At 64.1% G+C, this 55,681-nt stretch carries 56 protein-coding genes (1 of these 56 cut by a window edge); 28 read left to right on the top strand and 28 right to left on the bottom strand.

The genetic code is table 11. From position 1 onward, the window contains the following. The 3 genes in view from ATC00_RS20915 to ATC00_RS20905 are tightly spaced (at most 3 nt apart) and all read left to right on the top strand, a layout consistent with a single transcriptional unit that may run on beyond the window. Positions 1–1,021, top strand: partial view of an SIS domain-containing protein gene (locus tag ATC00_RS20915; protein WP_064254230.1) — the 3' portion only. Its footprint begins 5 nt before the window's first position; the window shows 1,021 of its 1,026 coding nt (coding positions 6–1,026); its start codon lies off the left edge, out of view; it ends in the stop codon at positions 1,019–1,021. 3 nt (positions 1,022–1,024) lie between these two features. Further along, positions 1,025–1,960, top strand: a complete 936-nt coding sequence (locus ATC00_RS20910; protein WP_064254229.1) for a PfkB family carbohydrate kinase — start codon at positions 1,025–1,027, stop codon at positions 1,958–1,960. Beyond that, positions 1,957–3,042 (top strand): ABC transporter ATP-binding protein, encoded by a 1,086-nt coding sequence (locus ATC00_RS20905; RefSeq protein WP_064254228.1) that lies wholly within the window; start codon positions 1,957–1,959, stop codon positions 3,040–3,042. The genes ATC00_RS20910 and ATC00_RS20905 overlap by 4 nt, the downstream gene beginning before the upstream one ends. A gap of 34 nt (positions 3,043–3,076) precedes the next feature. On the opposite strand, the gene ATC00_RS20900 is transcribed toward ATC00_RS20905, so the two are convergent. The 6 genes from ATC00_RS20900 to ATC00_RS20875 form a co-directional block, all read right to left on the bottom strand. Further along, positions 3,077–3,889 carry an IclR family transcriptional regulator gene (locus ATC00_RS20900; protein WP_064254227.1) on the bottom strand — a complete coding sequence of 271 codons (813 nt, stop codon included), beginning with the start codon at positions 3,887–3,889 and terminating at the stop codon, positions 3,077–3,079. A gap of 50 nt (positions 3,890–3,939) precedes the next feature. Continuing rightward, positions 3,940–4,323, bottom strand: coding sequence for a RidA family protein (locus ATC00_RS20895; protein ID WP_064254226.1), 384 nt, complete (start codon positions 4,321–4,323; stop codon positions 3,940–3,942). 90 nt (positions 4,324–4,413) lie between these two features. Further along, the gene (locus tag ATC00_RS20890; protein ID WP_037384299.1) at positions 4,414–5,181 is read right to left on the bottom strand and encodes an amino acid ABC transporter ATP-binding protein; all 768 of its coding nucleotides are present in this window, start codon (positions 5,179–5,181) and stop codon (positions 4,414–4,416) included. 7 nt (positions 5,182–5,188) lie between these two features. Beyond that, positions 5,189–5,848: an amino acid ABC transporter permease gene (locus ATC00_RS20885; protein ID WP_064254225.1), complete on the bottom strand. Its 660-nt coding sequence runs from the start codon at positions 5,846–5,848 to the stop codon at positions 5,189–5,191. 6 nt (positions 5,849–5,854) lie between these two features. Beyond that, positions 5,855–6,517 carry an amino acid ABC transporter permease gene (locus ATC00_RS20880; RefSeq protein WP_064254224.1) on the bottom strand — a complete coding sequence of 221 codons (663 nt, stop codon included), beginning with the start codon at positions 6,515–6,517 and terminating at the stop codon, positions 5,855–5,857. Between the two features lie 69 nt (positions 6,518–6,586). Then, positions 6,587–7,429: a transporter substrate-binding domain-containing protein gene (locus tag ATC00_RS20875; protein WP_037384291.1), complete on the bottom strand. Its 843-nt coding sequence runs from the start codon at positions 7,427–7,429 to the stop codon at positions 6,587–6,589. A 161-nt stretch (positions 7,430–7,590) separates the two neighbouring features. Between ATC00_RS20875 and ATC00_RS20870 the strand changes: the two genes are divergently transcribed. The 6 genes from ATC00_RS20870 (at position 7,591) to ATC00_RS20845 (ending at position 14,347) form a co-directional block, all read left to right on the top strand. After that, positions 7,591–8,649, top strand: coding sequence for a D-TA family PLP-dependent enzyme (locus ATC00_RS20870; protein ID WP_064254223.1), 1,059 nt, complete (start codon positions 7,591–7,593; stop codon positions 8,647–8,649). A 305-nt stretch (positions 8,650–8,954) separates the two neighbouring features. After that, positions 8,955–9,980 carry a sulfate ABC transporter substrate-binding protein gene (locus ATC00_RS20865; RefSeq protein ID WP_064254363.1) on the top strand — a complete coding sequence of 342 codons (1,026 nt, stop codon included), beginning with the start codon at positions 8,955–8,957 and terminating at the stop codon, positions 9,978–9,980. Between the two features lie 6 nt (positions 9,981–9,986). Further along, entirely contained in the window at positions 9,987–10,844 is an 858-nt protein-coding gene (cysT, locus tag ATC00_RS20860) for a sulfate ABC transporter permease subunit CysT (protein ID WP_064254222.1), read from the top strand. Then, positions 10,834–11,718 carry a sulfate ABC transporter permease subunit CysW gene (gene cysW, locus ATC00_RS20855; protein ID WP_037384285.1) on the top strand — a complete coding sequence of 295 codons (885 nt, stop codon included), beginning with the start codon at positions 10,834–10,836 and terminating at the stop codon, positions 11,716–11,718. The genes cysT and cysW overlap by 11 nt, the downstream gene beginning before the upstream one ends. A gap of 15 nt (positions 11,719–11,733) precedes the next feature. Next, positions 11,734–12,843 (top strand): sulfate/molybdate ABC transporter ATP-binding protein, encoded by a 1,110-nt coding sequence (locus ATC00_RS20850; protein WP_037384284.1) that lies wholly within the window; start codon positions 11,734–11,736, stop codon positions 12,841–12,843. Positions 12,844–12,982: 139 nt separating this feature from the next. Continuing rightward, positions 12,983–14,347, top strand: coding sequence for an FAD-binding oxidoreductase (locus tag ATC00_RS20845; protein WP_064254221.1), 1,365 nt, complete (start codon positions 12,983–12,985; stop codon positions 14,345–14,347). Here ATC00_RS20845 and ATC00_RS20840 read toward each other — a convergent pair. The 8 genes from ATC00_RS20840 to ATC00_RS20805 form a co-directional block, all read right to left on the bottom strand. Beyond that, a complete protein-coding gene (locus ATC00_RS20840; RefSeq protein WP_082912485.1) occupies positions 14,344–14,835 on the bottom strand; it encodes an RES family NAD+ phosphorylase in 492 nt (163 codons plus the stop codon). The two genes, ATC00_RS20845 and ATC00_RS20840, sit on opposite strands and share 4 nt — an antisense overlap. Positions 14,836–14,908: 73 nt before the next feature. Beyond that, positions 14,909–15,280 (bottom strand): DUF2384 domain-containing protein, encoded by a 372-nt coding sequence (locus ATC00_RS20835; protein ID WP_037384278.1) that lies wholly within the window; start codon positions 15,278–15,280, stop codon positions 14,909–14,911. An 85-nt stretch (positions 15,281–15,365) separates the two neighbouring features. After that, positions 15,366–16,151: a crotonase/enoyl-CoA hydratase family protein gene (locus tag ATC00_RS20830; protein WP_064254219.1), complete on the bottom strand. Its 786-nt coding sequence runs from the start codon at positions 16,149–16,151 to the stop codon at positions 15,366–15,368. Next, positions 16,148–17,017: a hydroxymethylglutaryl-CoA lyase gene (locus ATC00_RS20825; RefSeq protein ID WP_064254218.1), complete on the bottom strand. Its 870-nt coding sequence runs from the start codon at positions 17,015–17,017 to the stop codon at positions 16,148–16,150. Before ATC00_RS20825 ends, ATC00_RS20830 begins: the two co-directional genes overlap by 4 nt. Beyond that, positions 17,014–19,002 (bottom strand): acetyl/propionyl/methylcrotonyl-CoA carboxylase subunit alpha, encoded by a 1,989-nt coding sequence (locus ATC00_RS20820; RefSeq protein ID WP_064254217.1) that lies wholly within the window; start codon positions 19,000–19,002, stop codon positions 17,014–17,016. Before ATC00_RS20820 ends, ATC00_RS20825 begins: the two co-directional genes overlap by 4 nt. Before the next feature lie 16 nt (positions 19,003–19,018). Further along, positions 19,019–19,402, bottom strand: coding sequence for a RidA family protein (locus tag ATC00_RS20815; RefSeq protein WP_037384269.1), 384 nt, complete (start codon positions 19,400–19,402; stop codon positions 19,019–19,021). Positions 19,403–19,417: 15 nt separating this feature from the next. Continuing rightward, on the bottom strand, positions 19,418–21,025 hold the full coding sequence (locus ATC00_RS20810) for a carboxyl transferase domain-containing protein (protein ID WP_064254216.1): 1,608 nt from the start codon (positions 21,023–21,025) through the stop codon (positions 19,418–19,420). 93 nt (positions 21,026–21,118) lie between these two features. Beyond that, positions 21,119–22,282, bottom strand: a complete 1,164-nt coding sequence (locus ATC00_RS20805) for an isovaleryl-CoA dehydrogenase (RefSeq protein WP_064254215.1) — start codon at positions 22,280–22,282, stop codon at positions 21,119–21,121. Positions 22,283–22,615: 333 nt separating this feature from the next. On the opposite strand from ATC00_RS20805, the gene ATC00_RS33865 reads away from it, so the two are divergent. After that, positions 22,616–22,750 carry a hypothetical protein gene (locus ATC00_RS33865; protein ID WP_268801744.1) on the top strand — a complete coding sequence of 45 codons (135 nt, stop codon included), beginning with the start codon at positions 22,616–22,618 and terminating at the stop codon, positions 22,748–22,750. 64 nt (positions 22,751–22,814) lie between these two features. Here the strand turns inward: ATC00_RS33865 and ATC00_RS20800 are convergent, their stop codons facing one another. The 7 genes from ATC00_RS20800 to ATC00_RS20770 form a co-directional block, all read right to left on the bottom strand. Beyond that, the gene (locus ATC00_RS20800; protein ID WP_064254214.1) at positions 22,815–23,519 is read right to left on the bottom strand and encodes a class II aldolase/adducin family protein; all 705 of its coding nucleotides are present in this window, start codon (positions 23,517–23,519) and stop codon (positions 22,815–22,817) included. Then, complete coding sequence (locus tag ATC00_RS20795; protein WP_234782386.1) at positions 23,512–24,984, bottom strand: FGGY family carbohydrate kinase; 1,473 nt, start codon at positions 24,982–24,984, stop codon at positions 23,512–23,514. The genes ATC00_RS20800 and ATC00_RS20795 overlap by 8 nt, the downstream gene beginning before the upstream one ends. A gap of 71 nt (positions 24,985–25,055) precedes the next feature. Next, entirely contained in the window at positions 25,056–25,904 is an 849-nt protein-coding gene (locus ATC00_RS20790) for a sugar phosphate isomerase/epimerase family protein (protein ID WP_064254362.1), read from the bottom strand. Positions 25,905–25,906: 2 nt separating this feature from the next. Then, positions 25,907–26,905: an ABC transporter permease gene (locus ATC00_RS20785; protein WP_064254212.1), complete on the bottom strand. Its 999-nt coding sequence runs from the start codon at positions 26,903–26,905 to the stop codon at positions 25,907–25,909. Beyond that, the gene (locus ATC00_RS20780; protein ID WP_064254211.1) at positions 26,902–27,903 is read right to left on the bottom strand and encodes an ABC transporter permease; all 1,002 of its coding nucleotides are present in this window, start codon (positions 27,901–27,903) and stop codon (positions 26,902–26,904) included. The genes ATC00_RS20785 and ATC00_RS20780 overlap by 4 nt, the downstream gene beginning before the upstream one ends. Continuing rightward, on the bottom strand, positions 27,896–29,410 hold the full coding sequence (locus ATC00_RS20775; RefSeq protein ID WP_064254210.1) for a sugar ABC transporter ATP-binding protein: 1,515 nt from the start codon (positions 29,408–29,410) through the stop codon (positions 27,896–27,898). Before ATC00_RS20775 ends, ATC00_RS20780 begins: the two co-directional genes overlap by 8 nt. Positions 29,411–29,531: 121 nt before the next feature. Further along, on the bottom strand, positions 29,532–30,524 hold the full coding sequence (locus ATC00_RS20770) for an autoinducer 2 ABC transporter substrate-binding protein (protein ID WP_082912466.1): 993 nt from the start codon (positions 30,522–30,524) through the stop codon (positions 29,532–29,534). A gap of 239 nt (positions 30,525–30,763) precedes the next feature. On the opposite strand from ATC00_RS20770, the gene ATC00_RS20765 reads away from it, so the two are divergent. From ATC00_RS20765 to ATC00_RS20740, 6 genes are all read left to right on the top strand, one after another. Further along, entirely contained in the window at positions 30,764–31,840 is a 1,077-nt protein-coding gene (locus tag ATC00_RS20765) for a LacI family DNA-binding transcriptional regulator (RefSeq protein WP_064254209.1), read from the top strand. A gap of 28 nt (positions 31,841–31,868) precedes the next feature. Then, on the top strand, positions 31,869–32,357 hold the full coding sequence (locus ATC00_RS20760; RefSeq protein WP_082912465.1) for an Lrp/AsnC family transcriptional regulator: 489 nt from the start codon (positions 31,869–31,871) through the stop codon (positions 32,355–32,357). Then, positions 32,354–32,992 carry a LysE family translocator gene (locus ATC00_RS20755; protein WP_037384238.1) on the top strand — a complete coding sequence of 213 codons (639 nt, stop codon included), beginning with the start codon at positions 32,354–32,356 and terminating at the stop codon, positions 32,990–32,992. Before ATC00_RS20760 ends, ATC00_RS20755 begins: the two co-directional genes overlap by 4 nt. Positions 32,993–33,135: 143 nt before the next feature. Further along, complete coding sequence (locus ATC00_RS20750; protein ID WP_064254207.1) at positions 33,136–33,588, top strand: helix-turn-helix domain-containing protein; 453 nt, start codon at positions 33,136–33,138, stop codon at positions 33,586–33,588. A gap of 63 nt (positions 33,589–33,651) precedes the next feature. Beyond that, positions 33,652–34,380, top strand: coding sequence for a TfuA-like protein (locus ATC00_RS20745; RefSeq protein WP_064254206.1), 729 nt, complete (start codon positions 33,652–33,654; stop codon positions 34,378–34,380). A gap of 116 nt (positions 34,381–34,496) precedes the next feature. Further along, complete coding sequence (locus ATC00_RS20740; protein WP_064254205.1) at positions 34,497–35,384, top strand: PaaX family transcriptional regulator C-terminal domain-containing protein; 888 nt, start codon at positions 34,497–34,499, stop codon at positions 35,382–35,384. A 25-nt stretch (positions 35,385–35,409) separates the two neighbouring features. Here the strand turns inward: ATC00_RS20740 and ATC00_RS20735 are convergent, their stop codons facing one another. After that, positions 35,410–35,880: an Lrp/AsnC family transcriptional regulator gene (locus ATC00_RS20735; protein ID WP_064254204.1), complete on the bottom strand. Its 471-nt coding sequence runs from the start codon at positions 35,878–35,880 to the stop codon at positions 35,410–35,412. Between the two features lie 118 nt (positions 35,881–35,998). Between ATC00_RS20735 and ATC00_RS20730 the strand changes: the two genes are divergently transcribed. Together ATC00_RS20730 and ATC00_RS20725 are read left to right on the top strand one after the other, a co-directional pair. Then, positions 35,999–38,077 carry an alpha-ketoacid dehydrogenase subunit alpha/beta gene (locus tag ATC00_RS20730; protein ID WP_064254203.1) on the top strand — a complete coding sequence of 693 codons (2,079 nt, stop codon included), beginning with the start codon at positions 35,999–36,001 and terminating at the stop codon, positions 38,075–38,077. A 2-nt stretch (positions 38,078–38,079) separates the two neighbouring features. Continuing rightward, a complete protein-coding gene (locus tag ATC00_RS20725; protein WP_064254202.1) occupies positions 38,080–39,288 on the top strand; it encodes a dihydrolipoamide acetyltransferase family protein in 1,209 nt (402 codons plus the stop codon). 84 nt (positions 39,289–39,372) lie between these two features. Here ATC00_RS20725 and ATC00_RS32645 read toward each other — a convergent pair whose 3' ends face one another. Together ATC00_RS32645 and ATC00_RS20720 are read right to left on the bottom strand one after the other, a co-directional pair. Continuing rightward, positions 39,373–39,528 carry a hypothetical protein gene (locus tag ATC00_RS32645; RefSeq protein ID WP_156878026.1) on the bottom strand — a complete coding sequence of 52 codons (156 nt, stop codon included), beginning with the start codon at positions 39,526–39,528 and terminating at the stop codon, positions 39,373–39,375. A 50-nt stretch (positions 39,529–39,578) separates the two neighbouring features. Then, a complete protein-coding gene (locus ATC00_RS20720; protein WP_064254201.1) occupies positions 39,579–39,770 on the bottom strand; it encodes a hypothetical protein in 192 nt (63 codons plus the stop codon). Between the two features lie 96 nt (positions 39,771–39,866). On the opposite strand from ATC00_RS20720, the gene ATC00_RS20715 reads away from it, so the two are divergent. From ATC00_RS20715 to ATC00_RS20685, 7 genes are all read left to right on the top strand, one after another. Further along, positions 39,867–40,457 carry an ANTAR domain-containing response regulator gene (locus ATC00_RS20715; protein ID WP_064254200.1) on the top strand — a complete coding sequence of 197 codons (591 nt, stop codon included), beginning with the start codon at positions 39,867–39,869 and terminating at the stop codon, positions 40,455–40,457. Between the two features lie 46 nt (positions 40,458–40,503). Further along, positions 40,504–41,808 (top strand): CmpA/NrtA family ABC transporter substrate-binding protein, encoded by a 1,305-nt coding sequence (locus tag ATC00_RS20710; RefSeq protein WP_064254199.1) that lies wholly within the window; start codon positions 40,504–40,506, stop codon positions 41,806–41,808. A 359-nt stretch (positions 41,809–42,167) separates the two neighbouring features. Continuing rightward, positions 42,168–42,362 (top strand): hypothetical protein, encoded by a 195-nt coding sequence (locus tag ATC00_RS20705; protein WP_064254198.1) that lies wholly within the window; start codon positions 42,168–42,170, stop codon positions 42,360–42,362. Positions 42,363–42,369: 7 nt separating this feature from the next. Beyond that, positions 42,370–44,832 carry a nitrite reductase large subunit NirB gene (gene nirB / locus ATC00_RS20700; RefSeq protein WP_064254197.1) on the top strand — a complete coding sequence of 821 codons (2,463 nt, stop codon included), beginning with the start codon at positions 42,370–42,372 and terminating at the stop codon, positions 44,830–44,832. Between the two features lie 4 nt (positions 44,833–44,836). Beyond that, on the top strand, positions 44,837–45,175 hold the full coding sequence (gene nirD, locus ATC00_RS20695; protein ID WP_064254196.1) for a nitrite reductase small subunit NirD: 339 nt from the start codon (positions 44,837–44,839) through the stop codon (positions 45,173–45,175). Positions 45,176–45,177: 2 nt separating this feature from the next. Next, positions 45,178–47,835, top strand: coding sequence for a nitrate reductase (locus tag ATC00_RS20690; protein WP_064254195.1), 2,658 nt, complete (start codon positions 45,178–45,180; stop codon positions 47,833–47,835). After that, the gene (locus tag ATC00_RS20685) at positions 47,807–48,973 is read left to right on the top strand and encodes a siroheme synthase family protein (protein ID WP_064254194.1); all 1,167 of its coding nucleotides are present in this window, start codon (positions 47,807–47,809) and stop codon (positions 48,971–48,973) included. The genes ATC00_RS20690 and ATC00_RS20685 overlap by 29 nt, the downstream gene beginning before the upstream one ends. A 9-nt stretch (positions 48,974–48,982) precedes the next feature. On the opposite strand, the gene ATC00_RS20680 is transcribed toward ATC00_RS20685, so the two are convergent. Next, positions 48,983–49,447: an NUDIX domain-containing protein gene (locus ATC00_RS20680; RefSeq protein WP_064254193.1), complete on the bottom strand. Its 465-nt coding sequence runs from the start codon at positions 49,445–49,447 to the stop codon at positions 48,983–48,985. A gap of 107 nt (positions 49,448–49,554) precedes the next feature. Continuing rightward, complete coding sequence (locus tag ATC00_RS20675) at positions 49,555–50,013, bottom strand: pyridoxamine 5'-phosphate oxidase family protein (protein ID WP_064254192.1); 459 nt, start codon at positions 50,011–50,013, stop codon at positions 49,555–49,557. Positions 50,014–50,302: 289 nt separating this feature from the next. Here ATC00_RS20675 and ATC00_RS20670 point away from each other — a divergent pair, with 289 nt between their 5' ends. Next, on the top strand, positions 50,303–50,692 hold the full coding sequence (locus ATC00_RS20670) for a hypothetical protein (protein WP_064254191.1): 390 nt from the start codon (positions 50,303–50,305) through the stop codon (positions 50,690–50,692). A gap of 25 nt (positions 50,693–50,717) precedes the next feature. Here the strand turns inward: ATC00_RS20670 and ATC00_RS20665 are convergent, their stop codons facing one another. After that, positions 50,718–51,491 carry a slipin family protein gene (locus tag ATC00_RS20665; protein ID WP_037384203.1) on the bottom strand — a complete coding sequence of 258 codons (774 nt, stop codon included), beginning with the start codon at positions 51,489–51,491 and terminating at the stop codon, positions 50,718–50,720. After that, positions 51,491–52,873, bottom strand: a complete 1,383-nt coding sequence (locus ATC00_RS20660; protein WP_064254190.1) for an NfeD family protein — start codon at positions 52,871–52,873, stop codon at positions 51,491–51,493. Before ATC00_RS20660 ends, ATC00_RS20665 begins: the two co-directional genes overlap by 1 nt. A 296-nt stretch (positions 52,874–53,169) precedes the next feature. Here ATC00_RS20660 and ATC00_RS20655 point away from each other — a divergent pair, with 296 nt between their 5' ends. Together ATC00_RS20655 and ATC00_RS20650 are read left to right on the top strand one after the other, a co-directional pair. Next, positions 53,170–54,174 carry a LacI family DNA-binding transcriptional regulator gene (locus tag ATC00_RS20655; protein WP_064254189.1) on the top strand — a complete coding sequence of 335 codons (1,005 nt, stop codon included), beginning with the start codon at positions 53,170–53,172 and terminating at the stop codon, positions 54,172–54,174. 43 nt (positions 54,175–54,217) lie between these two features. Continuing rightward, entirely contained in the window at positions 54,218–55,510 is a 1,293-nt protein-coding gene (locus ATC00_RS20650; protein ID WP_064254360.1) for an ABC transporter substrate-binding protein, read from the top strand. The last annotated feature ends 171 nt before the right edge of the window (positions 55,511–55,681 follow it).

Here is a 55,681-nt window from a genome sequence, read left to right as displayed (position 1 = left end):
CATGCGGAGCTCGAAACAACGCCCCTCCGGGCTCGTCGCGATCGATCGCGAAATGGCCCGTCAGCATGCCGATGCCCTTGCCTCCTATGAGCAGGCGGCTGCCCTTGCTGTAAGGATCGCCGCGTCGCTGAGGGCCACCGGCCGGCTTCTGCTTCTCGGCATGGGCGGTTCGCATGCGGTCGGCCGCGCCGTCGAACCGCTCTACCGGGACCTCGGTATCGATGCCGTCGCCCTGCCGCTCTCCGAGCAGCTCGGCCAGCCGCTGCCGATCGAGGGCAAGACCATCCTCATCACCTCGCAATCCGGCGAAAGCGCCGAGGTGCTGCGCTGGTTCGAGGAGACGAATGGCGGCACGCCGGAAGCCTTTGGCCTGACGCTTGAGGCAAATTCCTTTCTTGCAAGGACAGCGTCGTCGCTGATCGGCGCCGGCGGCAGCGAAAAGGCGTTTGCGGCAACGCGCAGCCTGACCATCAGCTTCGCGCTGCATCTCGCAATCCTGTCTGCCCTTGGCGGCAACCCGGCAGCGGCGCTGGCCGCCCTCAAAGCACCCGAAACGCCCGAGATCTCAGGCGCACTGCAAGCGCTCGCCGAAGTTCGCGCAGTCGTTACCTCCGGCCGCCGATTGCAGGGCCTCGCCGAGGCGATCGCCCTCGGTATCACGGAACTGTCGCGGCTTCCCTGTTTCTCGCTGGAAGGCGGACAGTTACGGCATGGACCAATGGAAATGCTCGGGCCCTCGGTCGGCGTCGTTCTCTTCCGCGCCGCCGACCCGACCGCCGGCCTTGTCGCCGCCATGGCAGCCTCGGCGGGCGAAGCCGGTTCGCCGGTGGTCGTCTTCGACGCATCCGGCGAGCCGCCGCTCGCAGGCGTGGCGACAATTCCCTTCAAGCCGGCGGCGGGTATGGCGGCGATTTTCGCCATGCTGCCGGTGGCACAAGACTTCATGATCGCCTTTGCCGCCGCACGCGTCGAAAATGCCGGTACGCCGGTGCGATCCACCAAGGTTACCCGGAGCGAGTAGAACATGCGTCCACTGGCCGTCATCGGCAATGTCAATGTCGACCTCATCCTCGGGCCGGCCGAACCCTGGCCGAAAGCAGGCACGGAGATTATCGTCGATCACGACGAGCTGCGCGTCGGCGGCTGTGCCGGAAACAGCGCGCTTGCCTGGGATGCACTCGGCGTCGACTACGCGATCGCCGCCAATGTCGGCAACGACCAGTTCGGCACCTGGCTGAAGGAGGCCTTCGGCGAACGCTCGCGGGGCTGGCCCGTCGAAGCCATCGGTTCGACGCTTTCGGTCGGCATCACCCATCCGGACGGCGAACGCACCTTCTTCACCACGCGCGGCCACCTGCCGCTCTTCAGCTTCGACGAAGTGCGTTCGATGCTCGACGGAAACGCGCTTCGGGGCGGGATCGCCCTGCTCGCTGGATCCTTTCTGACCGATGCGCTGACGCTTGCCTATGACGCGTTCTTCGATTGGGCGGATGCGCATGAGATCGCCGTGGCGCTCGACACCGGCTGGCCGCTCGAGGGCTGGACGGAAACCAATCGATTGCGAACCCTCGAGTGGCTGAAGCGCTGCCATTGCGCCCTCTTCAACGAGGTGGAAACGACCACCCTCACCGGCCGATCCGACCCCGCCGAGGCGGCGCGGAGCCTGAAAGCAGGAATGCCGGCCGGTGCGATCGTCGTTGTCAAGCGCGGCCCCCACGGCGCCCTCGCCCTCGACCGCGACGGCAAGGGATTTTCCGTCGTGGCGCCGCGCGTTGCCGTCGTCGACACGATCGGCGCCGGCGACGTCTTCAATGCCGGCTTCCTGGCGGCCCTCGCCGCCAAAATGCCGCTGGAGGCTTGTCTCAGGACCGGCGTCAGGGTCGCTTCCGAAGCGATCTCCACCCTGCCGCGCAGCTACGGCAAGCCTCTTTCGGCCCTCTTCGAGGATATCCGCCAATGAGCGCACTCGAAATCCGCAACATCCAGAAACGCTACGGCGATGTGGAGACGCTGAAGGGAATCGACATTGCGCTCGAAAGCGGCGAGTTCCTGGTGTTGCTCGGGTCCTCCGGCTGCGGCAAGTCCACGCTGCTCAACATCATTGCCGGGCTCGCCGAACCGAGCGGCGGCGATATCCTCATTGGCGAGCGATCGATCGTCGGCGCCCATCCCAAGGACCGCGACATCGCCATGGTGTTCCAGTCCTACGCGCTCTATCCGAACATGAGCGTCGCCCGCAACATCGGCTTCGGCCTCGAGATGCGCAAGGTGCCGCCGGCCGAGCGGGAGAAGGCGGTGCGCGAAACCGCCAGGCTGCTGCAGATCGAGAACCTGCTCGACCGCAGGCCGAGCCAACTTTCCGGCGGCCAGCGCCAGCGCGTCGCCATCGGCCGGGCGCTGGTGCGCAACCCGCGGGTCTTCCTCTTCGACGAGCCGCTGTCGAACCTTGACGCCAAGCTGCGCATGGAGATGCGCACCGAGCTCAAGCGCCTGCACCAGATGCTGAAGACGACCGTCGTCTACGTCACGCACGACCAGATCGAAGCGATGACGCTCGCCACCCGCATCGCCGTGATGCGCGACGGCCGCATCGAACAGCTCGGCACGCCGGCGGAGATCTACGACCGGCCGGCGACGCTTTACGTCGCCGGCTTCGTCGGCTCGCCGCCGATGAACATTCTCGATGCGGAAATCGGCGGAGACCAGCTGAGAATCGCTGGCTCCGACGAACTGCTGCCGCTGCCGCAGGATTTCAAGAGAACCGCGGTCCCGGGCGGGCGCGTCAAGATCGGCATTCGGCCCGAGGCGCTCCGGCTCGCGAATGCCGGCGCAAGCGGCGTCCGTTTGATTGCCGATGTCGAAGTGATGGAATTGACCGGACCGGAGCTGGTGACCACGGCAAAGGTCGGCGAACAGCGCGTTACCGCCTGCCTGCCACCACGAACGCCGCTCATTGCGGGATCGACACAAGTCTTCTCGTTCGAGGAAGCGGCACTGCATCTCTTCGATCCGGAAAGCGGCCGCTCCCTTCGGGCGCCGTGAAGCCTTGGTGCATGTCGCTTACGCCTATCCGAGTTTAGCGGCCCGCGACGCTTCGCGCCGTCGCCGCACCTTCGTGCCGATAGCCGAGCTTTTCCGATAGTTCGCCTGCCGCATCGATCAGAACCCGAAGATAGGCATCGCGGTTGCGCAGGCCATCTTCCTTCGGCGCGACGAGGCAGAGAGTGGCGATGCAGACTTCCTCCGCGTCGTAGACCGGCACTGCGAAGCAGTGGGTGAAGCTATCGACGATGCTGTTGAAGGTGAAATAGCCGTCCTTCTTGGCCTGCCGGACCTGAGAGATGAACGCGGCCGGATCGAGATGCTTGCCGTTCGGCAACACGAAGTCCGCTTCCGGGATGAAGGCAAGTATCTCCTCGTCGCTCATATGGTCGACGAGAAGCCGGCCGGAGGCGGTCCACGGAATGGCGACCGGCTCGCCGATATTCGTCGAGATGCGGAACGGCCGGCTGCCCTCGTTCATCAGGACGACGGCGTATTTGTTGCCCTCAAGCTGGCACATCTGCGCGGTTTCGCGGGTCTCTTCGGCGACCCGCGAAAGCAGATGCTCGCATTCGCGCATCAGGTCGAACTGCTCGGCATAGGCCGCTCCGAGGAAATAGAGCTTGCGGCCGAGGAAGACGCGGCCATCGTCGCCACGATACTCGATGACCCCCTGTCGCAGCAGCAGATTCACCAGTTCATAGACCGACGAACGCGGCGCACCTATGCCCTGGGCGATTTCGTTGGGGCGCAGCGGCTGCCGCTGCAGGCGCAGATAATCGAGGATCTCGAAGGCCCGGTCGAGACCCCGTGCCCTGCGATTGATCGTATCTTCGGCCTCCGCCATCGCGTCCTCGATCGTGTTGGAAGGGCGCGCGAAGCACGCCCCGGTTCACCTCATTTAGCCTTGTAGGCGACGCAGTCAACTTCCACCTTGCAGTCGACCATCATGCGCGACTGCACGCAGGCGCGCGCCGGCGGGTTCTTGCCGAAATATTCCGCATAGATGCCGTTGAAGGTCCAGAAGTCGCGCGGATCGTCGAGCCAGACACCGATCCTGACCACGTCTTCGACGCCATAGCCGGCCTCATGCAGGATGGCGATCATATTCTCGATCGCCTTGCGGCTCTCGGCGACGATGCCGCCGCCGATGATCTCGCCCTTCTCCATGGCGACCTGCCCGGACACATGGAGCCAGCCATTCGCCTCGACTGCTCTCGCAAAGGGCAAGGGCTGCTTGCCGGCACCGGTTTCTCCGGTTCCAAAACGCTTGATCGTCACACTACACTCCACTTCTTCATTGGATGGGCTCTTGTAAATAGAGCGGGATGCGAGTGGAAAGCGCGCATACTTTTCCTCATCCCGCTCTGTTCAGTTGAACGTCGACGTCTTCAAAAAATCCGCCAGCCGCTCGGTCTGCGGCTTCAGGAACATTTCGCGGGGATTGCCCTCCTCGCCGATCCTGCCCTGGTTCATGAAGATCACCCGCGACGACACCTCATAGGCGAAGCGCATCTCGTGGGTGACGATCAGCATGCTCATGCCGTCCTCGGCGAGCGCCTTGATCACCTGCAGCACCTCATTGACGAGCTCCGGGTCGAGCGCCGACGTCACTTCGTCGAAAAGCATCAGCTTCGGGTTCATGGCGATGGCGCGGGCGATCGCCACGCGCTGCTGCTGGCCGCCGGAGAGCTGGCCCGGAAAATGGTCCTTGCGCGAAAGCAGACCGACGCGGTCTAGCCATTTTTCGGCGAGCGTCCGCGCTTCGTCGCGGCCCATCTTCTTCACCTTGAGGAGGCCGAGCATGACGTTGGCGGCGGCGCTCATGTGCGGGAACAGGTTGAACTGCTGGAAGGCCATGCCGGTCAGCGCCCGCTGGCGGGCGATCTCCCGCTCCGGCTTGCGGCGGCGCACGCCGCCGGCCGTCTCGTAGCCGATCTCCTGTCCGTCGATCGCAATCGTGCCGCCCTGGAACTCCTCCAGCATGTTGATGCAGCGGAGCATCGTCGTCTTGCCGGAACCGCTGGAGCCGATGATGCTGATCACCTCGCCCTGGCGCATGGAGCAATCGACGCCCTTCAGGACCTCGACCGTGCCGTAGCGTTTGTGAAGATCGCGGATTTCAAGAAGATTGGTCATCGGAGCCTCACGATGGAACGGCGGTCTTGCGCTCGACGTAGCGGCCGAAGCGCTCAATGCCGTAATTGATGGCGAAATAGAGAAAGCCCGCGAAGAAATAGAATTCGAGGCTCATGAAGGTGCGGGAAATCACTTCCTGGGTCCGCAGCAGCAGTTCGCCGACGCCGATGATCGACAGCAGCGTCGAGGCCTTGACCATCTCGGCCGCCGTATTGACCCAGGCGGGCAGCGCCTGGCGCAGCGCCTGCGGCCCCAGCACATAGGCGAAGGTTTGCGGGAAGGTCAGTCCGATCGCCTTGGCGGCCTCGGTCTGTCCCTTGGGGATCGACTGCAGCGCGCCGCGCACCAGCTCCCCGACATGCGAGCTGCAGAAGACGGCGAGCGCCAGCACGCCCGCCTGGAAGGGCCCGAGATCTATGCCGACGGTGCTGAGCACATAATAGCTTGCGAGAACCAGGACGAGCACCGGCGTGCCGCGGATGAAGTCCGTATAGCCGCGCACCAGCCACTGAACCGGCCTGTAGCCATAGGTGAGCGCGAGGCCGACGAAGACGCCGAGGACGGTGCCGACGGCGATCGAGAGGAGCGAGATTGAGACCGACACGCCGAGCCCCTTGAGGAGCGGCAGGCGGGCGACCCAGATCTGATCGAGAAAACCGAAATCCATAGGGCGTTACCTCGGGACGGCCAGACGGCGCTCGACGGCGCGCATCATCGCGGCGAGCAGCGAGCAGGTTGCGACGTAGAGGCAGCTCGCGACGATCCAGGTCTCGATAACCCGGAAGGTCTCGACATTGATTTTACGCGCCTCGAAGGTCAGCTCCGGGACGGCGATCGCCGCGGCGAGCGAGGTATCCTTGAAGAGCGAGATCAACGTGCTGCCGAGCGACGGCAGGACGTTGCGCAGCATCAGCGGGATGATGATCGAAGTGCGGATCTGCATTTCCGTGAGGCCGATCGCAAGCCCCGCCTCGCGCTGTCCCGGCGGCACAGCGATGAGGCCGCCGCGGAACACTTCGGCAAGATAGGCGCCGGAATAGATGGCGAGCGTGAAGACGAAGCTCTGGATCTTGCCGAGCCGCACGCCGAGTTCCGGAAGGGCGAAATAGCTGAACAGCACGAGCACCAGGATCGGCGTGTTGCGGATGATCGTGACATAGAGACCGGCGGGTTTGCGCAGCAGCACGCTCTTGGAAACGAGCCCGAAGGCGGTGATCAGCCCAATCACGCAACCGGCGAGGATCGCCACGACGGCAAGGCCAAGGCTGAGCGCCAGGCCCTGCAGCAGCAGGTCGAAGGAGCGCCAGACAGCCGCGAAATTCAATGTATAGGTCATGGGCGGATCCCGCTCCAAGCACGCGTCGGGGCAGCCCCGCCGATTGGCGGAGCCGCCGGTCACGAGGGCTTACTTGTACTCGACCGGGAAGCCGATCTGCGGCGGGGTGAGGTCCTTGCCGAACCAAGTCTTGAACGACTTGGCGTAGAAGTCGAATTCGACCCCGGTCATCGCTTCATGCAGCGCCGTGTTGACGAAGTTCAGCCAGTCCTGGTCGCCACGCTTGACGCCGCAGGCATAGGTCTGCGGGTTCCAGCCATAGCCGGCATCCTTGTAGCGTCCGGGATTCTGGGTCATGTACCAGGCGAGTGACGACTGGTCGGTGGCCGCCGCATCGGCGCGGCCGGATTCGAGCGCCTGATAGATCAGGTCCACCGATTCATACTGGTCGACCGTCGCCTCGGGAAGGGCGGCATGGACCATATCTTCCGCATAGACGTTCTGCAGCACCGAAACGGTCACCGATGAGCCGGCATCCTTCAGCGCCTTGTAATCGGCATACTTGCCGTCGCCCTTCAGCATCAGGCCGACGCCCTCGCGATAATAGGGAATGGTGAAGGCGATCTGCTGGGCGCGTTCGCCGGTGACGGTCATGAACTGGCAGGTGAGGTCGACCTTGCCGGTGGTGATGTTGGGGATGCGCGCATCCGACGACTGGTTGACATATTCGATCTTGTCGGGGTCGCCGAACAGCGCCTTGGCGATGATGCGCCCCATGTCGACGTCAAAGCCCTGCAGTTTGTCCTCGGCGCTCTTGAAGTGCCACGGCGCATTCGTGCTGCCGGTGCCGAGGATCAGGTGGCCGCGTGCCAGAACCTCATCAAGCTTGCTGGACGGCTGCTGCGCTTGCGCCGGCATGGCGGCCAGCGCGGCGACTGCGAAGCTCGCAGCGATGGCGAATGTCTTGATCATCGGAGATCTCCCCTTTTTCGTTCCCGGTGATTTCTTTGTCCGGTATATCGGACATGCGTCCTCAATACCGGATTGACCTATCAAATGCCTCGGGCCATAACTTGTCAAGCGGCTTCGGCGAGATTCGCCGTCCGTGACATCTCATGGGAGGAACCGAGCCAATGCCCTTGCCGATCGAAACGCCCGCCGTGCTCGTTGATCTCGACATCGCCCGCCGCAACGTTCACGCCTTCCAGGCCTATGCGGATCAGCACGGCATTCGCGTGCGGCCGCACATCAAGACGCACAAGCTGCCGCAGATGGCGGAGTTGCAGCTCGCGGCAGGAGCGATCGGCATAACCTGCCAGAAGGTCTCCGAAGCCGAGGCGATGGTCGACGGCAGCCCCCGGATCACGGATGTGCTGATCACCTACAACATCCTCGGCGAGGCCAAGCTCGCACGATTGGCTGGGCTGCACGAGCGGGTGACCCTCCGTGTGGTGGCGGACAATCCGGTCGTCGTCGACGGCATGGCCACCTATTTCGCCGACGCCGCGAAGCCCCTTACAGTGCTCATCGAATGTAATACCGGCGCCGATCGCTGCGGCGTCGCGACGCCCGAAGCGGCGGCTGCGCTTGCGCGGCGCATTGCTGACGCGCCTGGATTGCGGTTCGACGGTTTGATGACCTATCCGCCGGCCGACGGTGCGGCGCGCGTACAAGCCTTCATGAGCGAAGCAAAGCGGCTGATCGAAGCGGATGGGCTGGAGGTCCCCACTATTACCTCCGGCGGCACGCCGAGCATGATGCAGGCGGCCGAGGCGCCGATCGCGACCGAGTATCGCCCAGGCACCTATATCTACAACGACCGCTCTCTCGTCGCCCGCGGCGTGGCCACATGGGAGGATTGTGCCCTCACGGTGCTGGCGACGGTCGTCTCCGTTCCGGCGCCGAACAGGGCGATCATCGACGCCGGCAGCAAGGTGCTGACCTCCGACCTGCTCGGCCTCACCGGTTACGGCCATGTGCTCGGTCATGACGACATCCGCATCGACCAGCTATCCGAGGAGCATGGCCGGCTCGTCTCAGACGGCCCGATCGGCCTTAAGGTCGGCGAGCAGGTTCGCGTCGTCCCGAACCATGCCTGCGTGGTGACCAACATGGTCGATGCCGTCCACATAATTGGGGCCGGCGAACCGAAGGCCGAGTGGACCGTCGTGGCGCGCGGTCGGGTTCTCTAACGGATCGGCCTTGCGCTCCTGTCTCGCTAAAGCGCTTCACGGCCCCTCGTCTGTCGCCCGGGAACGCATCGCTATGCGAACGATCGATCGGCGGCGATCGCACCGTGCCGCAAATAAAGTTACTTTGGGCAGGCGCGAAAATGAGCCATGCTCCCGCGCGCCGAGCGGAGCGGTCGGGCACGGAATTCCCGGAAACGGCTAAATTAGGATACGGCATTTCTCAAATCCGCCTGCCGGCGTCACATGTTTGCGTTGAGGTAGTCTATAAAATTGATAGTTTTATCTGGCAAAGGATGGAGGTCGACATGCGTTCGAATAGACTTGCCGGAATCATGAAACTAGCACTTGTGGTCGGAAGCCTGCAGCTCGGCTCAGCCGGTATTGCCGCCGCAGACACGACAATCTTGAACGTGTCCTATGATCCGACGCGGGAACTCTACAAGGATTTCAACGCCGCCTTCGCGGAAAAATGGAAGGCCGATACGGGCGAAACCGTCACGATCCAGACTTCGCATGGTGGCTCTGGCAAGCAGGCCCGCTCGGTGATCGACGGTCTCGAGGCCGATGTGGTGACGCTGGCGCTCGAAGCCGATATCGACGCGATTGCACAGGCGACCGGCAAGATCCCGGCCGACTGGAAGGCGCGTCTCGAAAACAACAGCGCGCCCTATACGTCGACAATCGTCTTCCTGGTGCGCAAGGGCAATCCGAAGGGCATCAAGGATTGGGGCGACCTGACCAAGGACGGCATCCAGGTCATCACGCCGAATCCGAAGACCTCGGGCGGCGCCCGCTGGAACTTCCTCGCCGCCTGGGCCTGGGCGCGTGCTGCCAACAACGGCGATGATGCCAAGGCGCAGGAATACGTGACGCAGCTCTTCAAGCACGTTCCGGTTCTCGATACCGGCGCGCGCGGCGCAACCACCACCTTCGTCCAGCGCGGCCTCGGCGACGTGCTGCTCGCCTGGGAGAACGAAGCCTATCTTTCGCTCGAGGAACTCGGCCCCGACAACTTCGAGATCGTCACCCCGTCGATCTCGATCAAGGCTGAGCCGCCCGTGGCCCTCGTCGACGGCAATGTCGACGCAAAGGACACCCGCAAGGTGTCAGAGGCCTACCTCAACTATCTCTACAGCGATGCCGGCCAGAAGATCGCCGCCAAGCATTACTACCGGCCGTTCAAGCCGGAGCTTGCCGACCCGAAGGACACCGCCCGCTTCGCCGATCTGAAACTCGTCACTATTGACGAATTCGGCGGTTGGAAGGAAGCTCAGCCGAAATTCTTCGCCGATGGTGGGGTTTTCGACCAGATCTACAAGCCGGGACAATAATATCATATGGCCTTTCGCAGCAGCACGCGATGGCGGTTTCGGCAGCCGAGCGTCATTCCGGGTTTCGGATTGGCGCTCGGCGTCACACTCGCCTGGCTCACCCTCATCGTCCTCATTCCCCTCTCCGGCCTGATCTGGCGCTCGACCAGCCTCGGCTGGTCCAGCTTCATGTCGCTCGTCCTTGACGAGCGCACCGTCAACGCCTTGACGATCAGCTTCGGCACGGCCTTCATCGCCGCGGTCGTCAACCTTTTCTTCGGCGTCGTCCTCGCCTGGGTGCTGGTGCGATATCGCTTTCCCGGCAAGCGGGTGATCGACGCCATGGTCGATCTGCCCTTCGCGCTTCCGACCGCCGTCGCCGGCATTGCCCTGACGGCGCTCTATGCGCCGAACGGCTGGATCGGATCGCTCCTCGAACCGCTCGGCATCAAGATCGCCTTCACGCCGGCCGGCATCGTCGTGGCGCTCGTCTTCGTCGGCCTGCCCTTCGTCGTGCGCACCGTTCAACCGGTCATGGAGGAAATCGACAAGGAGGTCGAAGAGGCGGCCGCAACGCTCGGCGCCAACCGGTTTCAGACGATTAGCCGGGTCCTGCTGCCGGGACTGCTACCGGCCGGGCTGACCGGCTTTGCGCTTGCCTTTGCCCGCGGCGTCGGCGAATACGGCTCGGTGATCTTCATCGCCGGCAACCTGCCCTATGTCTCGGAGATCGCACCGCTGCTGATCATCATCCGCCTAGAGGAGTTCAACTATCCGGCTGCGACCGCGATCGCCACGGTGATGCTGTTCCTCTCCTTCATCATGCTGCTCGTCATTAACTCTATCCAGGCCTGGAGCAGACGGAGATACAGCAATGGCGCTTGATACCAGCACGGCGCCGACGGCGTCATCCAAACTCGTGAAAGCGGCAACATCGGAAACGCGGGTCGCGCGCCTGACGCTGATCGCAGTCGCGCTCGGTTTCGTTGCCCTTTTCCTCCTCCTGCCGCTCGCGACCGTCTTCATCGAGGCGTTTCGCAAGGGACCGGCCGAGTTCGCGACGGCGCTTCGCGATCCCGAGACCTTTTCGGCGATCCGCCTGACGCTCATCGTTGCAGCGATCTCCGTTCCGCTGAACCTGGTGTTCGGGGTGGCGGCCTCCTGGGCGATCGCCAAATTCGAGTTCAAGGGCAAGGCTTTTCTGACGACCCTGATAGATCTCCCCTTCTCGGTGTCGCCGGTGATCTCGGGCCTTGTCTTCGTCCTGCTCTTCGGCGCCAACAGCGCCCTCGGCCCCTTCTTGCAGAAGCACGGCATTCACATCCTCTTCGCCGTGCCGGGCCTGGTGCTTGCTACCGTCTTCGTCACCTTTCCATTCGTCGCCCGCGAACTCATCCCGCTGATGCAGGAGCAGGGAACGAGCGACGAGGAGGCAGCGCTGTCGCTCGGGGCAACCGGCTGGCAGACCTTCTGGCATGTGACGCTGCCGAACATCAAGTGGGGCTTGCTCTACGGAGTGTTGCTCTGCAACGCCCGGGCGATGGGCGAGTTTGGTGCCGTGTCCGTGGTTTCTGGTCACATTCGCGGCCAAACGAACACCATGCCCTTGCAGGTCGAAATCCTCTATAATGAGTACAATTTCGTCGCCGCGTTTGCTGTGGCGGCAGTCCTTGCGCTTCTGGCGCTGGTGACGCTCGTCCTTAAGACGGCGCTTGAAATCCGCTACAGCGACGAGATCGCTGCCAGCCGCAGGCATTGAAAGGTCCATACATCCATGGAAGTCCGCGTCCAGAACATACGCAAGGAATTCGGCCGCTTTCCGGCGCTCGACGACGTCTCGCTCGACATCCGCTCCGGCGAGCTGATCGCGTTGCTCGGCCCCTCCGGCTCGGGCAAGACGACGCTGCTGAGGCTCATCGCCGGCCTCGAGAGCCCGACCGACGGGACGATCTTCTTCGGCGCCGAGGATGCCTCGAAGAAGACGGTGCAGCAGCGAAACATCGGCTTCGTCTTCCAGCATTATGCGCTCTTTCGGCACATGACCGTGCTTGACAACGTCTCCTTCGGACTGAAGGTCCGGCCGTCGAGCCGCCGGCCGCCAGCCGCCGATATTCGTCGCCGGGCCCTCGACCTGCTCGAACTAGTGCAGCTGTCCGGCCTTGAAAAGCGCTATCCGGCCCAGCTCTCCGGCGGCCAGCGCCAGCGGGTGGCGCTCGCCCGCGCCATGGCGGTGGAACCGAACGTTTTGCTGCTCGACGAACCCTTCGGCGCGCTCGACGCGCAGGTGCGCAAGGAACTGCGCAAGTGGCTGCGGGAAATCCACGACCGCACCGGCCACACGACGGTTTTCGTCACCCACGACCAGGAAGAGGCACTCGAACTGGCCGACCGCGTCGTGGTGATGAGCAAGGGTGCGATCGAGCAGGTCGGCACGCCCGACGATATCTACGACCATCCGGTCTCGCCCTTCGTCTATGGCTTCATCGGCCAGTCGAACTGCATCGACGTGACGCTTTCGAGCGGCGAGATCTGGTTCGAGGACCGGCCAATCGGCCTGCGTGCGGCAAGCGAGCCGGACGGGGTGGCAACGCTTTACTTCCGTCCGCACGACATCGAACTCATCGATGGCTGCGGCGGCTGTCTCGCAGGCCTAGTGACGGCAAGCCGCCGCGTCGCCGGCACACGGCACCTCGAGATCGATCTCGGCAAGGCCCACCCTCCGGTCGAGATCGAACTGCCGCCGGAGCGCGCGTCGTCTACCGACCACACCCGTGTCGCCTTCCGGCCGACCAAGTGGACTCTCTTCCGCAAGGAAGGGGATGTCGCAGCCGTCTCGAGACAGGCGGAAGCACCGGTGAGCGAGCTGGCACGCACCGGCACCTGAAGCGGCATCACAGTGCCGCTTCGCGAAGCGGCACTGGCTGGCGCCGGCTTGCGGTTTACTCTATCAGAGCGATAGCATCGGGCGAGATCGATCCGATCCCGTTCCTCGGACTGCTGCCCGCCGCGCGTGGAGCCACCGCATGACCGTCATCGAAGAGCTTGTCCATTCCCTCGGCGAGGCCGTATTGACCGGCGACCGCATCGGCGACCGTTATCGCAGCGATGCCAGCTTGACGGGACGCAGCCTGCCGATGGCGGTCGTTCGTCCGGCAAGCGCGCCCGAGATCGCCATCGCCCTGAAAATCTGCAACGAACACCGTCAGAGCGTCGTGCCGCAGGGCGGCATGACCGGTCTTGCTGGCGGCGCCAATCCAAAGACCGAAGACATCGTCATCTCCCTTGAGCGGATGTCCGGCATCGAGGAGATCGACAGCGCCGGTGCCACGATGACGGTGCTTGCAGGAACGCCGCTCGAAGTGGCGCAGCGCGCCGCCGAGACGGCCGGGTTCCTGCTACCGATCGATCTCGGCGCCCGCGGCTCCTGCCAGGTCGGCGGCAATCTCGCCACCAATGCCGGCGGCATCCGGGTCATTCGGCACGGCGTGACGCGCGACAATGTCCTCGGCCTCGAAGCCGTGCTGGCGGACGGCACGGTGCTCTCGTCGCTGAACAAGATGATCAAGAACAATACCGGCTACGACCTCCGGCAGCTCTTCATCGGTTCGGAGGGCACGCTCGGCATCATCACCCGGGCGGTGCTACGGCTCCGCCCGCTGCCCGACGGTCGCCTGACGGCGCTCTGCGCCCTCGCCAGCTATGCCGATGTCGTCGCCCTGCTGAAGCGGGCGCAGCAGCAGCTCCCGGGGCTGTCGGCCTATGAGACGATGTGGGAAAGCTATTTCGGGTTCAATTGCGGGGCCGAAGGCCTCCGGTTCTTCGAGACGCCGCCCGCGTTTGCCGTCATCATCGAACAGTGCACCCATGGGCTCGGCGGTGAGCGCGACGCGTTCGAGTCCTTTCTCGGCCAGATGCTCGAAGACGGATTGATCGGCGATGCCCTGATCGCACAGTCGGAAAAGGAGGCCCAAGCCTTTTGGCAGGTCCGCGAAGGGCACGCGCTCGACCGGCTGCCGTCGCTCGTCAATCTTGACGTCAGCCTGCCGATCGGGGCGATCGGCCGTTTCGCCGAGGCGTGCGGCGCCGCACTCCACGAGGCGTTTCCCTCAGCCCATGTGTCCTTCTTCGGCCATGTCGCCGACAGCAACCTGCATATCGCCTTCTCGGCCCCGGATGCGAAGGCCGAGACGCTGCATGCAGTCGACGAGATCGTCTACACCCTCGTCGGCCGCCACCACGGCTCGATCTCCGCGGAACACGGCATCGGTACCCTGAAACGCGATTTTCTCGACCGATCCCTCAGCCCGGCCGAGATCGAAGTCATGCGGCGCATCAAGACCGCGCTCGATCCGAACGGCATTCTCAATCCGGGCAAGGTGCTAATCTAAAGCCACGAGGCCGGCGATTGCGGCAGCCGGCCTTCCGGATCGATGACGTCGAGCCGCGGCCCGCTCCGGCCGTTCCAGCGCCAGAGCGCAACACAGGTGCCGCCGGGTGACATGTAGGACGGGTAGATCACGCCGTCGTAGCCGTCCTTCAAAAGTCCGGCTTGGGCCTTGTGCGTCTGCGGCACCGAACCCCTGTCGAGTTCGTCGCGCCACTCGCAGCGGTGAATCGCCTCTTCGAGCCCGAGTTCGGCAAGCACATCGCCGTCCGTCAGGTCCGCCAGCTTCGCCTCGCGAAGCTCAAGTTGCACGATCAGCGCCGGGTGCTGCACGAAGCCCTGGTTATATTCGGCCCAAGCGGTCGAAAGCTCCCGCGCCGCATAGATCGTTGGCGTTCCGACGGGGTTCCATCGGCCGCCGAAGCGGGCGGCGCCCTCGCCGGAAAGCGGCATATGGGCCCAGCGTGGCACGAAGGCACGCCAGAGCGTCATCGCTCGCGCCGGCGACATTGGCTCCAGGTCGGATCGGGACGCGGGCGCGGAACCGCTCACACTTTCCTCATCCTCAGGCGTAGACGCCGGCGCGGATGGCCTCGAGATAAGCGAGGACCTTGTCGGCCTTGCCTTCGCCGACCAGATCATAGGCGGTCTTGCCGGCCCAGCCGGGGATCGGCTGGTGCTTGAACCAGATGACCGCGCGGGCCTCGTCGCCGGCCATTTCGGACGCCATGGCGAGGATGCGAACGACCTTGCTCAAAGCGCTGTCGACCTTTCGCGCGCCGGACTTTGCCGTCAGCGTGTTGCGGGCGACGCCGATCAGCTTGGCGAGTTCGGCGAGCGTGACGCCGAGCCGGTCGGCAACGAGGCGCGCCGACAGGTACGGCGAATGATCGTCACCGAAGCGAGCCGCCGGAATCTGGAAATCGACAGCCATCATGACAAACTCGATCCTGTTTTGATCAGTACACTATTAAACTAGGATCAGATATCGCCCAAATCAAGCACAATTACCGCCGGGAAGATCAGCTTCGCCAGGAAGGTTCGCGGCGCTCGAAGAAGGCAGCGACCCCTTCTTGCGCTTCGTCGGTTTCCCACGTGTCGGCGAGTTGCTCGATCGTCGAAGCGATGACGGCGTCGGTAATCGGACTGCCGAGCGACCGCGCAAGCCGCTTGGCGCGGCCGGCCGCCCCCGGAGCGGCCACCAGGTAGAACGCGACTTCCGCTTCCACAACGGCGTCCAACGTGTCGATGTTCGCGACCACCGACACAAGGCCAGCGGTTTTCGCCTCTTCGGCCCCGAAAATTCGCGCCGACATGAACAATGGCCGTGCCTTCGCCTCGCCGATTCGGGCGACGACATAGGGACTGATGGTGGCCGGGATAAGCCCGAGGCGGGTTTCCGTCAGCCCGAATTTAGCCCCGCGCTCGGCGACGACGGCATCGCATACGCTGATCAGTCCCACCCCGCCGCCGAAGGCGCTGCCGTGGACGCGCGCGATCAACGGCTTCGGCATCTCGTTCAACGCCTTGAACATCATCGCCAGCCGCGTCGCCTCGGCGATCCGCGTCGGCCTGTCTGCCGCGAACTGCTGCCGCATCCACTCCAGGTCGCCGCCCGCACAGAAGCTCTTTCCTTCCGCATCAAGAATGACCGCGCGCACGGTCTGATCGGCTCCAAGCCGACCGGCAAGCTCCGTGAGCTCGCCGATCATCAGGGCCGAGAGCGCATTATGCTTTTCGCGGCGCGCGAGCGTCAGCCGGACAACCCCTCGTTCATCGCGCTCGTGACGGATTGTCTGATAGGTCATGCCGTACTCCTCAAGGAGCGCGCGAAGGCGGCGGCCCGTTCGAGCTTTTCGGCATCGATGCCGGTGGAAAAACCTTTCTTCTCCAGAAGCGCGTTGACCGAGACCGTATCGACATTGCCCGCCGCGCCCAGTGCATAGGGGCATCCGCCGAGGCCGCCGGCGGATGCGTCCAAAACCCTGATGCCGCGCTCTAGGGAAACCGCAATATTCTCGAGAGCACGACGCGAGGTGTCGTGGAAGTGACCGGCGAGCTTCGTTGCGGCTATCTCGCCGAGCACCGCATCCAGCATGGCGTCTACGGCCTCCGGCGTCCCTCGCCCGATCGTATCACCCAGGCTGATTTCATAGCAGCCGAGGTCGGAAAGCAGCCGCACCAGGCGGGCGGCAGCCTGCGGCGCGACGGCTCCCTCGTAGGGGCATTCGACGACGCAGCTCACGTAGCCACGCAGCGGAATGCGGTTGTTGCGGCTCGCCTCCGCCACCGGGCGGAACCGCTCGATGCTTTCGGCGATCGAACAGTTGATGTTCTTCTGCGAAAAGCTCTCGGAGGCCGAAGCGAAAATCGCCACCTCGTCGGCCCCCGACGCCAGCGCCGCCTCAAAGCCGCGCATGTTGGGCGCCAGCGCCGCGTAGCGCGTGCCCTGGCGCCTCTGGATGCCGGCCATCACCGCCGGAGCGTCGGCCATCTGCGGCACCCAGCGCGGGCTGACGAAGCTCGTCACCTCGATCCGCTCATAGCCGCAGTCGGAAAGGAGATCGACCAGCCTGATCTTGTCGTCGGTATCGACGAGTCTGGCCTCATTCTGCAGACCGTCGCGCGGCGCCATCTCGACGATCGTGACGTGCCCGCGTTCCTGCGACGTCATTCCGCCGCCTCCTCGTGAAGCTTGACGAGCACGGTGCCTTCGCTGACCTGCGCGCCCTCGGTCACGTGCACGCTCGCGACCTTGCCTTCCCGCGTCGCCGAGAGCGTCAGTTCCATTTTCATCGCCTCCATGACGACGAGCGGCTGGCCCTTGGCGACCGCCTCGCCGGCGCCGACGCGCACCAGCTTGATGAGGCCCGGCATCGGTGCGATGAGTTCGTCATCGGCGACCTCGCTCATGTGCCCGCCCGAAAGTGAATCCGGCAGGTGGAAGACAAGGTTGCGACCACCGACGAACAAGGTCAATGCCTCGCCGTCCTTGAGGAAGCGAAGCATCCGCTTCTGCCCAGCCACCTCGACCCGGGCACCGTCCTCGAACCGCTCGAGCACCAGGATCGGCAGTGTGCTCGACCCGGCATGCACCGCGAACTGGTCGCGGCCGCGCGCCTTGAGGGTCGCCGCCACACGGGCTCCGCCGTGCTCGATCGTCACCGTCCGTTGCGCGTCGCCCCATATCTGCCAATAGCCGAGCGACGACCAGGGATCGTTTCTTACACCGGGCTCGAGGACGCCGGTCGCGACGACTACCGCCAGTGCCAGCGCCTCGTCGTCGGGCACAACCGGGCCGGTCAGCCGCTCGATCTCGCGGTCGATCAGACCCGTATCGGGCCTGCCCGAGCGGAAATCGTGTTCTTCGGTCAGGCGGATGAGGAAGTCGAGATTGGTGGCCGTGCCGCCGATCCGGCATTCCTTAAGCGCGGCCTGCAGTTGGCCAAGGGCCGCCGACCGGTTGGGGCCATGCACGATCAGCTTGGCGATCAAGGGATCGTAATAGGGCGTGACCATGTCGCCCTGCCGCACGCCTGAATCGATCCGCACCTTGGCGTCCGGAAAGTGCAGGTGCTTCAGGCGGCCGATCGCCGGCAGAAATCCCTTGGCAGGATCCTCCGCATAGATCCGTGCCTCGAACGACCAGCCGTCCATGTTGATGTCGGCCTGCTTTTTCGGCAGAGATTCCCCGGCTGCAACCCGCAACTGCCACTCGACGAGGTCGAAGCCGGTGATCGCCTCCGTCACCGGGTGCTCCACCTGCAGCCTTGTGTTCATCTCCATGAAAAAGAAGTGATCCGGCCAGAGCCCGTTCGATACGTCGGCGATGAACTCGACCGTCCCGGCGCCGACATAGCCGATCGCCCGCGCCGCCGTGACCGCCGCATCGCCCATGGCGCGGCGCACCTCGGCGATCATGCCCGGGGCCGGCGCCTCCTCGATCACCTTCTGGTGCCGGCGCTGCAGCGAGCAGTCGCGCTCGAACAGATGAACGATATTGCCGTGCCGGTCGCCGAAGACCTGGACCTCGATGTGGCGCGGCCTGGTCAGATATTTTTCAATCAGCACCGAGCCGTCACCGAAGGCGGCTTCGGCCTCCCGCCGGGCGGCGTCCAGCGCAGAGGCGAAATCCTCCCTCCGGTCGACGCGACGCATGCCCTTTCCACCACCGCCGGCGCGCGCCTTGATCAGCACTGGATAGCCGATCTCAGCCGCCGCCCCGGCAAGGAAGCCCGCCTCCTGCTCCTCGCCGTGATAGCCGGGGACGACCGGCACGCCGGCGCGTTCCATCAGCGCCTTGGCGGCGTCCTTCAGCCCCATCGCGCGGATCGCGTCCGCAGAGGGTCCGACGAACACCATGCCAGCGGCTTCGACGGCGGCGGCAAAGTCGGCATTCTCCGAAAGGAAGCCGTAGCCAGGATGAACGGCGTCCGCCCCGACGCTCCTCGCCGCCCAAATGATACGCTCGATCGACAAATAGCTCTCGGATGCGGCCGCCGACCCGATCCTGACTGCCTCGTCGGCAAGCGCCACATGGAGCGCGTCGTCGTCGGCATCGGAATAGACGGCGACGGTGCGGATGCCGAGCCGGCGGGCGCTGCCTATGACGCGGCAGGCAATTTCACCGCGATTGGCTATCAGGAGCTTCGAAAACATATGCCTCTCTTCCGCTTTATTGTGCCGCCACCACTTCGACTTCGAGGAGCCAGGCGGAATCGAAGATTGCGGCAACGACCACCGTCATCGCCGGCGCCAGCGAACCCAGATAGTCGTTGCGGATTTCGCGGTTCGCCGCGAGATGATGCCTGTCGGCGAGATAGGTCGTCACCTTGACGATATCGGCCTTCGACATGGCCGCCGCCTTCAATTGCGCGTCGACATTCAGCCAGACCTGGCGGGCCTGCGCCTCGAAACCTTCCGGGACGATATCGTTCGAGTTCATGGGGACCTGACCGCTGACGAAAAGCAACCGACGGAAGTTCTCGATGCTGACGGCCTGCGAATAGCCGCCGCGCGGCTGCGGCGCGCTCAGGGCGTTGATGTTGTCACGCTTCACTTTTAGCCCTCCCCGCTACATCCTGAACAGCCCGAAACGCGTGTCCTCGACCGGCGCGTTGAGCGCTGCCGAGAGCGAAAGCGCCAGCACCTCCCGGCTCTTGCGCGGATCGATGACGCCGTCATCCCACAGACGCGCTGATGCATAGAGCGGATGGCTCTGCCGCTCGAAGAGATCGAGAACCGGCTGCCGAAAGCGTGCTTCCTCCTCTTCGTTCCAGGGCGTTCCGGCGCGCCTCAGCGCCTCGCCGCGCACCGTCGAAAGCACGCCCGCCGCCTGTTCGCCGCCCATCACCGAGATGCGGCTGTTCGGCCAGGTCCAGAGAAAACGCGGCGAAAAGGCCCGTCCACACATGCCGTAATTGCCGGCCCCGAACGAGCCACCGACCAGCATGGTGATCTTCGGGACCTTGACGGTCGCGACTGCCGTCACCAGCTTGGCACCGTGCTTGGCGATGCCTTCGGTCTCGTATTTGCGTCCGACCATGAAGCCGGTGATGTTCTGCAGGAAAACGAGCGGGATCCTGCGCTGGGCGCAGAGCTCGACGAAATGCGCACCCTTGAGTGCCGATTCCGAGAACAGCACGCCGTTGTTGGCGACGATGCCGACCGGGATGCCGTGGACATGGGCGAAGCCGCAGACGAGCGTCGTCCCGAAACGCGCCTTGAACTCGTCGAAGCGAGAGCCATCGACGATCCGGGCGATCACCTCGCGGATTTCATAGGGCGTCTTCAGGTCGCCCGGCACGATGCCGGCGATCTCGTCCGGATCATAGAGCGGCGGCTCCGGTTCGCGAAGCTCGACGGAATGCGACTTCTCGCGATTGAGCCCCGCGACGGCGCGGCGGGCGAGCGCCAGCGCATGCGCGTCGTCGCGCGCCAGATGATCGGCAACGCCGGAAAGCCGGGTGTGCACGTCGGCGCCGCCGAGATCCTCCGCCGACACCACCTCTCCGGTTGCGGCCCGAACCAGCGGCGGACCGGCGAGAAAGATCGTCCCCTGGCGCTCGACGATGATCGTCTCGTCGGACATCGCCGGCACGTAGGCGCCACCGGCCGTGCAGGAGCCCATGACGACGGCGATCTGCGGGATCCCGGCCGCCGACATATTGGCCTGATTGTAGAAGATGCGGCCGAAGTGATCGCGATCCGGAAAGACCTCGTCCTGGTTCGGCAGGTTCGCGCCGCCGGAATCGACCAGATAGACGCAAGGGAGCCGGTTTTCAGCGGCGATCTCCTGGGCCCTCAGATGCTTCTTCACGGTGATCGGATAATAGGTGCCGCCTTTGACGGTCGGATCGTTGCAGACAACCATGCATTCGCGGCCGAAAACCCGCCCGATCCCGGCAATCAGCCCGGCACCGGGCGCATCGCCGTTATACATCCCGTGCGCCGCCGTCGCTGCGACCTCGAGAAAGGGCGTGCCCGGATCGACGAGAGCGGCGACCCGGTCGCGCGGCAAGAGCTTGCCGCGGCTGACATGGCGCTCGCGCGCGGTTTCTCCGCCGCCGCCGGCCGCCTGCCGCACCGCTTCCTCTATCGTCGAGATCGCCTCCGCCATGGCGGCACGGTTTTCCTTGAACACATCCGAGGATGGCGAGATGTGCGATCGCAATATTGTCATTGTCCCCCCAAGCCCTGCCCTTCCTCAGTCAAGCGGCGCCCTCCGGTCTACAGCGTCCTTTGTGCGCCTGAAGGACGCACGGCGCTGTAGTGGCTATTTCGTCTCGGCGAACAGTTCGCGGCCGATCAGCATGCGGCGGATCTCGCTCGTGCCGGCGCCGATCTCATAGAGCTTGGCGTCACGCAGCAGGCGGCCGGCCGGATAGTCATTGGTATAGCCGTTGCCGCCGAGCGCCTGGATCGCCTCTAGCGCCAGCGCGGTCGCCTTCTCGGCGGCATAGAGAATGCACCCGGCAGCGTCCTTGCGCGCCGTCTCGCCGCGATCGCAGGCCGCCGCCACCGCATAGACATAGGCCCGCGCCGCATTCATCGTCACATACATGTCGGCAAGCTTCCCCTGCATCAATTGGAATTCGCCGATCGGCTGCCCGAACTGCTTGCGCTCATGGAGATAGGGGACGACGACATCGAGGCAAGCCGCCATGATGCCCAGCGGGCCGGCGGAAAGCACGACCCGTTCGTAGTCGAGGCCCGACATCAGCACCTTGACGCCCTCGCCGACCTTGCCGAGCACGTTTTCCTCCGGCACGATACAGTCCTTGAAGACGAGTTCACAGGTGTTCGAGCCGCGCATGCCGAGCTTGTCGAGTTTCTGGCCGGTCGAGAAGCCGGGATAGGTCTTCTCGACGAGGAAGGCGGTGATGCCGCGCGGCCCGGCGGCCGGATCGGTCTTGGCATAGACAACCAATACATCGGCATCTGGACCGTTGGTGATCCACATCTTGCTGCCGTTCAAAACGTAGCGGTCACCGCGCTTCTCGGCCTTGAGCTTCATCGAGACGACGTCTGAACCGGAACCCGGCTCCGACATGGCGAGCGCCCCGACATGCTCGCCGGAGATCAGCTTCGGCAGGTACTTCGCCTTTTGCTCGGCGTTGCCGTTGCGATTGAACTGATTGACGCAGAGGTTGGAATGGGCGCCATAGCTCAAGCCGACAGACGCCGAGGCGCGGCTGATCTCCTCCATGGCGACGCAATGGGCGAGATAGCCGAGGCCGGCGCCGCCATAGGCCTCGTCGGCGGTAATGCCGAGCAGGCCGAGTTCGCCCATCTCCCGCCAGAGCGGCGCCGGAAAGGCGTTGCTCCGATCCGTTTCCTCCGCCAGCGGCGCAATCCGCTCCGACGCGAACCGCCGCACGCTGTCGCGCAAAGCATCGATCTCCTCGCCCAGGGCGAAGTTCAATCCAGCTTCAAACATTCCATTCTCCTCCCGACGCCCGCCGACGATCTCCTATCGTCCGGCAGGCGCGCCGGCCCATGTTACCGCTCTGCGGCCCTCTCGCGAACGATACCATCGCTGCCGGCTAATTTCCTTCCAAAGAGCCGGGCGGCCAAGCACGAATTGCAAAAGAAGAAGGTGGGCAAGCGGCGCAACCATGCTTTGATGGCGAAAGGCGTAGATGCCAGTCGGCACCGTCCGGCGCTGGAGGTTGGCGGAACCGATTCCTTGGTTCAGCACAATGATGCGGAGCCACCCCGATCTCTGAGAGATTTGCCTCGAATTTCTCACATTCGCCATTCCATATAGGACATGCCGAAGCGCACCGACAAAGCAGGCATGGCCTTCCTCGTGCTTATCTGCATCCTCGTCGCTCTTGTGGTCAGTATTCTGGCGCTGGACCCCGGCACCCAGGCGCCACCTACCCAGCCGACGCTGGTTCCGTGAACAGGTCCACCACGGCTAAGTTCCTTTCCAAACGCGCGGCAGACCCCAAGCAGTCCGGCCGGCCTCACGCAGACCCACGCGGCCGGGCGATATCGTTCACGCCCTCCGCATCCGGAGCCTGGCCGTAACTCATGCGCCGCATCTGGGCGATGACGCGCTCCATCTCGTCGTCGGGCAGGATTGGCGGTTCGCCAAGCGTAAGAGCCTGGACGTAGATCCGCGACAGCGTCTCGACCTCGATCGCAAGCCAGAGCGCCGATTCGAGCGTCTTGCCGAGCGAGATCTGGCCGTGCTGGCCAAGCAGGCAGGCGGTCCGGTCCTTGAGTGCGGCAAGCGCGTTATCGGAAAGCGCCTGCGTGCCGAAGGTCGCGTATTCGCCGCAGCGGATCGTCGTGCCACCGGCAATGCCCGTCATGTAATGAAAGCTCGGAATGGTCTTGTGGTGGCAGGCAAGCGTCGTCGCATAGATCGAGTGGCAATGCAGCACGACGTTGATATCGGTGCGGGCTCGCAGAATATCACGATGGAAGCGCCATTCGGACGACGGCCGATGGCCGGAATAGGTTCCATCGAAATCCATCTCGACCAGATCTTCCGGCTGCATCGTCTCGTAAGGCATGGACGACGGGGTGATCAGGAAACCTTCGCCGGCGCGCACGGAAAGATTGCCGGCCGTTCCCTGGTTGATGCCGCTCGAATTCATCCGCCGGCAGATGTCCACCATCTCGCGCCTTAGTGCCAGCTTGTCGGTCGTCGGGTCTTCAGCCATGGAAGCTTCCTTTCGCGTGTTCGAATTCGTTTCGCTTGCCCGGCGCTGCGCCGGCAAGGGCCCGCCAATCGGCGGCGTAGCCTATGAGCTCGGGTGTAAGGTCTTCGAGATTAGTCGGCTTCCCGAGGGTAAGTGGTGCCGGATGCCGGCGTCTCTCCTGGCCGGCAAGCAGCGCCGCGCCGGCGGCGACGCCATAGGCATCGAGATTGACGCGCACCGCGCGGCCTGGAAGCAAGGATGCCACGAGTCTCGCATAGAGCGGATCGCGCAGAAAACTTCCATCGAGGACGACGAGGCGATCATCAGAGAGCATGCCGATGCACTCGGCGGTCAGCAGCGCGCAACAAAGGAGCGCCAGGGCCTTGCGTTCCATCGGCTCCGCGACCGGCGGACCCAGAATTCGGCCGCGGCCGGCGCTGTCAGGAAACAGGCCATCACCCTCACCGAAGGAGGGAACGGCGAAGGTGCGCTGTGCTATCAGACGCGCGACGGTTTCGAGCGGCACAGGCTCGGCCGGCGGATCGCTGCCGGCGATCTGCGAGAATTCGCGGCCTCCCATCGTCAGGATGCCGCCGAGCGGATTGCCGAACACATCGCTGTTCAGGGTCATGCCGCGATGTTCGTCGAGCCGCTCGACCGGCGTCGAACCGGAGAAGCCGACGATCCAGGTTCCGGTCGAGATGACCGTGAAATCCCGCAGCCCGGCGGTGTGATAGCGATAGTGATTGAGGCTGCTGTCATGGCCGCCCGTCAGAACGGGCAGCCCTTCAGGCAGATCGAAGCGGCGGGCAAGTTCGGGCCGGACGGGCCCCAGCGCCTGCCAGGCCTTGGCGAAGGGCGGCATCAGGCGCTGCCAGCCGCGGGCGCTGACGATCGGCGCCCAGCGCGCTTCCGCGACATTCCAGAGATGCGATTGGGCGCCGAGAAAGCTCGCCTCCGAGGCGGCGACACCGGAAAGCCGCCAGGCCCAGTATTGCGGCAGGCCAAGATACCAACGGGCTTTCCCGAATGCGTGTGGCTCGCGCTGCTCCATCCAATAGAGCTGACGGGCCTGGTGGGTCGCGCCATGCATGGTCGCACTGCCGCGGTCGAGAAAGGTGCCGGCGAGCGGTGCGTAGCCGTCGCGGATGTCGGCCGGCAATGGTTGCTCATAGTCGATCATCGGAAGAGCGGCGCCATCGCCGGCATCCGGAGCGGCACCGGTCAGCACTCCGCCGGAGCCATGTCCGGAGGTGACGAAGGCGCTGAAGGCATGGCGGCGCGAGAGGATCGCCAGTGTCTCGAAGGTCCAATCGCTCAAGGCATTCAGATCGTGATGGCGCCAGGGCGGTCCGGCCAGAACGGGGTTGGGGACGCAGAGGCTTTCGACGATCGTGCCGTCCGCCGCGGCGGCGCTGAGCTTGACATTGGTCTTGCCGACGTCGAGGACGGCGATCATCGCCGTTGCACTTCCTCGATCGCTCACCGCTGCCTCCACTACCTATTGCTCTGGACGCAACAGGCGGCCAGACAGAGCCTGGCCGCCTGTTGAGGTCTTCAGATCAGCCCATATTGCCTGGCCTTGTTGCGCAGGAAGGGCAGGCCATTGCCCATCACTTCCTCCTCATCCTTCGCGACCGGCCGCCAGACGGCGAGGCCATAGGCCACTTCCGGCGGCATGTTGATGAAGCTCTCCATGGCGAGACCGCCCGTGAAACCGATGGCGGCAAGGGTAGAAAAAATTTCATCCCAGCCGCAAGTGCCGTAACCCGGCGTGCCGCGGTCGCTCTCCGATAAGTGAATATATTTCAGATGCTCGCGTGCATCGAGGAGGCCCTTGCCGACGCCCTTCTCCTCGATGTTCATGTGGTAGGTGTCGAGATGCACGAAAATGTTGTCGGCACCGACCCGCTCGATCATCTTCACCGCCTGCCAGCCGGTATTGATCAGATGGTTCTCATAGCGGTTGACGGCTTCGACGCCGAGCTCGATGCCGCGCGACTTAGCGTGCTTGGCGGCGGCCTCGAGCACCCGGGCGATGTTGTCATATTCCGCGAGCGTCGGCGGCACCCCGGTGCGCTCGCCGATACCGCCATAGATGACGCCGGACAGCGCCTCCCCGCCGAGATCGGCGGTCTTGTCAATCGCGACCTTCAGATGCTCGATCGCCGCGTCCGGCCGCACCGATGCCCAGGCACGCTCAGGCAGGCCAAGCGAGCAGAGCGCCCGAAGCCGGTTTTTCTCGAGCAGCACACGGGTATGTTCCGTATCGACGGCCGGCGGATTGAGCATCGGAATTTCGATGAAATCGACCTCGTATTTGACGGCTGCCGCCACCGCCCGCTCCGCACCCGGTCGGTCCCAGTTCATGGTCCACATGCTCGTATGGACGCCAAATCCCTGCATGGTCATGATCCTTTTCTGATGATGGAAATCCTGATTTTCGAAGCGACCCAGCGCAGGATCATCACGCCGACGAGCAGGATGCCCCAGACGGCGGTCGCAAGATGCTGGTTGGCTCCGATGAGATTGAGGCCGGACGACAGAAGCTGCAGCACCACCAGTGCCACGAAGACGGGAATGACCCGGCCGAAGCCGCCGAACGGATTGACGCCGCCGAGGAAGCAGGCAAGCACGGTGATCAGCAGGTAGGATTCGCCATGGCCGATGCGCACCGAATTGAACCGTGCCAGCATGATGATGCCGGCGATGGCGCACATCACGCCGGAGAGCGTGTAGACGAGCACGATCGCCTTGCGCGTGTTGATGCCGGAATAGCGGGTCGCCTCGAGATTGGAGCCGATCATATAGGTATTGAAGCCGAGCTTGGTGCGGCCGAGCAGCACGTGCCAGCCGAGGACGCAGACGATGAAGACGATCAGCGGTACGGGGATGCCGGCGATAGAGCCATGGCCGATCGGCCCCATGAAGGCCGGGAAACCGGAGATATCGCCGCCGCGCGTCAGGAACTCGCCGAGGCCGCGCAGGAAGATCATCATCGACAGCGACACGAGGATCGGATGGGCGCGGGTGAAGGCGATCACCAGCCCCATGACGACGCCGCTCGCCGCGCCAACCATCAGTGCCAGCAGGGACCCCACGATGAAGATGCCGACACCGGCGTCGACGCCGCCATTCTCCCTGAGCACCCAGGCGACCGTCAGCCCGGCGATGTTCGCCGTGAAGGTGATCGCCAGATTGAGGCCGCCGGTGAGGATCGGCAGCAGCATGGCAAGCGTGAGCAGTCCAAGTTCCGGCAGCTGGAAGGCGACGGAGCCGAAGGTCGCGGCACTCAGGAATTGCGGCGAGGCAAGTCCGAAGACAAGGACGACGGCAACAAAGGCGAGGCCGGGGCCGGCCATCTCCGGACCGAGGGCCGTTTTGACGCGCTCGAAGATTGCGGTCATCGTCCCCCTCCCTTCTGGCCGACGAAGGGCAGCAGACGCTCGATGCGCGTATTCGAAAGCGTGATGGCGACCAGGATGATGGCGCCGACGATCATCTTGAAGGCAAAGGGCGAGACGCCCATCAGGTTGAGGCCGTTCTGGGTGATCGAGATCAGGAGAACGCCGAGCACGCAGCCGAGCACCGAACCCTTGCCGCCACCGAGGCGAGCGCCGCCGAGGACGACTGCAGCAAGCACGTCGAGTTCGCGGCCGTAAAGCGCGTTCGGCACCACCTCCTGGGCATAATGCGCCTGGATCAGCCCGCCGATGCCGGCCATCAGGCCGAGCCAGCCGAAGGCGATGAACTGCATGGCGCCGATATTGATGCCGAAGCGGCGCGCCCCTTCCGGATTGTCGCCGAAGGCGTAAAGCTGGCGGCCGACCGTGGTGCGGGTAATCAGCATCCAGGTGGCTATGACACAGATCACCATCACGAGAACCGGCAGCGTGATCTCGATCCAGGTCCCGTCCGGCATTTCATGCTCGAAGAGGATGACGCGATCCGTCAACCAGTCTGGCAGGTCGTAGATCGACACGCCCCGGGTGAAGAACATCAGCAGCCCGAAATAGATGTTGAAGGTTGAGATCGTCGCGACGATCGAGATGATCCGGAAGCGGTGGATCAGGAAGGCGTTGACGCAGCCGAGCAGCACGCCGAGCGAGCCGGCGATCAGGAGCCCGGAGACCCAGCCTCCGCCGCCGATCCAGCCGAGCGCGGTCGCGGTACAATATTGGACGACCGAGGCGGCGACGGCAAAGGAGATATCGATGCCGCCGGCGATCAGCACCACCAGCAGGCCGACGGCGAAGATGATGTTGACCGCGCTGATGTTCAAAAGGTCGAAGGCGTTGCCGAGCGAGAAGAAATTCGCCGTGGCGAAGGAAAGCACGGTGCTGATGACGATGATCACCGCCAGCAGCGAGAACTCGGTCGCGTGAGTGCGGATCAGGCTACGCATAGACGGCTGCCTCGATGTCTTCCAGCCGCGCCTGACGCGGATCATAGCTGCCGACGATGCGCCCCTGCGCCATGTGCAGGACCCGGTCGGCGTTGAAATAGACCTCCGGCACCTCGTCGGAAATCAGGATAATCGCCAGGCCGCTCTCGGCGAGCTTGGCAACGATGTCAAAAATCCCGGCGCGGGCGCCGACATCGACGCCAACCGTGGGGCAGTCGAGAATGAGGATCTTTGGATCGGTGGCGAGCCACTTGGCGATCGCGACGCGCTGCTGGTTGCCGCCCGAAAGCGTGGAGATCGCATCGGCCTGGCGACCGATCCTGACCCCGAGGTCGGCGATCCAGCGGGAGACGAGGCCGCGCTTACGATCGTCGGAAAGCAGTCCCCCGGAAAGAATCTTGCGGAGCGACGCGATCACCAGATTGTCGGCAATCGACTGCGGCTGGATGAGCCCAAGCGACAGCCGGTCCTCCGAGAGATAGGCGACGCCAGCCTTGATGGCGTCGCGGTTGGAGGTGAAGCGGACCTCCTTGCCCTCGATGCTGATCCTGCCCGAAGCGGGCTTCAGCATGCCGAAAAGAGCGAGCGCCAGCTCGGTTCGCCCTGCTCCTAAGAGGCCGGTGATGCCGACCGTCTCACCACGACGGACGGTGAGCGAAATATCCTCGAACTGGCCCGGCCGGGTCAGCCCGCGAACGTCGAGCACGACTGGCTGGTCGTCCTTCGGGCGTGCGCGGACATGCTGGTCGAAGGTCTTGCCGGTCATCAGTTCTGTGATGCGCGACTGCGTCATGCCGGCGGCGGGAAAGACCCCGACCAGCGCCCCGTCGCGCAGCACGGTGATCCGGCTTGAAATCTCCAGAACCTCGGCCAGCCGGTGGCTGACAAAGACGACGGCGACGCCGGAAGCAGAGAGGTTGCGAACGATATCGAGGAGGTGATCGGTCTCCGACTGCGTCAGCGATGCCGTCGGCTCGTCCATGAAGACGAGCTTGGCCTCGCCGACGAGTGCCCGGGCGATCGCGACGATCTGGCGCTGGGCGATTGCGTATTCCTTCAGCGGTAGATCGACATCAAGACTGACGCCGAGACGGCCGAGCGCGTCGGTCGCGATCCGCTGCATGCGACCATAATCGACCAGGCGCGGCCGGCGGCCGACCACTTCGTGGAAGGCTATATTCTCGGCGACGCTCATTTCCGGGAACAGCGCCAGGTCCTGCCAGATGACCTTAATGCCGCGGTCCTGTGCTGTGACCGGCGACATATGCGCATAGGTCTCGCCGTCATATTCGATGACGGCGCCGTCCGCAGGGCGATAGACGCCGGTGACCACCTTGATCAGCGTGCTCTTGCCGCAGCCGTTCTCGCCCGCAAGACAATGCACTTCGCCCGGGCGAACCTCGAAGCTCACATTCTTCAGCGCCTTGACGCCGCCGAAGGTCATGTTGATGTTGCGAAGGGACAGAAGCGGCTTTTCGCCGACCGTCGCGCTCGTTGCCTGATGCATGGACCCTGCGCCTGTCGAACTTCGTTTCATGAGACTTGCCAGGCCGGCCGGAGCCGGCCCAGCAGCCGGGAGAACCCGTTCAGGCGAAATGCACGGCGCGGCATCCCGCCTCAAAGCACTATCAGAGACCCATCGCGGCGAGATCGGCGACCGTGTCCTTGTTGATCGGCACCAGCTGGTCGACGATGATGTTGCGGTTCTGGAAGTCCGGATGGACGACCCCCAGCCCCTCGATCTCATCGCCGTCCTTGATCTCCTCGCCCTTGAGGAGCTTATCGGCCATCGTCACAAAGACTTCGCCGGCCTGCTTCGGATTCCACATGAAGCCGCCGGAGATCGCGTCGGACTTCACCAGCTTCTGGCCCTGTCCGGGCGAGAAGGGCCCGAGAACGAAGATCTCGCCAACCTTGCGGCGTTCCTCGATGGCACGTCCGGCGCCGATCGGGCCCTGGCTGCCGAAGGCGAGGAAGCCCTTGAGGTTCGGATGAGCGGAGATCAGGTCGAGCGCCGTCGAGCGGCTCTTGTCGACATCCTCGGCTACGCCGTAGCGCTCGCCGACCAGGGTCATCTCCGGGTAGTTCTTCTTGATATAAGCGATCGCCGCATCGGCCCAGGCATTGTGCAGCGGCACGGTCAGCGAACCGACGAAAACCGCGTACTCGCCCTTGCCGCCCATCTTCTCTGCCAGCAGCTTGCCGTGCGCCTCGCCGAAGCCCTGCGACGAGGCAAGCTCGAAGTCCCAGTCGGCGCCCTTCTGGCTCGGCGATTCATGGGTGATGACGATGATGCCCTTTTCCTTGTCCTTGGTGAGCACCGGCTCCAGCACCTTGGCATCGTTGGGCACGACGCCGATGACCTTCACGCCCTGGGCAATCAAATCCTCGATGGCGCGAACCTGCAGGGCCGGGTCGGCGCTCGTCGGACCGACCATGAAGGCGTCGAGGCCGAGCTTCTGGCCTCGCTCCTTGATGCCCATTTCCATGGCGTTGAACCACGGGATGCCGCCGATCTTGACGACGACGCCGACCTTCGGCGCATCCTGCGCCGCGACGGAAAAGGCACCGGCGAGCGAAAGCGAAGCCGCCAGAGCGGCAGCAAGAAATGTCTTGATCATGTCTCTCCTCCACAGGTTCCCGCAACGGGAACTCACCCGGGCGCTGGCGCGCCGGCCTCCAGTTTCAATCCTCCTTGACGAGAAGCGAGTTTCCCGCCGCTGACCGCCGCCTCCTCAGACGACCCACGCCGTGCGCAATCGATATTTCTTGTTTGCACAATCGATGGTGCAGAGACTATCCTGCAGACTTAATCTTTCGTCAAGCGGAAATCGGCTCTAAGAGATTCGTGGAGGCTCAGATGGCGAACAGCGGTAAGAAAAAGGCGACGATCTACGATCTATCGGTGCTCTCGGGCAGTTCGCCGTCAACGGTTAGCGCCGTGCTGAACGGCACCTGGCGCAAGCGGCGCATCAAGGAAAGCACCGCCGAGCTCATCCGCAGCCTCGCCGAAACCCACCAGTATACGGCGAATCGCCAGGCGCGCGGATTGCGCAGCTCGCGCTCGGGCCTGGTCGGACTGCTTCTGCCCGTGCATGACAACCGCTACTTCTCCTCGCTTGCCCAGACCTTCGAGGCGCATGTGCGTAGCAAGGGCCAGTGCCCGATCGTCGTCAGCGCCAGCCGCGACCCGGAGGAAGAACGCAAGACCGCCGAAACGCTGATTTCCTATTCCATCGACGAGTTGTTCATCTGCGGCGCGACGGATCCGGACGGGGTTCACGAGGTCTGCGAAGCGGCCGGGCTGAAGCACATCAATATCGACCTCCCGGGCACGAAGGTTCCATCCGTCATCAGCGACAATTTCGAAGGCGGCCGGCTACTGACCGAGGCAATCATCCGCCACTTTCCCACCGACCGGCCGCTCCAGCCGCGCGATCTCTATCTCTTCGGCGGCCGCAACGACCATGCCAGCCATGAACGCATCCGCGGCTTCCGGGCCGTGAAAAAGGAATTGCTCAGGGATGATCCGGACGAATGCATCCAGCCGACCGGCTACGCCGCGAACAATGCTCGAAAGGCCTTCGACGCCTTCTACAGCCGGCACGGCAAGCTGCCCCGCGGCCTCTTCGTCAATTCGTCGATCAATTTCGAGGGCCTGTTGCGTTTCATGGCCGAGCATCCGCACGACAATTTCACCGACCTCGTCGTCGGCTGCTACGACTACGATCCTTTCGCCTCGTTTCTCCCCTTTCCCGTTATCATGATCCGGCAGAATGTCGAGGGAATGATCGCCAAGGCCTTCGAGGTGATCGAACAGCCTCGGGCGGCGCCGCGGATCCATCTGGTCGAGCCGGAGCTCGTGCCGCCGAGGACGGCATTGACCGGGCCACTGGATGCCCTGAAGGACATCGATCTGCCGCGTGGCAGGCCTTAAGTATTCTCTGTACATTAGCAACGTTGCAATGTATTTTTCCGTTATGGATATCACGGACAAAAAAATCATTGGAATTCTGGCGAACGACGCTCGCGCCTCGCTGACGGACATCGGCGCCGCGGTGGACCTTTCGCCTTCGGCGGTCAACGAACGCATCCGCCGCCTGGTGACGAGCGGCGTCATCCGCCGCTTCACGCTCGAGGTCGACCACCGGATCCTCGGCTTCGATGTGCTTGCCTTCGTCTGGATCGCGCTGGCGACCGATGCCGACGAGAGCGAGTTTCGCAGCTTCATCGCCTCGCACCCGGCGGTTGCGGAGTGCCATCACGTGACTGGCGCCTGGTCCTACTGCGCCAAGGTGCGCATGCCAACGCTCGGCGACATAGAACCGTTTCTGGCGGAACTGAAGGCGCGCCGCTACCTCGCCCGCAGCGAGACCGTGCTGGCGCTCTCCACCGCCACGGAACGGCCTGTCACCTTGCCCGCCAGCGACGAGGCGAAGCGGGTGAGATCATGACCCTGTTGCTCTTCGCAAAGGGGCTGCTCCTCGGGCTTGCCATTGCCGCGCCGCTTGGACCGATCGGCGCGCTGTGCATCAGCCGTACGCTGGACCGCGGCTTCTGGGCCGGCGTCGCAGGCGGTCTCGGCACGGCGCTTGCCGATGCAACTTACGCGATGATGGCGGCGGCCGGGTTTGCGGCCTTCGCGACATTTCTCGCGACGCTTTCGGTGCCGCTCGGCGTCTTCGGCGGGGTCTTCATGCTCTGGCTTGGCTGGCGCGGATTGACGCCGCGGCCGATGCCGGCGGCAGCCGAGATCGGCGCACGCGATCTGCTGCACACCACGACCGCGACCTTCCTGCTGACGATGGCGAACCCGACCACGATCCTCACCTTTGCGGCGATCTTTGCGGGCCTCGGGCTTGCCGCCGTCGGCGACGGCGCGAGCGCCGCGATCCTGGTCGCCGGTGTCTTCCTCGGATCGCTCGGCTGGTGGTTCCTCCTGAGCGGCGGCGTCGCCCTCGCCAAGACCCGGCTGCCCGACGGCTTTTCCGCCTGGACCTCGCGCCTTTCCGGGCTCCTCCTCGTCGCCTTCGGCTTCGCCGCGCTTGCGTCGGCGGCGTCCGGATTGGCCGGGGTAGCGATCCGCTAGGCGACGTCACGCGGCTATTACCGTTCCTTGCCGCAAAAGCGCCATTTCAACCATAGAATTTGGCGCGCAGTGATTGCATCCGCTCGCCTATGCGAGCAAACTTATATATAACTGTGGTGAGAGATCGCGAGGAGAATCACTAGATGAAGAAGAATCCAAATCCGATCGATACCTTCGTCGGTTCGCGGGTCAGAATGCGTAGGTTAATGGTCGGAATGAGCCAGGAAAAACTCGCCGACGGCCTCGGGATCACCTTCCAGCAGGTGCAAAAATACGAGAAGGGCACGAACCGCATCGGCGCAAGCCGGCTGCAGGCGATCGCCGATATTCTCGGCGTGCATCCAAGCTTCTTCTTCCAGCAGGACGAGAAGCCAGAGACGCGCGAGACCGCGGCCGACGTGCATGAGTCACACGAAATCTCTTCCTTTGTCGCCTCGAAGGAGGGGATCGCCCTCAACAGGGCGTTCCTGAAGATCGCCGACCCGGTGTTGCGGAAGAAGATCATCGCCCTCGTGGCCGCCATGGCGAATTCCGGCGAGGCGGAACAGGCGGCCGTGCCGTCGGCGGCCCGCCATGCCGAACCCTTGCACAGCTAGGTCCTACCGTGCCGCGCGTCTTATCAGGCGCGCAATGGGCGCTGTCGCACTTCGAAGCACTGCATGAAAATCGTGTTCGTCGGCCCAACCGTCCCCGATGCAGCCAGAATCGTCGGCGACGCACTGGCGATCCGGCCGCCCGCCACGCAGGGTGATATCCTTCGCGCCGTCAGCGAGGGGGCTACGGCTATCGCCCTGATCGATGGCAATTTCGAATACGTCGCTCCCGTCTGGCACAAGGAAATACTCTTCGCCCTCTCCGAGGGTGTCGCGGTGCTCGGCGCCTCCAGCATGGGCGCCCTGCGGGCCGCCGAATGCGCCTTCTTCGGCATGGTCGGGATCGGTGACGTTTTTCGCCAGTACATCGACGGCGAGACAGTGGATGATTCCGACGTGGCGCTGCTGCATGCGCCGGAGGAACTCGGCTATGCGCCACTTACAGTGCCGCTCGTCAATCTGCGAGCGACGTTGCGCTCTCTCGGCGAACAGGACCTCCTATCCGCAGCGGCGGCAGCCCGCATCGCCGACGCGGGGGCAAGTCTTTTCTACAAGGAACGGACCTGGGCCGCCATCTTTGCCCGCGCGGGGTTAGCCTCCGGCGTGGATGCGGCGATGCTGCGCGCCAACTATGTCGACCAGAAGCGTATCGACGCGCTCTTTCTCCTCGACGCGCTGCAACGGATGCCGGCGGAAAAGCGTGCGCCGCCCCCTGACTGGAATTTCAACGCAACCAGTCTCTGGACGACGATGCTGGGCCGGCACCCGCCGTCCAAGAAAGGGGCGGTCCTCTGAACGTCAGCGCTTTGGCTGACCGGGCAGGACAACGCCACTACCTGCTCTGTCCATTGTGTTCTGCGGCTCCTCATGGAATGTGATCGGGGGTGGTTGGAGAAGTCGCGAGTCGAGCAATGGCACAAGGCAACGAGGCAGACGGTCGCATCGCGGAGCTCGTCGAGAACATCCTCGCCGAGACGCCGCTGAAGGCTGCCAGCTTCATCGTTACGATCTACGGCGACGTCGTGGAGCCTCGCGGCGGCGTCGTTTGGATCGGCAATCTGATCGACACATGCGCCGCCGTCGGCATCAGCGAAACGCTGGTACGCACCGCCGTCTCGCGGCTGGTCGCCGCCGGGCAGCTGCTGGGCGAGAGAGAAGGAAGGCGCAGTTACTATCGCCTTTCCAAGGCAGCCGGCAGCGACTTCGCTGCGGCGGCCCGGATCATTTTCGGCGGCCCGCAAGCGGAAAGCTGGCAACTGGTGCATCTGAGAGGCGCCGACGCCGAGGAGAGGATGCAGTCCCTCGAGCGCGCCGGCTACGCCCGGCTGGACCCGCGCCTGGCGATCGGGCCGGCAAGAGAGGTGCCTGGATCGGCCGACGTCCTGATGCTGCGGGCCGACTCGCCGGATCCAAAGGCGCTCGCCGCTTTCGTGGATGCATACTGGGACCTCGCGCCGCACGCCGCCGCCTATCACCGATTCCTCGCCCAGTTCGCGCTGGCTGCCCGCCTTGCAGAGACGAGCCCGTTCACGCCGGCCGCGGCGCTTACGATGCGGCTCCTCCTCATCCATCGGTTCCGAACCGTCCTGCTGCATGACCCCCGCCTGCCCGCTGCCGCTTTGCCCAAGGATTGGCCCGGCATGGAGGCACGCCGTCTATTCTCCGCGGTTTATCGGCTCCTGTCGCCTTTAGCCGACGCCCACATCGGGCGCACCTTCGTCAGCGGGGCCGGTCCGCTCTTCGCCATAACCGGAGAGACGGAGGGGCGCCTTGCCCTGCTCGAAACACAGGCTGCTTAGTCTTCGCGTCTGAAAGGCCGAGGCATCACACCGGAACTGCGGTCGAATATTTCACGCTCTTCAGGGCGAAATGCGAGGACGAATTCGCCACCGCGTCATGCGTCAGGATGCCATGCATCAGCAAGCGCTCGTAATCGGCAACGTCAGCCACGACGACGCGCAACAGATAATCCCACTCGCCCGACATCGAGTAGCACTCCAGCACTTCTTCGTGGCTCTCGACGAAGCGTTCGAAACTGCGGCGGGCGACCGGGTCGTGGGATTTCATCCGCACATGGCAGAAGACGTTCAGCCCGCGCCCGACTAGGTCCGGATTGACGAGCCGAACGGCCTTTCCGAGCACGCCGGCCGTATCGAGCGCCTTGATCCGCCGCCAGCAGGACGCCGGCGAGGCACCGACCGCCTCGGCCAACGCAGCATGGCTGATATCCGCCTGTTCCTGGAGGATTCTCAGGATCTTTCGGTCGACCGGATCGAGATTGAACGTGTTCATCATGATTCTTTCGAAAATGAAACAAGCTCATCAATTGGTATCGAAAATCCTGTAATATTGAAACCGATTTGCGCCCGATGCGAGCTATTCTTCCAGTGAGGAACCTGGAGGAGATAAGGCAATGGGACAGGCTGCACTCAAACCGGACCGCCGGAACGCACCGGACGAGAACATCGACTGGAAGCGGGTAGTGCATCTGATGCTTCTGTCTCGCGAACTCGACGAGATGGAGGAGAAGCGCCTCGTCCCGGAGAAGAAGGTCCTCTATCAGTTTTCGGCACGCGGCCATGACATGGCGCAGATCCTGCTGGGGCTGAAGCTCACGGGAAGACATGACGCCGCCTGCGGCTACTATCGTTCCCGCCCGCTGCTGCTGTCACTCGGCGTCGACCCGGCCGATGCGCTCGGCTCGGCCATGGCGCGCGCCGGCGGATATTCCGACGGCCGCGACATCGGCGTCGTCTTCAACTATCCCAATCCGAACGGCGCCTCGGCGCTGCCGATGTGCGGCGGCGTCGGATCGCAATACACGCCGACCGCCGGATGGGCGCAGGCGATCAGCTATTTCAGCAAGCAGCTTAAAAACAGGGACTATGACCGCGACATCGCCGTCGTCCTCGGCGGCGATGCTTCGGTCGCCTCGAACGGCTTCTGGTCGGCGCTGACGGTGGCCACGACGCAAGGCCTGCCGATGCTCTTCTATATCGAAGACAACGGCTTCGGCATTTCGGTCCCCTCGTCCTTGCAGACACCCGAGGGCAACATCGCCGCCAATCTCGCGGCCTGGAAAAACCTGACGATTCTCGATGGCGACGGCTCCGATCCGGAAGAGGCCGCACGGCTCACCAGAGGCGCCGTGGAGCTTGTGCGCGGGGAACGACGGCCGGTTCTGCTGCGCCTGCGAGTGCCCCGCCTCGAGGGACACAGCTTCCAGGATACGCAGGCCTACAAGAGCGAAGAGCTTGTCAGAAGCGAATGGGCGCGCGATCCCTTGCCGCGGCTGAAGGACTATCTCGTTCCCACCGTCTTGAGCGACGACGAATGGGATCGGGTTGCTGACTCTGCGAGGGCGGCCGCCGAACAAGCGCGCATCGAAGCCGAGTCCCGACCGGTCGCCGATCCTGCAAGGCTGACCCGCAATGTCTTCTTCGAAAGCGAGATGCAGGTGATGGGCGGCCAGCACCGTGCCGGCTACTGTCCGCCGGAGACGACCGAGACGCCCCAAGGCGACGGTCAGCGGATCAACATGGTGACGGCGATCCGGCGGACGCTCGACCATGAAATGTCGATCAATGACAGGGTCATCCTGTTCGGCGAGGATATCGGCCCCAAGGGCGGCGTTCACGCCGTGACCCTCGGACTGCAGGAGAAATACGGCGCGACGCGCGTGTTCGACACCTCGCTTTCGGAAGAGGGCATCGTCGGACGGGCCGTCGGAATGGCGCTCGCCGGGCTCGTGCCCGTTCCCGAGATCCAGTTCCGCAAATATGCGGAACCGGCGATGGAACAGATCAACGATTGCGGCACGATCCGCTGGCGCACAAACAACCGCTTCGCCGCGCCGATTGTCCTGCGTATGCCGGGCGGCTTCTTCAAATGCGGCGACCCGTGGCACAGCCAGACGAACGAGGTCGCCTTCGTCCACCAGCCCGGCTGGAAGGTTGCCGTTCCCTCCAACGCCGAGGACGCCGTCGGACTTCTGCGCACGTCGCTGCGCGGCAACGACCCGGTGATCTTCTTCGAGCATCGCGCCATGCTGGACCATGCCTGGGCGCGGCGCCCCTATCCAGGCGATGCTTTCGCGTTGCCCTTCGGTAGGGCGAAGTTCACGCGCGAAGGCAACGACGTCACCATTGTCACTTGGGGCGCCATGGTGCACCGCTGCGAGGAGGCGGCAGAGGGGATTTCCGCCGACGTGATCGACCTCAGGACATTGATGCCCTGGGACCGCAACGCGGTGCTTTCCTCGGTCCGCCGCACCCGCCGCTGTCTGATCGTTCACGAGGATCTCGGCACGGCCGGCTTCGGCGCGGAAATCGCCGCGGCCGTCGCCGACGAGGCCTTCATGGATCTGGATGCCCCCGTCTCTCGGCTCACCATGCCCGATATTCCAAGCCCCCATAACCCGGTCCTGCTCGATTGGGCGGTGCCCTCGACGGAGCGTATCCGCCGGAAAATCACCGACCTGCTGGAGTATTGAGCATGGACGACCTCATCGACATCAACGCCCCCATCGAACAGGAGGGGACGAAGGCGACCGTCCGCAACTGGCTCAAGAAAATCGGCGAAACCGTGAAGTCGGGCGACCCGCTGGTCGAGCTCGAAACCGACAAGGTGACCCAGGAAGTCCCCGCCCCGGCTGACGGCATCCTTGCGGAGATCCTCATGGAGAACGGCGACGATGCCGTACCCGGCGCCGTTCTCGGCCGGATCGGCAGCGAGACACCCGGTCGTGAGCCGCCCGCCGCGCCGGCCCAGGGGGTGGCGAAGAGCGCTGCGCAGTCACCGCATTTTTCCCCTGCCGTGCGCCACGCGGCCGAAGAATACGGCATCGATCCGACGACCATTGTCGGCAGCGGCCGGGACGGCCGCGTCACCCGCGCAGACATGGACAGGGCTTTCGCGGAAAGGCCTGAACGCCACGCTCCTGCGTCCGAGGCGAAGCCCACCCAACCGCCATCAGAGATCGAACCTGCCGACAAGGTCGTAACGCTCCGTTCGCGGAAGATACCGCATAGTGGCATGCGCAGTTCGATCGCTGCGCATATGCTCACCTCGGTGACCACAGCGCCGCACGTGACCGCCGTCTTCGAAGCCGACTTCTCGGCGGTCATGCGCCATCGGGACGCGAATAAGGCGAGGCTGGCGGCGGAGGGCATCGCTCTCTCCTATACCGCCTATGTCGTTTCCGCCTGCGTATCCGCGATGCGCGCCGTCCCCGAAGTCAACAGCCGCTGGCACGAGGATGCGCTCGAAGTTTTCGACGACATCAACATCGGCGTTGGAACCGCGCTCGGCGACAAGGGCCTGATCGCACCGGTGATCCATCAGGCTCAGGATCTCTCCTTCGCCGAAATCGCGGCGAAGCTGCAGGACCTGACGGCCCGGGCACGAGCAAACGCCCTCAGCCCGGCCGAGGTCAGAGGCGGCACCTTCACAATTTCGAACCATGGCGTATCGGGATCATTGCTTGCGGCACCGATCATCATCAACCAGCCACAGTCAGCGATTCTTGGTGTCGGAAAGCTCGAGAAGCGGGTCGTTGTGCGCGAGATCGATGGCGTCGACACGATCCAGGTCCGGCCGACGGCCTATGTGTCGCTGACCATCGACCACCGGGCGCTCGACGGCCATCAGACGAATATGTGGCTCACCCATTTCGTTCAGACGCTTGAGACCTGGCCCCAGTGAGCTGATGCCAAGTCAGTGAGAGCAAATCATCGGCGCACCGATGACCAGTCGGCAACGGCGGCAGACCGCGAGCGACACCACCGGCTAGTGCGAAGCGTGCGTCTCCTCCGGCTTTGGTACGGTCCAGTAGCGGCCGTCACCGCAATTGCGCTCTGCGGCCCAGAGCGGCCCGAGCCAGATGAGCAACAGACCGGCCCCCAGTGGTAAAGCCGAAACCGAGACGAACAGGACAGCTTGCATAACGATGTTTCCCATGCTCCTCAGCCGTCAGCTTTGCTGACGGCTGCAACTTACAACCGGCCGGCTCCGCGAAAGTTCCAATTTGGGGGCCGCAGGCTTTGCGGCTGTTCCGTCCTCGCCGATTTGCGATTCAGCAAAGCTTGGAATTGAAACACCCCGAACGCGCTGGTTGCCCGGCGCGCTGGCTCGCCATCGATGATCGAAATTCCAGCCCATTTTTTGCGCAGCGCGATGTGCTTCATGGGGCATTTTGCCTAAAATTTGCTCATTTGCCCAATCAGCAAATTATTTAGGCAGAAAGATATTGCGAAACTTGTTGCACTGCATCATGATGCAGCATGTCGCATCGAGACCTGACCATCCTAGTCATTGACGAGAACGCCATTCGCGCCTCGATCATCGAGGAAGGTCTGCGCGAAGCGGGCCACGGCAATGTTACGGTCATCCATGAAGTCCATGGGGTGGCACGGATCATCGAGACGCTTCAGCCCGATGTGATCGTCATCGATATCGAGAACCCCAACCGGGACATGATGGAACACCTCTTCCAACTGACGCGCACCGTCGGCCGGCCGATCGCCATGTTCGTCGATCGCTCCGATACGGCCTCGATCGAGGCGGCGGTCGAAGCCGGCGTCTCGGCCTACGTCATTGACGGGTTGAGAAAGGAGCGCGTCAAGCCGATCCTCGACATGGCCGTCAGTCGCTTCAACGCCTTCAGCCGGCTGCAGCGTGAGCTTGCAGACGCGAAATCGGCGCTCGAGGAGCGCAAGCTCGTCGAGCGCGCCAAGGGCATTCTCATGAAAATGCGGGGCCTTTCCGAGGAGGAGGCCTTCACGCTGCTTCGTCAGACCGCGATGAACGAGAAGAAGAAGATCTCGGAAATCGCGCAAAGTGTGGTGACCGCCGCCGGATTGCTGATCCGATGAGGGACGGACGCCGCGCGCATCGAGCAGCGCGTCGGGAGAGACCGGAGTGAACGCATTGACGAATATCGATGAGTCCAAGGCGAGCAAGCTCGCCGCCGGCGAGGCCCTGCCCGCTCCCTCCATCGTGGGAGCCGAAGGGTCGCGCACCGTGCGGGCCGGCTTCCTTCCACTCGTCGATGCGGCCGTGCTGATCGCCGCAGCCGAATTCGGCTTTGCGCAAAAGCAAGGCATCACCCTCGATCTGGTGAAGGATGTCTCCTGGGCGAATGTGCGCGACCGGCTGGCCTTCCGCCAGTTCGACGTCGCGCACATGCTGTCCCCCATGCCGGTCGCGGCGATGCTCGGCCTCGGCTCCAACCCGTCGCCGACAATCACGCCCTTCTCGCTCGGGCGCGGCGGCAATGCGATCACCCTGTCGACGCGGCTCTATGCCGAGATGCAGCGGGAGGGCGAGCTCGACGCGAGCGACAACGCCCTGGCGAATGCGCAAGCGCTGGCGGCGGTGATCCGTCGCGACCGGGCCGTCAGCAGGCCGCCGCTGACGCTTGGCGTCACCTACCCGTTTTCCTCGCACAATTACGAGTTCCGCTACTGGCTTGCCGCCGGCGGCATCGATCCGGACCGCGACGTCAAGCTCGTCGTCGTCCCGCCGCCAATGACGTCCGACGCGCTCGCGGCCGGGGCGATCGACGGCTTTTGCGTCGGCGCGCCTTGGAACATGGTCGCCTCGGAGCGCGGCGTCGGCCGCATCGTTGCGACCAAGCAGGACATCTGGCCTTCGGCGCCGGAAAAGGTGATCGGCATGCGGCCCGACTGGGCGGATGCCAATCCCGAGACCGTATCGAGACTGCTCGTCGCCCTCGATGGCGCCGCCCGCTGGTGCGACGCGGCGGAAAACCGCGCGGCACTCGCAGAGGTCCTTTCCGAGCAGCGCTACGTCGCAGCCCCCGTCGATATCCTGCGCCGGGTGCTGGCCGGCCAATTCACCATCGACCCCGAAGGCAACCAGCGTGTGGTCGACGACTATTTCGTCTTCCACGCCGGCTCGGCCAATTTTCCCCGCCCGAGCCAGGCGCTCTGGATCTACAGCCAGATGGTCCGCTGGGGACAGACACCCATGTGCGCCGAAGGGCTTGAGGCGAGCGTTTCCGCCTACCGACCGGATCTCTACCGCCGCGCGCTCGGACAAGCGGCCCCGCCGGCGGAGGCCGATCTCGTCCTCGAAGGCGCAATGCCCGGCGACGGCTTCATGGACGGACACGTCTTCGACCCCAAACGCATCGGGGAATATATCTCGGCCTTCCCGGTGAAGGCGGCGGGGCTTCCCCGCGCATCGCTCGACGACATCTGAGCGACATCGCTGCTCGTTTCAGCGGCAGAGATCTCCCCCGAACGCCGCATCGCACAAAAATTAATCAGCAGTGGTCGTGTTCATTTATTAGGCAGGCCTGCCCGAGTTCTAAATTACTTAGGTAATTCAATCGGCTAAGAGAATAATCCCGAAACTGGCACGACGCTTGCTTTTCTGAAATTGCTTCGATCAACGGCGATTGAAAGCGAGTTCGGACGCCGCCAGCGCCCGTCAAAGACAGCGACGTCGCAAGGCTTTGCCTCCAAGGGGGTCCATCCCAGGTCCCGGTGCGCAAATGTCCAAGCGGCGTTTTTTTGTGCCGGTCCCGGACCGGCCAGCAAATTTGAGGAAACGTGCACATGACCAGGACCTCGATGGGCGGGCCACTCCGCCGCAGTCCCCTGAAGACAGGCGCGACGGGCGCGTCAAAGGGCGCCTATCTGCGGGACCGGGTCTTGGCCATCCATCCGATCCTCGATCGAACCCACCTGAACTGTCGCGAAGCCGTGCTCTCTCTCGCCGAGCGCCACCACTTCGTCGAAGCTGCGGAGTAATTACCCAATGGCTGAAAGCACCCTTGAAAAACTCGTCATCATCGGCAACGGCATGGCGCCGGGCCGGATGCTGGAAGAGCTCTTCGAAAAGGCGCCCGGGCGCTACCAAGTGACGATCTTCAACGCCGAGCCGCGCGTCAATTACGACCGCATCATGCTCTCGCCGGTCCTGTCGGGCGAGAAGGACTACGAAGAGATCATCATCCACGGCGACGGATGGTACATCAAGCACGGCATCACCCTTTACAAGGGCCACAAGATCGTCGCGATCGACCGCGCCGCCAAGACCGTGACGTCGGACCACGGCGTCACCGAAAGCTACGACAAGCTGGTGATCGCCACCGGTTCGGTGCCCTTCATCATTCCGGTGCCGGGGAAAGACCTGCAAGGCGTCATCACCTATCGCGACCTCGATGACGTGCAGGCGATGCTGCTCGCCGCGCAGTCGCGCGAGAAGGCCGTCGTCATCGGCGGCGGCTTGCTCGGCCTCGAAGCGGCCGCCGGCCTCAAGTCACGCGGCATGGAGGTCACCGTCCTCCACGTCATGCCGACGCTGATGGAGCGCCAGCTCGACCCGGCCGCCGGCTATCTTTTGCAGAAGGCGGTCGAAGAACGCGGCATCAAGGTCCTGACCAAGGCGAACACCAAAAGGATCCTCGGCGAAACCAGGGTCGAAGGGATCGAGCTCGAGGACGGCCGGATCATCCCGGCGACGCTGGTCGTGATGGCGGTCGGCATCCGGCCGAGTGCCGGCCTCGCCAAGGAGGCCGGGCTTGCCGTCAACCGCGGCATCGTCGTCGATGCAGGCATGCAGACCTCCGACGGGGACATCATGGCGCTCGGCGAATGCGCCGAGGTCGGGGGCATGGTCTACGGCCTCGTGGCGCCGCTCTACGAGATGGCCCGGGTTGCCGCCTCCCACCTTGCCGGAGACCGCAAGGCCGCCTTCGTCCACTCGGACACGCCGACCAAGCTGAAGGTGACCGGCATCAACCTCTATTCCGTCGGGGACTTCGCCGATGGCGATGACCGCGAGGAGATCGTGCTGCGTGATGCCACCGCCGGCATCTACAAGCGGCTGGTGCTCAAGGAGAACCGCATTATCGGTACGGTGCTCTACGGCGACACCGCGGACGGCGCCTGGTTCAACGACCTGTTGAAACGCGGTACCGAGATCTCCGAAATGCGCGACACCCTGATCTTCGGCCAGGCCTATCAGGGAGGGTCCCCGCTGGACCCTACGGCGGCCGTTGCAGCCTTGCCGGATGATGCGGAAATCTGCGGCTGCAACGGCGTGTGCAAGGGCAAGATCGTCACGACGATCACGTCCAAGGGCCTGACCTCTCTCGACGAGGTGCGCGCCCACACCAAGGCATCCGCCTCCTGCGGCTCCTGTACGGGACTGGTCGAGCAGATCATGTCCCTCACGCTTGGCGAGAGCTACAACCCGGCCGCCGTGCAGCCGATGTGCAACTGCACCGAGCTCGGCCATGACGACGTGCGCCGCCTGATCAAGGCGAAGGGGCTGAAGACCATTCCGGCCGTCATGCAGGAGCTCGAGTGGAAGACCTCCTGCGGCTGCGCCAAATGTCGCCCGGCCCTTAACTACTACCTCGTCTGCGACTGGCCGGACGACTATGCCGACGATTACCAGTCACGCTTCATCAACGAGCGCGTCCACGCCAACATCCAGAAGGACGGCACCTATTCGGTGGTGCCACGCATGTGGGGCGGCGTCACCAATTCGCAGGAATTGCGCGCCATCGCCGATGTGGTCGACAAGTTCAACGTGCCGCTGGTCAAGGTCACCGGCGGCCAGCGCATCGACCTGCTCGGCATCGAGAAGGAAGACCTGCCCTCCGTCTGGGCCGATCTCGGCAAGGCCGGCTTCGTCTCCGGCCAGGCCTATGCAAAAGGCCTCAGAACCGTGAAAACCTGCGTCGGCTCGCAATGGTGTCGCTTCGGCACCCAGGATTCGACCGGCCTCGGCATTCGCATCGAGAAGTTCATGTGGGGCTCGTGGACACCGGCCAAGCTCAAGATGGCCGTCTCTGGCTGCCCGCGCAATTGCGCCGAGGCGACCTGCAAGGACATCGGCGTCATCTGCGTCGACTCCGGCTTCGAGATCCACTTCGCCGGTGCCGCCGGCCTCGACATCAAGGGCACCGAAGTGCTGGGGCTGGTCAAGACCGAGGACGAGGCGCTCGAACATATCGTCGCGCTGACGCAGATGTATCGCGAACAGGCCCGTTACCTGGAGCGCATCTACAAATGGGCGAAGCGCATTGGCCTCGACGAAATCCGCCGGCAGATCATGGACGATGCGGAGAAGCGCAAGGGCTTTTACGACCGCTTCGTCTTCAGCCAGAAATTTGCCCAGGTCGATCCCTGGTCGGAGCGCGTCTCCGGCAAGGACAAGCACGAGTTCCGGCCGATGGCGACGGTCGGGTTCAACCAGGCAGCGGAATGAGGTGATGACAATGAACTGGATAGCTATTGGCGACATCAGCGACATTCCGCTTCGCGGCGCCCGTTGCGTCAAGACGCCGATCGGCAAGATCGCCGTCTTCCGGACCGCCGAGAACAAGGTCTTTGCAATCGAGGATCACTGCCCGCACAAGGGTGGGCCGCTCAGCCAGGGGATCGTCCATGGCAATGCGGTCACCTGCCCGCTGCACAATTGGGTGATCTCGCTCGAGACTGGCAAGGCGCTCGGCGCCGACGAAGGCGCGGTGCGCACCATCCCGGTCAGAAACGACAATGGCGCGCTCTCCATCGCGCTCGAAAACCTCACGCTGGCTGCCGCGGAGTAGACATGGCGCACGAGGTCAAGACCACCTGTCCCTATTGCGGCGTCGGCTGCGGCGTCATCGCCCGCGTGGGGGATGACGGTGCGGTCAGCGTCAAGGGCGATCCCGAGCATCCGGCCAATTTCGGGCGGCTCTGCTCGAAGGGCTCGGCGCTCGCCGAGACTCTCGATCTCGACGGTCGCCTCCTGCATCCGGAAATCGGCGGGCGCCGCACAAGCTGGGACGAAGCGCTTGACCTCGTCGCTGAAAAATTTTCGCAAAGCATCGCCGAGCATGGGCCGGATTCGGTTGCCTTCTATGTGTCGGGGCAATTGCTGACCGAGGACTATTATCTCGCAAACAAGCTGATGAAGGGCTTCATCGGCTCGGCCAATATCGACACCAACTCGCGCCTCTGTATGTCCTCCTCGGTCGCCGGTCACCGGCGCGCCTTCGGCTCCGATACGGTGCCGGGCACCTACGAGGATCTGGAACTCGCCGACCTCGTCATCCTGACCGGCTCCAACATGGCCTGGTGCCATCCGGTTCTCTACCAGCGCCTCGCATCGGCGAAGGCCAACCGCCCGGACATGAAGGTCGTCGTCATCGACCCGCGTCGGACGATGACGGCTGAGATCGCCGACGTGCATTTGGCAATCGCGCCAGACAGCGACACGGCGCTCTTCAACGGCCTGCTTGCCCATCTGTCAGAAAGCGGCGCCATCGACCTAGACTATGTGTCCGCCCACACGCAAGGCTTCGCCGAGGCCCTTCAAGCCGCCTCGGCGCTCGACATACCTGCGCTGTCGGAGGCCACGGGCCTCGCGCCAAAGCAGCTGCGCGACTTTTTCCGGCTTTTCGAAACGACGGAGAAGGTCGTGACCTGCTATAGCCAGGGGGTCAACCAGTCCTCCGCCGGCACCGACAAGGTGAACGCCATCCTCAACTGCCATCTCGCGACCGGTCGCATCGGCCGGCCGGGCATGGGCCCCTTCTCGCTGACCGGCCAGCCGAACGCCATGGGCGGCCGCGAAGTCGGCGGGCTGGCGAACATGCTTGCCGCCCATTTAGATATCGACAAGCTCGTCGACCGCGATCTGGTGCGCCGCTTCTGGGGAGCGCCGAGCATCGCCGCAAAGCAGGGCCTCAAGGCGGTGGACATGTTCCGCGCCGTCGCCGACGGCCGCATCAAGGCGCTGTGGATCATGGCGACGAATCCGGTCGTCTCCATGCCCGACGCCGACGCCGTCGAGGCGGCGATCAAAGCCTGTCCCTTCGTCGTCGTCTCGGATATGCAGCGCCAGACCGATACGGCCCGCCACGCCCATGTGGCTCTCCCCTCGCTTGGCTGGGGCGAAAAGGACGGCACGGTGACCAATTCCGAGCGGCGCATCTCGCGCCAGCGCGCCTTTCTCCCAGCACCGGGCGAAGCGCGCGCCGACTGGTGGCAGCTCGCCGAGGTCGCGCGCCGGATGGGCTTTGCGGAGGCCTTCAGCCATTCGTCGCAGTCCGAGATCTTTGCCGAGCACGCCGCGCTTTCAGGCTTCGAGAACGACGGGCGCCGCGATTTCGACATCAGCGCCCATGCGGAGATCGAACCGGCGGATTACAACGGTCTCGCGCCCTTTCAATGGCCGCAGCCGAAAGGGACCGCGCCTCAGGTCAAGCGCTTCTTCGCCAAGGGCGGCTTCTATCATCCGGACGGCCGCGCCCGCTTCATCGCCGTTCAGTCGCCGCAGGCACGTCGCGCCAACGAGGCCTTCCCTTTGACCCTCAATACCGGGCGGGTTCGCGACCACTGGCACACGATGACCCGCACCGGCAAGAGCGCCCGGCTATCGAGCCATCTCGCCGAGCCCTTCGTCGAAATCCATCCGCGCGACGCGCAGAAGGCCGGCGTCTCCGTCGCCGACCTCGTCATGCTCGAAAGCCCGCATGGCACGGCGATCGTGCGGGCGCTCGTCACCGAACGGCAGGCCGAAGGCAATCTCTTCGTGCCGATGCACTGGAACGATCAGTTCGCCTCGAAGGCGCGGATCGACGCTCTGGTCCCGCCGGTCACCGACCCGGTCTCGGGCCAACCTGCCTCGAAGAACGTCGCTGTTCGGGCGAAGCGTTTCGCCGCAAAAGCCTACGGCTTCGCCGTTTCGGCCGAAAAGCCGGAGCAGTTCGAAGCCGCCTACTGGGCGATCGCCAAGGCCGACGGTGGATGGCGTATGGAACTCGCCTTCACCGACACGCACGCCGATTGGATCGACTGGTGCCGGCAGGCCTTCTCCATTTCCCCCGATATCGACCCGATCGGCTATACGGACCGGACCTCCGGTGAGCTTCGCCTCGCCTTCTTCGACGGCGACAGGCTGCTTGCCGCGCTCTTCCTCTCGCCCCGGCCGGTTGCCGTGGCGCGGAACTGGGCGGTTTCGCAGCTTGGCGTTTCACACGCCAATCTCAGCAAGCGCTTCGCCATGGCCGCCGGCCGCCCCGGCGCCGACAAGCCCGACCCCGGCGCAACCGTCTGTTCCTGCTTCAGCGTCGGCGTCAACCAGATCACCACGGCGATCCGCGAAGGCTGTCACAGCGTCGAAGCCGTCGGCGAGAAGACCAGCGCCGGCACCAATTGCGGCTCGTGCCGCTCCGAAATAAGGGGGATCATCAATGCATGCCTTGCCGCCGCTGCCGAATGATCGAGCCTCGAAGCCGCAGCGTGTCGCCGCACTGGCGACGCTGCCGCTCTTCTGGACGCTGAGAGGAAAGCGCGTCGTCGTCGCCGGCAGCAGCGACGGCGCCGCCTGGAAGGCCGAATTGCTTGCCGCCTGCGGCGCCGAGGTGCACGTCTACGCATCGCATGCAGACCTCGGCGACGGCTTCCACGACCTGCTCGCCCGCGGCGCCGCCGATCGGGACGGCTCCTTCGTGCATCATGATCAGACCTGGAACGACGCCATCTTCGGCGATGCTGCGCTGGCGATCGGCGACTGCGAAGACGACGAGGGCGCCGAAGCCTTTTTCGAGGCGGCCCGTGCCGCCGGCGTGCCCGTCAACGTCATCGACAAGCCGCGGTTCTGCCAGTTCCAGTTCGGATCGATCGTCAATCGCTCGCCCGTTGTCGTGGCAATCTCGACCGACGGAGCAGCGCCGATCCTGGCGCAGGCGATCCGCCGCCGCATCGAGACGCTGCTGCCGCCGACGATGAAGCGCTGGGCGGGCGTGGCCCAGGCGATCCGCGAGCGGGTGAACGCTCGTCTGCAGCCGGGCGCCCAGCGCCGCGCCTTCTGGGAGCGCTTTGTCGATCGGGCTTTCATCGAAACACCGGAGGAGGGGGTGGAGGCGCGGCTGATGGCGGACGTGGATCGTCGCGCGACGCCCCGCCCCGCCGTCGGCCGCGTCACCATCGTCGGCGCCGGACCGGGCGACGCGGAACTCTTGACGCTGAAGGCCGTCCGCGCCCTGCAGGCCGCCGACGTCATCCTCTACGACGACCGGATCTCCAGCGACGTGCTGGAACTCGCCCGGCGCGAGGCCAAGCGCATCCTTGTTAACCAGCCAAGCCGGGAGACGGTTGCCGGAGATAGAGGCGGCGCGATTGTCGCTCTCGCGAGAGCCGGAAAACGCGTGGTGCAGCTGCAGGCGGGCGATCCGGCAACCGATGCCGAAACGCAGGAGGCGGCGGCGTGGCTCGGCCAACGCGGCATCCCCGTTGAGATCATCCCCGGCGTCGCCAATCATCATTGCGGGGCGTGGGAAAACGGCGATGCGAAGGCTCTCGTCGTCGCCGGGATTTCCGAGCAGGCCCATGGGCGGCTCCGCGTCGCCGGCCATTAGACTGCATACTTATCGCCGGTCGCGTCGGTCCTGCAAGCGATCGATGAATGCCTTTTGGGCAGCATTGATCTTTGCCCGTGCCTCCTCGAGCGTGAACCATTCCGCCCGATCAACCTCGGGGAAGGATTGCATGCGCCCGCTTCCGGGCGGCCACTCCATCTCGAACAGGTTGCTGCGAATACTGGCGATGTCGAATTCGCTTTCGCCCGCGAAGGCGGTGATCAGCTTGCCGCTTTTCAGGCGTGCCTCCCCTAGCGGTTCCAACGGCCCCGTCACGGCAATGCCGGTCTCCTCGAGGAATTCGCGGTGCGCCGCCGCTTCGGGCTCCTCGCCGGCCTCGTATTCGCCTTTCGGGATCGACCAGGCGCCGAGATCCCGGTTGCTCCAGAAAGGGCCGCCGGGATGAACGAGCAGGACGAGAAGCGCGCCCGCCTCGTATCTGTAGAGCAGAATGCCCGCGCTTTTCTTCGGCATGTGCGATCCTCCGATCGATCGTCCGGCCCCGTTTCTTCCTCAGCGGCCGGAGCAGGATACATCGAAGCGGCGGCTTCGGAACGAATGTCCGTCGCGCCCACGGAGTTTCAGCCCCGGTCATCAGCCGCGGCGGCACGTCCGGTCATTTCGTCGACACTGATGCAATAGAAGAGATGCGGCGAAGCGCCGAGCATTTTCTGGGGCGTCGGCTTCAATCCTCCAGGCTCCCACCAGTTGACGTGCTTCTCTAGAAGAGACCAGGCGTACCGGCGTTCGCGATGCCATTGTGGCGTTTCCGGAAGCTCCTGATACTGGCCATAGAGGAGCACGCTCTTCCACCCTTGCGCACCTGTAGCCACGTCGACCTGGACGCAGACATGCGGATTGACGCGCATCAACTCGATCTTCCGGCCCGGCATGGAGAAGCTGTAGAGGCGCCGGCCGGCATAGGCATAATGGATCGGAACGACATAGGGCCGGTCGTCCTTAGAGCAGGCGAGCCTGGCAAGCCGCCCCGACGTCACGACGGTGATACACTCCGCTTCGGTCATTTCCCTGATGAACATGATGTGAGTCCCTTCATCAAGCGATCTAAATGCTTTAGTCTATGGCCGAAGCGCAGACCCGCCTTGACCGGGATCAAGACGCATGCTTGCCGCCGGCGTCGGCCCTGCGCTTTTAAATTGATGCGGATCAATGAACATTGGGAATGGCCGCCTTAGCTTGGCACCCAAAGGACACCGATGTCCGGCTCGCATGCAGGGCGCACATCGCTTTCCGAACGCCGCCGGCGGTCGTCCCGCCTGACTTTCGTTTGCTTAGACAGCGAGATGCTGCAGAAGAGGAGGTTCTGCGATGTCGAAGACAATATCCGACCCTCTTGCACCCGCGACGTGGCCCCGTTGGCCGGTGGGACCTGAAGGTCGATCGCTGATGCTTTCGATGGCCCGTTTCCAGGCGGACATATTGCAGACCGCCTTCCGCGGTCAGATCGAGGCGCTCACCTTCATACAGAGCCGCAGCGACCAGCATCTGCAACTCTGGGAAGAGCTGCTCGCGTCGGACTATGCGCGCGACGGCTTCGATCTCTACTGCGCCTTCTGGCGCAACGCCTTCCAGGACTATTCCGAGGAAGCGGAGCGTTTCACCCGGATGGGGGCGGAGCTCGCCACCCAGGCGGCAAAGCGCGTCAGCGAGGAGCAGGAAGAGCTGACCGAGAAAGTGGCGCGGCAGATGGTCATGTGACGCCGCGGCGGTTCCGCCGGCTCTGCTATTCCGAGGAGCGTGCGGACTTGGCCGAGAGCAATTCGGCGATCTCCATCGGGAACGGGAAGATAATCGTCGAGTTCTTCTCGCCGGCGATGACATTGAGCGTGCTCAGGTAGCGCAGCTGCATGGCCTGCGGCTGCCGGGCGAGGATTTGCGCCGCCTCGAGCAGTTTCGCCGCCGCCTGCTGCTCGCCCTCGGCGTTGATGACCTTGGCGCGCCTCTCGCGTTCGGCCTCCGCCTGGCGGGCGATCGCCCGAATCATCGATTCATTGATGTCGACATGCTTGATCTCGACGGTCGCGACCTTGATGCCCCAGGCATCAGTCTGCACGTCGAGAATTTTCTGGATGTCATCGTTCAGCCGGTCGCGCTCCGCCAGCATCTCATCGAGATCATGCTTGCCGAGCACCGATCGCAAGGTCGTCTGGGCGAGCTGGCTCGTCGCCGCCATGAAGTCCTCGACCTGGATCGTCGACTTCTCCGCATCGATCACCCGGAAATAGATGACCGCGCTGACGCGGACCGAGACGTTGTCGTGCGAGATGACGTCCTGGCTCGGCACGTCGAGCACGCGCGTCCTCAGATCAACGCGGACCATCTGCTGCACATAGGGAAGGAGCAGAATGAGGCCCGGCCCCTTGACGCCGGTGAAACGGCCGAGGGTAAAGACGACCCCGCGCTCATATTCCCGTAGGATCCGGATCGCGTAGGCAATGACGATCAACAGGACAAACAGCGCCGCGGCGAGCGGGACGAGACTTCCTATGAAGGGCATCAAACTCCTCCTCTTCTGGCTTCTCTTGCGCGGCGCTCGACCTCGAGCGTCAAGCCGTCCCGGCCGACGACCATCACGTCCTCGCCGGGGCCGAGCGGCTCGCTGCTCACCGCCTGCCATCGCTCCCCATGGGCGATGACGTAACCGTTGGCACCCGCCCAGGTGTCGACCTTGCCGAAAATGCCGATCATCTGCTCGGCTCCGGTGGCGACCTTGTGCCGGCGGGACACGAAGGCGAGCCGGGCAACAAGGAGGCTGAAGGCGAGGCTCGCGAGCGCCACGCCACCAAGAACCGGCCACGATACCTGCAGCCCTGGCACGTCGGTATCGAAGAGGATGGCGGCACCGAGCACGATGGCGACGCCGCCGCCGAGTCCGAGGACGCCGAAAGACGGTGCATGCGCTTCGGCCACCAGCAGCGCCACGCCGAGGATGATCAGCCCGATACCGGCATAGCTGACCGGCAGCACGGCGAGAGCATAGAGACCGAGCAGAAGGCAGATGCCGCCAACCGTGCCGGGCAGCACGGTGCCGGGCGACAGGAACTCGAAAATCAAGCCGTAGATGCCGACGAGCATCAGCAGCAGCGCGACATTCGGATCGGTGATCACCGAGAGGAGCCGCGTGCGCCAGTCGGCAAGCACGTCTTCGATTGAAAGCCCGGTCGTATCGAGCCGGCTATCGGCCTGGCCGATGCGAACCGTTCGGCCATGCGTCTGCTTCAAAAGGTCCTCGACGGTGGCGGCGGTGAAATCGACGACCTTCTCCCGGACCGCCGCCGCCGAAGAGAGGCTTGCGGCCTCGCGCACCGCCTTTTCGGCCCAATCGACATTGCGATTGCGCAGCTCGGCAAGGCCGCGAATATAGGCCACCGCATCGTTGATCAGCTTTGCCTCGCCGGCGCTTGCCGGGCGCTTCGGAGCGTCGGTCTTGCCTTCCTCGGCAGGCTTGTCCTTGTCGCTTTCCTCGTCGCCGCCGAACAGCCCCCCGCCGATGGCAATCGGCGTCGCCGCACCGAGATTGGTCCCGGGCGCCATCGCCGCCACGTGGCTGGCGTAAAGGATGTAAGTCCCGGCGCTTGCAGCCCTCGCGCCGCTCGGCGCGACGAAACTGGCAACGGGAACGGGGGAGTCGAGGATGGCCCGGATGATGTCCCGCATCGACGTGTCGAGGCCGCCGGGCGTATCCATCTGCAAGACCACCAGCGTCACGTCTCGCTGCTTGGCGCGTTGCAATCCCCGGATCACATATTCGGCCGTCGCCGGACTGATCGCGCCGTTGACATGCAGGACGAGTGCGACGCGCTCGGCTGCCGGCGCCGGTAAGACGGGAAACGCAAAAGCCAGCAGAGAGAACAGCAAAAGAGTGAGGATCCGGGACATTCGCCGTCAAGCCTCTGGGTTTCGCGATCGGGTCGAGCGGGAGGCTTCTTCCCTGGCCGGCCTCTACCTTTCGTCGAAATTCATGCTTCCTAATATAGGTCAGAACCGGGAAAAGCGTAAGTGATCTGGCCACGACGCCCTGCCGCGGAAGTTGCATGGTTATCCGCCGCATTGATTTTCGCACTTGCCTGTAAACGCCGCGAGATGAGGTTCCGACGAAGCCGCCGCGTCTCTGATTGACTCCGTCCCTTCGACGATGATAAAGAAGTGAGTAATCGTTAACCCAGGAAGTACCCGTGACGATTTCGTTGAGCGACATAGCCGAGCGCGCGGGCGTTTCTGTCAAGACCGTATCGGGTGCCCTGCACGGCGGCTCGGCCCGCATGTCGGAAGAGACGCGGCAGCGGATCAAGGAGATCGCCGAGGAACTCGGCTATGTCACCAATCTCGCCGCACGTAGCATGCGGCAGGGCTGGATGCCGCTGATCGGCGTCATCGCCGACGAGTTGATCACATCGCCCTTTGCGACCGAGATCATCCGCGGCCTTGACGGCGCCGCGCGAGCCTCGGACATGGCCGTCTTCGCGATGACGCTCAGCGGCAGCCGCGATGTCGCCTCCGTATTAGAGGAAGTCCGCCGCTTCCGGCCGCGGGCAATCGCCTATGCCGCGATGTACCACAAGACCGTTACGCTGCCGAAGGAGTTTGCCGGCACCGTCGGGGTGATGATCAACTGTCGTGAGGCGAGCGACCGCGTCACGTCTCTCGTGCCGGACGAGGTCGGCGCGGCGCATGAGATTACCAGCTACCTGATCGACGCAGGGCGGCGCAACATCGCCTTCATCAACCTGCCGGGCCTGCTCGCCGGCGACCTGCGCGAGATCGGCTTTCGCCAGGCGATGACGGAGGCCGGTCTCGATGGCGCCGGCGCAAGGGTGTTGCCGGCGGTGCGGCGCGCCACTTACAGCGACCGGGCGCCGAGCCTCGTCCACTCCCACGTCACCGAACTGATGAGCGGGCCTCACTGCCCTGACGCGATCCTGTGCGGCAACGACCGGGTTGCGATGGAGGTCTATGCCGCCCTGCGCCGGGTCGGCGCCGAGATCCCGGACGACGTCGCCGTCGCCAGCTTCGACAACCAGGTCGATATCGCCTCGCGCCTCGACCCGCCATTGACGACCATGGCCCTGCCGCATCGCGCGATGGGCCGGATGGCAGCCAACATTCTGCTGGCCAAGGAGGCGGTGCCGGCAGAAGTGCGAAAGTTGCCGTTCCAATTGGTGGAGCGGCTATCCGTATGAATTCAGTTGCAGCGTGAAAACCCGTTGAGGAGGAGTGACTATGATGGGTAATCGATTACTTTCACTATTGACGGCATCGGCGGCCCTGGGTCTGCTGATGGGCCAGGCCGAAGCCAAGACCGTCATCCAGGTGATGCACCAGGGCGATCCCGGCTGGGTCTCGACTTATGGCGACGTCGCCAAGCGTTTCGAGGCGGCCAATCCGGATGTCGACATCGAACTGATCTACGCGCCGCACGACGCCTATAACGAGAAGTTCAGCGCCGCCGTCATGTCCAAGCAGCTGCCGGACGTCATGGAACTCGACGCGCCCTTCCTCGCCAACTACGTCTGGTCCGGCTACCTGCAGCCGATCAAGCCTTTGATCGAGCAGGACATCCTCGATGACATGACCGAATCCAATGTCGCACAGGGCACCTACCCGATCGACAAGGAACTCTATGCCGTCGGCCTCACCGACTCCTCCGTAGTCCTCTACGGCAACAGGAAATACCTTGAGGCGATCGGCGCCCGCATCCCGAAGGGCGTGGACGACGCCTGGACGCGGGAAGAATTCGAAGGCTACCTCGACAAGCTCTCGAAGCTCGAAGGCGTCAAATGGCCGATCGACACGTTCCGCGGCTACGGCATCAAGACCGAATGGATCACCTATGCCTATGGGCCGATCCTGCAATCGGCCGGCTGCGACCTGATCGACCGCAAGACCTGGAAATCGGTCGGGACGCTCGACAGCGATCCTTGCGTCGATGCGCTGACGATGATGCAGAAATGGGTGACGAACGGTTGGGTCGTGCCGCAATCATCCGGCACCAACCAGTTCTTCGCCGAGGGAAACCCGGCGGCGCTGGCGTTCGGCGGCCACTGGATCTATGCGGAAGCCGCCGCCTCGATGAAGGACGACATCGTCGTGATGCCGCTGCCGAAGTTCGGAGCGAAGGGCGTCAGCCCCAACGGCACCTGGATCTGGGGCATCACTACCGCCTCTGAGCATCCCGATATTGCCGGCAAGTTCGTGAGCTTCATGCTGAAGGACAAGCCGTATCGCGACTATGCCAGAGAAGATTCCGCCTATCCGGGGCTGAAGAGCTTTGCCGCGGATTCTCCATTGTATAGCGCCGGGGGTCCGATGGCCGTCGCCTTCGAGCAGGCATCGAAGACCGCGATCGCGCGGCCGCCGCATCCGGCCTATCCGGCGATCACCTCGGCCTTCATGGGAGCCGTCGACGAGATCTTCAACGGCGGCGACGTCAAGTCGGCGCTGACCGCCGCTGCCGAGAAGATCGACGAGGACATCGAAGAGAACGACGGCTACCCGCCCTTTGGCGAACAGCAGTAACGCCGGCGGGCGGCCGCGCGCCAATCCGCGCGGCCGCCAAAATCGCTCGCCCAAATCGCTCCCATGGGCGATCGACGTACACGATTGAATGAGGAGGTGGCATGAAAGAGGCCGCGCCCGCTGAGAGAACGGATCACTGAGATGCAATCGATGATCGAGGGACAGTCACGC

Origin of the sequence: Sinorhizobium americanum (assembly GCF_001651855.1) — a bacterium.
Lineage (GTDB): Bacteria > Pseudomonadota > Alphaproteobacteria > Rhizobiales > Rhizobiaceae > Sinorhizobium > Sinorhizobium americanum.
Note: the sequence above shows the minus strand (reverse complement) of the source record. Positions and strands in the feature narration are given on the sequence as shown.

Excerpts from the sequence above, each read along its gene's own strand:
- ATC00_RS20890 (WP_037384299.1), bottom strand. The coding sequence starts at position 5,181 with ATGACCAATCTTCTTGAAATCCGCGATCTTCACAAACGCTACGGCACG.
- ATC00_RS20785 (WP_064254212.1), bottom strand. The coding sequence starts at position 26,905 with ATGACCGCAATCTTCGAGCGCGTCAAAACGGCCCTCGGTCCGGAGATG.
- ATC00_RS20880 (WP_064254224.1), bottom strand. The coding sequence starts at position 6,517 with ATGACCTATACATTGAATTTCGCGGCTGTCTGGCGCTCCTTCGACCTG.
- ATC00_RS20790 (WP_064254362.1), bottom strand. The coding sequence starts at position 25,904 with ATGCAGGGATTTGGCGTCCATACGAGCATGTGGACCATGAACTGGGAC.
- ATC00_RS20910 (WP_064254229.1), top strand. The coding sequence starts at position 1,025 with ATGCGTCCACTGGCCGTCATCGGCAATGTCAATGTCGACCTCATCCTC.
- ATC00_RS20765 (WP_064254209.1), top strand. The coding sequence starts at position 30,764 with ATGGCGAACAGCGGTAAGAAAAAGGCGACGATCTACGATCTATCGGTG.
- ATC00_RS20840 (WP_082912485.1), bottom strand. The coding sequence starts at position 14,835 with ATGACGCTCTGGCGTGCCTTCGTGCCACGCTGGGCCCATATGCCGCTT.
- cysT (WP_064254222.1), top strand. The coding sequence starts at position 9,987 with ATGGCCTTTCGCAGCAGCACGCGATGGCGGTTTCGGCAGCCGAGCGTC.
- ATC00_RS20870 (WP_064254223.1), top strand. The coding sequence starts at position 7,591 with ATGCCCTTGCCGATCGAAACGCCCGCCGTGCTCGTTGATCTCGACATC.
- ATC00_RS20705 (WP_064254198.1), top strand. The coding sequence starts at position 42,168 with ATGACCAGGACCTCGATGGGCGGGCCACTCCGCCGCAGTCCCCTGAAG.
- ATC00_RS20825 (WP_064254218.1), bottom strand. The coding sequence starts at position 17,017 with ATGACGTCGCAGGAACGCGGGCACGTCACGATCGTCGAGATGGCGCCG.
- ATC00_RS20665 (WP_037384203.1), bottom strand. The coding sequence starts at position 51,491 with ATGCCCTTCATAGGAAGTCTCGTCCCGCTCGCCGCGGCGCTGTTTGTC.
- ATC00_RS20865 (WP_064254363.1), top strand. The coding sequence starts at position 8,955 with ATGCGTTCGAATAGACTTGCCGGAATCATGAAACTAGCACTTGTGGTC.
- ATC00_RS20720 (WP_064254201.1), bottom strand. The coding sequence starts at position 39,770 with ATGAAGCACATCGCGCTGCGCAAAAAATGGGCTGGAATTTCGATCATC.
- ATC00_RS20810 (WP_064254216.1), bottom strand. The coding sequence starts at position 21,025 with ATGACAATATTGCGATCGCACATCTCGCCATCCTCGGATGTGTTCAAG.
- ATC00_RS20730 (WP_064254203.1), top strand. The coding sequence starts at position 35,999 with ATGGGACAGGCTGCACTCAAACCGGACCGCCGGAACGCACCGGACGAG.
- ATC00_RS20770 (WP_082912466.1), bottom strand. The coding sequence starts at position 30,524 with ATGATCAAGACATTTCTTGCTGCCGCTCTGGCGGCTTCGCTTTCGCTC.
- ATC00_RS20745 (WP_064254206.1), top strand. The coding sequence starts at position 33,652 with ATGAAAATCGTGTTCGTCGGCCCAACCGTCCCCGATGCAGCCAGAATC.
- ATC00_RS20800 (WP_064254214.1), bottom strand. The coding sequence starts at position 23,519 with ATGGCTGAAGACCCGACGACCGACAAGCTGGCACTAAGGCGCGAGATG.
- ATC00_RS20775 (WP_064254210.1), bottom strand. The coding sequence starts at position 29,410 with ATGCATCAGGCAACGAGCGCGACGGTCGGCGAAAAGCCGCTTCTGTCC.
- ATC00_RS20830 (WP_064254219.1), bottom strand. The coding sequence starts at position 16,151 with ATGACCTATCAGACAATCCGTCACGAGCGCGATGAACGAGGGGTTGTC.
- ATC00_RS20875 (WP_037384291.1), bottom strand. The coding sequence starts at position 7,429 with ATGATCAAGACATTCGCCATCGCTGCGAGCTTCGCAGTCGCCGCGCTG.
- ATC00_RS20760 (WP_082912465.1), top strand. The coding sequence starts at position 31,869 with ATGTATTTTTCCGTTATGGATATCACGGACAAAAAAATCATTGGAATT.
- ATC00_RS20680 (WP_064254193.1), bottom strand. The coding sequence starts at position 49,447 with ATGCCGAAGAAAAGCGCGGGCATTCTGCTCTACAGATACGAGGCGGGC.
- ATC00_RS20885 (WP_064254225.1), bottom strand. The coding sequence starts at position 5,848 with ATGGATTTCGGTTTTCTCGATCAGATCTGGGTCGCCCGCCTGCCGCTC.
- cysW (WP_037384285.1), top strand. The coding sequence starts at position 10,834 with ATGGCGCTTGATACCAGCACGGCGCCGACGGCGTCATCCAAACTCGTG.
- ATC00_RS20735 (WP_064254204.1), bottom strand. The coding sequence starts at position 35,880 with ATGATGAACACGTTCAATCTCGATCCGGTCGACCGAAAGATCCTGAGA.
- nirD (WP_064254196.1), top strand. The coding sequence starts at position 44,837 with ATGACAATGAACTGGATAGCTATTGGCGACATCAGCGACATTCCGCTT.
- ATC00_RS20675 (WP_064254192.1), bottom strand. The coding sequence starts at position 50,013 with ATGTTCATCAGGGAAATGACCGAAGCGGAGTGTATCACCGTCGTGACG.
- ATC00_RS20900 (WP_064254227.1), bottom strand. The coding sequence starts at position 3,889 with ATGGCGGAGGCCGAAGATACGATCAATCGCAGGGCACGGGGTCTCGAC.
- ATC00_RS20715 (WP_064254200.1), top strand. The coding sequence starts at position 39,867 with ATGTCGCATCGAGACCTGACCATCCTAGTCATTGACGAGAACGCCATT.
- ATC00_RS20750 (WP_064254207.1), top strand. The coding sequence starts at position 33,136 with ATGAAGAAGAATCCAAATCCGATCGATACCTTCGTCGGTTCGCGGGTC.
- ATC00_RS20850 (WP_037384284.1), top strand. The coding sequence starts at position 11,734 with ATGGAAGTCCGCGTCCAGAACATACGCAAGGAATTCGGCCGCTTTCCG.
- ATC00_RS20690 (WP_064254195.1), top strand. The coding sequence starts at position 45,178 with ATGGCGCACGAGGTCAAGACCACCTGTCCCTATTGCGGCGTCGGCTGC.
- ATC00_RS20780 (WP_064254211.1), bottom strand. The coding sequence starts at position 27,903 with ATGCGTAGCCTGATCCGCACTCACGCGACCGAGTTCTCGCTGCTGGCG.
- ATC00_RS32645 (WP_156878026.1), bottom strand. The coding sequence starts at position 39,528 with ATGCAAGCTGTCCTGTTCGTCTCGGTTTCGGCTTTACCACTGGGGGCC.
- ATC00_RS20820 (WP_064254217.1), bottom strand. The coding sequence starts at position 19,002 with ATGTTTTCGAAGCTCCTGATAGCCAATCGCGGTGAAATTGCCTGCCGC.
- ATC00_RS20805 (WP_064254215.1), bottom strand. The coding sequence starts at position 22,282 with ATGTTTGAAGCTGGATTGAACTTCGCCCTGGGCGAGGAGATCGATGCT.
- ATC00_RS20670 (WP_064254191.1), top strand. The coding sequence starts at position 50,303 with ATGTCGAAGACAATATCCGACCCTCTTGCACCCGCGACGTGGCCCCGT.
- ATC00_RS20650 (WP_064254360.1), top strand. The coding sequence starts at position 54,218 with ATGGGTAATCGATTACTTTCACTATTGACGGCATCGGCGGCCCTGGGT.
- ATC00_RS20725 (WP_064254202.1), top strand. The coding sequence starts at position 38,080 with ATGGACGACCTCATCGACATCAACGCCCCCATCGAACAGGAGGGGACG.
- nirB (WP_064254197.1), top strand. The coding sequence starts at position 42,370 with ATGGCTGAAAGCACCCTTGAAAAACTCGTCATCATCGGCAACGGCATG.
- ATC00_RS20835 (WP_037384278.1), bottom strand. The coding sequence starts at position 15,280 with ATGATGGCTGTCGATTTCCAGATTCCGGCGGCTCGCTTCGGTGACGAT.
- ATC00_RS20740 (WP_064254205.1), top strand. The coding sequence starts at position 34,497 with ATGGCACAAGGCAACGAGGCAGACGGTCGCATCGCGGAGCTCGTCGAG.
- ATC00_RS33865 (WP_268801744.1), top strand. The coding sequence starts at position 22,616 with ATGCCGAAGCGCACCGACAAAGCAGGCATGGCCTTCCTCGTGCTTATC.
- ATC00_RS20845 (WP_064254221.1), top strand. The coding sequence starts at position 12,983 with ATGACCGTCATCGAAGAGCTTGTCCATTCCCTCGGCGAGGCCGTATTG.
- ATC00_RS20755 (WP_037384238.1), top strand. The coding sequence starts at position 32,354 with ATGACCCTGTTGCTCTTCGCAAAGGGGCTGCTCCTCGGGCTTGCCATT.
- ATC00_RS20660 (WP_064254190.1), bottom strand. The coding sequence starts at position 52,873 with ATGTCCCGGATCCTCACTCTTTTGCTGTTCTCTCTGCTGGCTTTTGCG.
- ATC00_RS20905 (WP_064254228.1), top strand. The coding sequence starts at position 1,957 with ATGAGCGCACTCGAAATCCGCAACATCCAGAAACGCTACGGCGATGTG.
- ATC00_RS20685 (WP_064254194.1), top strand. The coding sequence starts at position 47,807 with ATGCATGCCTTGCCGCCGCTGCCGAATGATCGAGCCTCGAAGCCGCAG.